Consider the following 55,286-nt stretch of genomic DNA (forward strand, 5'->3'; position numbering starts at 1 on the left):
AGGCGGCGTTCCCCGTCACCATCAAGCACAAGTACGGCGAGACCACGATCGAGTCCGCGCCGAAGCGGGTCGTGACCATCGGCCTCACCGACCAGGACGCGCTGCTCGCGCTGGGCGTCGTACCGGTCGGCGTGACGTACTGGTTCGGTGACGAGGAGCTCCAGGGCATCTACCCGTGGGCGCAGGAGGCGCTGGGCGACGCCGAGCCGCCGACGCTGCTCAAGGACACCAACGGCGTCGAGATCGAGAAGATCGCCGGCCTCGCGCCGGACCTGATCATCGGGCAGTACGCCGGCCTGACCGAGCAGGACTACAAGAAGCTGTCCGCGATGGGCGTCCCGGTCGTCGCGCAGAACGGCGACTACGCCGACTACGGCACGCCGTGGGACGAGGCGGCGCTGACGCTCGGCACCGCGATCGGCAAGCCGAAGGCGGCGCAGGAGCTGATCGACTCGGTGAAGAAGCGGATCACCGACGAGGCCGCCGCGCACCCGGAGTTCAAGGGGCAGACCGCCGCGGTGATCACGCCCTGGGAGGGCCTGTTCATCTACGGCCCCGAGGACCCGCGCTCGCGGATGCTCACCGACCTCGGCTTCGATCTGCACCACGTGATCACCGACGCGGACGACAGCGAGTTCGGCATCTCGCTGAGCTCCGAGCGCACCGCCGACCTCGGCGACATCGGCACCGCGGTGTGGATCGACTTCGACGCCGACAAGCAGGTCAAGGGCATCTTCGAGGGGACGCCGGCGTACGCCGAGGGCCGCTGGTGCAACATCCAGGAGTCGGACGGCGCCTACTACGTGGCGCACAGCTTCGTGACGCCGCTGAGCATCCCGTACCTGCTCGACCGCTACGTGCCGCAGCTGGTCGCCGCGGCCGACGGCGACGTGAAGACGGAGCCGCCCGCGGTCACCAGCTGAGGCTAGTGTCCGGCGGGTGTTGACGACCCTGCTCGCCGTCCTGGTCCTCGGCTTCGCCGCCGCGGTCCAGATGGCGAGCGGGTTCGGCTTCGCGCTCATGGCGGTGCCGATGCTCGCGGTCGTGGTCGGACCGCACGACGCGGTGCTGCTCGCGGTCCTTGCCGGTGCGGCGTTCTGCGCGTACCAGGCGTTCGAGGGCCGCGGGCGCCGCGACGGCTGGGTGGTGGCGCGGCTGCTGATCGGGGCGGTGGCCGGGCTCCCGGTCGGGTACGTCGTGTTCCGCAGGATCGACCCCGACCTGCTGACGCTGCTGATCGGCGTGCTCGTGCTGGCGGCCACGGTCGCGCTGGTCCGCGGGGTCACGCTCGCCTCGCGCTCGCCTGCGGCCGACCTCGTGGCCGGCCTGTGCTCCGGCGTGCTCACCACCTCGACCGCGACGAACGGACCGCCGGTCGTGATGCTGCTGTCGGGACGCCGGCTGCCGCCCGACGAGTTCCGTTCGACGATGACCGCGGTGTTCCTGGTGGTGGACGTGGCGGCGATCGCGGTCTTCGCGGTCGGGGGAGAGTTCGACCGCTCCCTGCTCGAGGTCGCCTACTGGTGCCTCCCCGGCCTGCTGGCCGGCGGGTACGCCGGCTACCGCGCCCGGACCCTGCTCAGTCCGGAGCGGTTCCACTCGCTGGTGCTCGCGCTGCTGGTCCTCGCGGGCAGCACCGCCGTGTTCGCCGCGCTGAGCTGACCGGGTCGGTACCGTGCGCGCATGCGCCTCAAGCTCGGCCGCCCCGACATCTCCCGCTACGCCGGCCGGTTCGACGTACCGGCGGCCGACGGCGGGCTCGGCGTCACGTTCCTCGGCGTCGCCAGCCTGCTGATCGACGACGGTGAGACCGCGCTGATGACCGACGGCTTCTTCTCGCGCCCGTCGCTGCGCAAGGTCGCGCTCGGCAAGGTCGCGCCCGACCACGAACGCATCGACGCGGTGCTCGCCCGCGCCGGCGTCGACCGGCTCGCCGCAGTGCTCCCCGTGCACACCCACTTCGACCACGCGATGGACTCCGCGGTCGTCGCCGACCGGACGGGCGCCGTGCTCGTCGGCGGCGAGTCGACCGCGTACGTCGGCCGCGGTCACGGCCTGCCCGCCGACCGGATCCGCGTCGCGACGCCCGGCGAGCCGATGGCGTACGGCGCCTTCACGCTGACGCTGATCGAGTCGCACCACTGCCCGCCGGACCGGTTCCCGGGCGAGATCACCGCCCCGGTCGTCCCGCCGGTGAAGGCGGCGGCGTACAAGTGTGGAGAGGCGTGGTCGATCCTCGTCTCGCACGCGAGCGGCGCGTCCGCGCTGTTGCAGGGGAGCGCTGGCTTCGTCGCCGGGTCGCTCGTCGGCCAGCGCGCCGACGTCGCGTACCTCGGCATCGGCCAGCTCGGGGTGCAGAGCGAGGAGTACATCCGCACCTACTGGGCCGAGACCGTCGGGACCGTCGGCGCGAGGACGGTCGTGGTGACGCACTGGGACGACTTCTTCCGCCCGCTCGACCGCGAGCTGCGCGCCCTGCCGTACCTCGGCGACGACCTCGACACGACCATGCAGGTGCTCGACGAGCTCGCCGGGGAGTCCGGTGTCAGCGTGCACTTCCCGACGGTGTGGCGGCGCGAGGATCCCTGGCGCTGACCGGCCAGCGGAGGGTGTGCCAGGATCACCAGACATGACCTCCTGGCGCGACACCGCATCGGCTTCGGCGCAGGAGGACCTCGACGGCCTCCTCAACGTCGTGCTCCCTCTGGCCCAGGAGCTCCTCGGCAAGAACGGGCAGTTCTACCCCTTCGGGGCGTCGGTCTCGGCCGACGGTGAGGCCGCGGTCACCGCGAGCGACCCGAGCCTGGGGGCGAACCCCGAGCAGGTGCTCGCCGGGGTGTACGACGGAGCGCGCGCCACCGCTGCCGAGAACCGGGCTGCGGCGTTCGTCACCGACGTCCTCGTCAACGGGTCCGACGCCGTCCAGGTCGAGCTCGAGCACCGGGACGGGATCGCGCTCGTCGTGGTGGTGCCGTACACGCCCGGCACGTACAAGCGGTTCCCGAAGTTCGGGGAGCTGCGCGTGGCGCAGGGTGAGCCGAAGGTCTGGGGCCCGGCGTAGTCGCGGCGTGGCCTTTGTCACGCGCATCGAGGTAACGCCCAGCGGTAACCGGCCCCTGAATGTGACCGCCGTCGCGGAAATCGGCGTCGGCCGATTTCGGATGCCTTGACGCCGTCGCTTACGTTCGTTGAGCGATTGCGTCATCGGCCGGTAGAGCCGTGGCTCGTTCCGCCGCCCGTTTCGCGGCCTGGGATGAGGGACGTGACGCCCGCCGCGATGCCGCGGCCGTCCGAGTCACCTACCTGTTGGGAGAGAGACGCATGTCCGTGCGTGCCATCACCCGCGTCGTACGACGCAGCTCATCCGTGATCCTTGCCGGCGCCCTCGTCGTCGGCGCCGGAAGCCTGGCGGCCAACGCCGTCGGCTCCGACGTCCTGCAGACCTCCGCACCGACGACCGTGAAGCTCAAGGTCGGCTCCCGGGACGCCGACCCCGTCGACACCGACGCCTCGCGCGCCAGGGGCGTGCTCGAGCAGAACGGCGTCGAGCTCAGTCGTCACGACAAGATCGAGCTCCTGCGCAACGGCCACCTCGTGCAGTCCAAGGACCGCCGTGAGCTGCGTGACGGCGACCTCGTGAAGGTCGTCCGCGTCTGGCACAAGGAGCACACCCGCACGGTCCGCTGGGACCACAAGACGCAGACGCGCAGCGTCTCGTCGCTGCCGCCGGGCAAGCGCAAGGTGGTCCGCGAGGGCCGCGACGGCATCCGCAAGATCCACGTCACCGCCGAGGTGCGCAACGGCAAGGTCGTCGACCGCGACGTCCGCAAGCGCTGGGAGCGCAAGCCGCGCCCGCGCGTCGTCCTCGTCGGCTCGCGCCTCAACTGGGGCGCGCTCGCGAACTGCGAGTCGGGCGGCAACCCGCGCGCGGTGAACCCGGCCGGCTACTACGGGCTCTACCAGTTCGACCTGGGCACCTGGCGCAGCGTCGGCGGCTCCGGCATGCCGCACCACGCGTCGGCGGGCGAGCAGACCCACCGGGCGCAGATCCTGTACTCGCAGCGTGGCCGGTCCCCGTGGCCGAACTGCGGCCGCCTCCTCTGAGTTCTCCGTTGGAATCCCCGGTCGACCGGGGATTCTGGCACTTGTCGGCCGTTGCAACCCCCGACAAGTGCCAGAACAGGCAGATCGAGGTGACTGCTGAGGTCAGTGGGACGAACCGTCGCTGTGACGAGCCCCGCTGACCTGGCAGCCGAAACCCGCACGACACGCCGTGCCCTGCCGGCGTGACGTGCGGGTTTCACCGGTCAGCCGGTGAGACCCGCACCGAAAGCAGCAGGCGGCCGGCGCTAGGCGACGTCGGCGTCGTTCGTCAGCCAGTCGGTCAGCTCGGCCATGTAGGCCGTGAGTGACGGGTAGTCCATCGACTTGAACTTCCAGGGGTGCACCTGCCCCGCCTCGACGGCGGCGAGCGAGCCGAAGACCGGCTGCTCCTCGAGCTGCTCGGTCGTGAACGAGCCCCGCTGGGAGTTCAGGATGATGTCGGGGTCGTACTTCGCGGAGTTCTCCCAGCTGAGGATCTCCCAGTAGTAGTCGTCCTTGGCGCCGGTCTCCTCGAACTGGACGCCGAGGTCGGCGAAGTACGCCATCGCCGGGTCGTCCGCGGGGATCACCGCGTAGAGACCGGAGTCCTCGGCGTACATCGGCAGCACCGTGCGGCCGAGGCCCGCGGCCTCGGTCAGCGCCGCGGACGCGTCCTCGAACGCCGCCTTGTGCTCGGCGACGTCGGAGCCCGCGGCGGTGTCGACGCCGAGCGACGCGGCGAGCTCCTCGTTGGTCGCGATCACGTCGAGCGCCGAGCCGGACTGCTCGACCGCGACCACCGGCGCGATCTCCTGCACCTTCGCCAGCTGCGCCTCGTCCTTGAAGCCGTACATCGACTCCGGGGTGTCCCCGTCGTACGTCGTGGTGACGATGAGGTCCGGCTGCAGGGCGGCCAGCTCCTCGAGCTCGAGCTCGCCGTACGCCGTCCCGATCACCTCGGTCTGGCTGAGGTCGAGGTCCTCGAACGTCGGGTCGTCGGCTGGGTCCATGTAGTGGAAGAGCGCGACCGGCGTGATGCCGAAGTTCCACAGCGCCGCGCCGGCGTCGCCGTACGCCGCGATCTTCGTCGGCGTCTCGTCGAGCTCGATGGTCTGGCCGACGTCGTCGGTCCAGGTCCACGGGCCGCCGGCCGCCTGGGGCTCGGGCTCGTCGGACGACTGCTCGTCGCTGCCGCAGGCAGCCAGGGCCAGGACGAGGGTGGTGGCGAGCAGGACGTTACGCATCGGCGAGCTCCATGGAGTCGGGGGAGTCGGGGACGGGTGCGGAGGAGACCGGGACGACGATCGGCAGCCCGGTGCGCGGGCAGGCGAGCACGTCGGCGGACAGGCCGAACGTCGTGGCGAGCAGCTCCGGGGTGAACACGTCGTTGGGCGCGCCCTCGGTGACGATGGCGCCGTCCTTCATCACGACGATCGCGTCGCTGTAGCGGGCGGCCAGGTTGAGGTCGTGCAGGACCATCACGACCGTGCGGCCGCGCTCGCGGTTGAGGCGCGAGACCAGGTCGAGGACCTCGACCTGGTGGGCGAGGTCGAGGTACGTCGTCGGCTCGTCGAGGAGCAGCAGGTCGGTGTCCTGCGCCAGCGTCATCGCGATCCATGCCCGCTGCCGCTGGCCGCCGGAGAGCTGGTCGAGCGCCCGGTCGCGCAGGTCGGCGGTGTCGGTCATCTCGAGCGCGGTCTCGACGATCGCCTCGTCCTCGGGCGACCACTGGCTGAACCAGCGCTGGTGCGGGTGCCGGCCACGGCCGACCAGGTCGCGGACCAGCAGGCCCTCGGGCGCGATCGGGCTCTGCGGCAGCAGTGCCATCCGGCGGGCGACGTCCTTGGTGGACAGGTCGTGGACCGGCTCGCCGTCGAGCAGCACCCGGCCGTCGGTCGGCTTCAGCAGCCGCGCCATGGTGCGCAGCAGCGTCGACTTCCCGCACCCGTTGGGGCCGATGATCGTGGTCACCTTGCCGTCGGCGATCGACAGGCTGAGGTCGCGGACGACCGGCTCGTCGCCGTACCCGACGGTGACGGACTCGGAGCTCAGGCGGGTGTTCATGCCGAAACCTTTCGGTTGGTGCGGAGCAGGAGCCAGATGAGGTACGGCGCGCCGATCGCCGAGGTGACGAGCCCGGCGGGCAGGGGGAACGGGATGACCACCCGCGTCAGCAGGTCGGCGCCGACGACGAGGACCGCGCCGAACACCATCGACGCGACCATCGGCGGGCGCGAGCCGCGGGTCAGCAGCAGCGCGATCTGTGGCACGACGAAGGCGACGAAGCCGAGCGGGCCGACCGCGGAGACGGCGAACGCGGCCAGGCCGCACGCCGCGATCAGCGTGAGCAGCTGCGTGACCTGGAGGCGTACGCCGAGACCGCGCGCGGAGTCGTCGCCGAGCTGCATCACGTTGAGGCTGCGGGCCAGCAGCAGCGCGATCGGCGTGAGCACGATCAACGCGTAGAGCAGCGGCTTGCCCTGCTCCCAGCCACGCGCGTTGAGCGAGCCGTTGAGCCACACCTGCGCGGACGCGGCGTCCTGGATGCGCGCCTTGACCAGCAGCCAGTTCGTGCCGGCGACGAGCGTCGCGGTGAGGCCGATGCCGATCAGCACCAGCCGCTGCCCGTCGATGCCGCGGCGCCACGAGAGCGCGTAGAGCAGCGCGGCGGTGAGGAGCGCGCCCGCGAACGCCGCGAGCGGGACGCCGACCTGCTGCAGCGTGCCGGACACCAGGCCGCCGCCGTACCCGGACGAGCCGGCGAGCACGATCACCGCGACCGCCCCGAACGCCGCGCCGTGGTTGATGCCGAGCGTGTCGGGGCTGGCCAGCGGGTTGCGGGCGAACGTCTGGGTGAGCGCGCCCGAGAGGCCGAGCGCGGCGCCGGCGAGCACCGCCACCATCGTCTGCGGGAGCCGCAGCTCCATCACGATGAACTGCTGGCCCGGGTCGCCGCCGCCCAGCAGGGTGCGGACGACGTCGGCGACCGGTACGTCGAAGTCGCCGAGCGCGAGGTCGAGCGCGACCAGCACGGCGAGCACGACGAGGCCGCCCGCGGCCACCAGGCCGGCGCGCAGCGGCACCAGCCAGGAGGCGATGCCGACGCGGAAGGGAACGGTCAGGGTCGTCATATCCGCACCATCCGGGTCCGTCGTACGAGGTAGATGAACACCGGTCCGCCGAGCATCGCCATCACGATGCCGACCTGGAGCTCGCCCGGCCGGACGACCACCCGACCGACCACGTCGGCGACGACGAGCAGCAGCCCGCCGATCAGCGCGGAGTAGGGGATCACCCAGCGGTAGTCGATGCCGGAGAAGTAGCGCGCGACGTGCGGGACCACCAGGCCGAGGAACGCGATCGGGCCGCACGCGGCGGTCGCGGCGCCGGTCAGCATCATCACGCCGAGGACGCCGATGATCTTCGCGCGCATCGGGTGCAGGCCGAGCGAGGACGCGACGTCGTCGCCGAGCTGGAGCAGGTTGAGCGTCGAGGCGCTGAACGCGGCGAGGAGCAGGCCGACCAGGATGAAGGGCAGCACCTGCCAGAACACGTCCATGCCGCGGCTGGCCACCGAGCCGACCGCCCAGAAGCGGTAGGCGTCGAGGGTGTCGACGTCGCGCAGCACGACGACCTGGGTGAGCGCGTAGAGCAGCGCGCTGATCGCCATGCCGGCGAGCACCAGCGAGACCGGGTCGGGCCCGCCGCGCGTCGAGCCGATCGCGAACACCGCCGCCGCGGCCAGGCCGGCGCCGACGAGCGAGAACCACGCGTAGCCGGTCAGGTCGGTGACGCCGAACGCGTAGATGCCGATGACCACCGCGAACGCCGCGCCTGCCTCGACCCCGAGCAGTCCAGGCTCAGCGAGCGGGTTGCGGGTGTGGCCCTGCATCAGCGCGCCGGCGACGCCGAGCGCGACCCCGACCGCGATCGCGAGCACGGTGCGGGGGATCCGCAGCCCGTGGACGATCGTCGAGGCGTCGGAGCCGTCCGGGTCGAGCAGCACGTCGACTACGGTGGAGAGCGGGATGTTGCGACTGCCGATCGCCAGGCTGAGCAGCCCGGCGAGGACCAGCAGCCCGGTGAGCACCAGCACGCCGCGGAGGGAACCGCGGCGAGCGGGGCGCGGGGTCGCTGGCGCGGCGGTCGGTGCCGGCGCGATCGTGGTCATCGGATTCCTCGAGACATCAGAAGGTAAGGCTTACCTTAGTACGTCGGGGACGCGCCGGGCAGAGGGGTCCCGGGTCACCGGTGGTGGCCTCGGCCACAGGTAGCCTCGGTCCGTGACGACGTCGGAGCAGTCCGGCCGCCAGACGGTCGGCGGCTACACCCTGCTCACCAAGCTCGGTGAAGGCGGGATGGGCGTCGTCCACCTGGCTCGCCGTGGTGACGGGAACCGGGTCGCGCTCAAGGTGCTGCGCCCGCAGATCGTCGGCGACGACGAGGGCCGCCACCGGCTCGCCCGCGAGGTCGGCTCGCTCCAGCGCGTGCACAGCAAGTGGGTCGCGGGCATCGTGGACGCCGACCCGTGGGCGGAGATCCCGTACGTCGCCACCCGCTACGTGCCCGGCCCGTCGCTGCACGACATGGTGCTCGACGAGGGCCGGATCGAGGGGTCGGACCTGTACTGGCTGGCCGCCTGTCTGGCCGAGGGCCTCGCCTCCGTGCACGCGGTCGGCGTGCTGCACCGCGACGTCAAGCCGTCGAACGTGCTGATGGAGGGCCGCACCCCGATCCTCATCGACTTCGGCCTCGCCCGCGTCGCTGACGACCCGCGGCTGACCCACACCGGCTGGCTCCTGGGCACGCCCGGCTACCTCGCCCCCGAGATCCTGTACGGCGAGGACGCGACCGAGGCGTCCGACGTGCACTCGTGGGCGGCGACGGTGGCGTATGCCGGCACCGGCCACTCGCCGTTCGGCGGCGGGCCGTCGATGGCGGTGATGGACCGCGTCCGCCGCGGCCAGTTCGACATCGACGGGCTCCCCGAGGACCTGCGCCAGGTCGTCGCCGCAGCCCTCGATCCCGAGCCGCAGCACCGGCCCACGGTCGACCAGCTGCTGGCGTGGCTGCGCCCCTTGACGATGCGACCCAACGACCGGCGTACCCCACCGCCGGTGAACCCGCCGCACGACCCATACACCGTGCCGCTCGCGCTCGCCGCCCAGGCCGGGGCCGACGACGTCACCGACGTGTGGCCCGGCCACAACCAGCAGGAGCCGTACACGCTCGCGCTGCCGCCCGAGGGCGTGACCGAGTACGTCGCCGACGCGTACGTCGAGCCGGTGTCCCTCGGCGAGCGCTTCCGCCGCGGCGCGCTGCTCGTCGGTCTCGCGGTGGTCTCCGGCGCCGGGTGCGCGGCGTTCCCGTGGGTGACGCTGACGTTGCTGATGCTGCTGGTCTGGCTGCTGCGCAGCTGGTCGCTCGCGGCGGCCGCGCACGACCAGCGCCGGCAGTACCGCGGCCGCAAGTGGTACGACGGCATCCAGCTGCTCATCGCCGCGCCGTGGCACCTCGTGCAGTCGATCCCGGGCACGGTGCTGCTGCAGCTGTGGAGCCTCGGGCTCGCGGTCGCCGCGGCGCTGGTCTGCTACGCGATCGCCACGGGACTGGCGCTGTCACTGTTCGTCTGCGGCACGGTGCTGACCGTGTCGCTGTGGCTCGGACCGGGTGGTTCGCGGGTGCGTGGGCCGGTCTCGCAGATCGTCAACCCGCTCGCCGCGGACCCGCGGCGCTGGGTGGTGGCGCTGCTGGCGCTGGTCGTGGTCGCCTTCGCACTCGGTCTGCGTGCCGACGTCTCCGGCGTGAGCTGGACCCCGGCGAACGACCGCCCGCATGTCGAGAATCCTCGCCGGTGACGCGCTCTCCGTGGCACGATGAGGCCATGCAGCACCAGGAGATCATCATTTCGTAGCGCGTCGAGCCCCGCCCGACGCGCCAACCTCTCGTACTCCGAGAGGTTTTTTTGTGCCCTGAATCCCGTACGACCCGATCGGAACCCCCATGGACCTGCACGGCTCGTTCCACGTCTACGACACCACCCTGCGCGACGGCGCGCAGCAGGAGGGGCTCAACCTCTCCGTCGCCGACAAGCTGTCGATCGCCCGGCAGCTCGACGGGCTCGGCGTGGGCTTCATCGAGGGCGGCTGGCCGGGGGCGAACCCCAAGGACACCGAGTTCTTCCGCATCGCTGCGACCGACCTGGACCTGAAGAACGCGAAGCTCGCGGCGTTCGGCGCCACCCGGCGCGCCGGCGTGAAGGCGGCCGACGACCCGCTGGTCGCCGCGCTGCGTGACAGCGGCGCCTCGGTGGTGACGCTGGTCGCGAAGTCGCACGACCGGCACGTCGAGCTCGCGCTGCGGACCACGCTCGAGGAGAACCTCGCGATGATCCGCGACACCGTCTCGCACCTGCGCGAGGAGGGGCAGTCGGTGTTCCTCGACGCCGAGCACTTCTTCGACGGCTACCGCGCGAACCGCGACTACGCGCTCGAGGTCCTGCGCACGGCGTACGACGCGGGCGCCGAGGTGATCGCCCTCTGCGACACCAACGGCGGCATGCTTCCCGGCTGGGTCGCCGACGTCGTCCACGACGTACGCGAGAACGCCCAGGTGCGCGTGGGCATCCACTGCCACAACGACACCGGCTGCGCGGTCGCGAACACGCTGGCCGCCGTCGACGCCGGCGCGACGCACGTGCAGGGCACGATCAACGGGTACGGCGAGCGCACCGGCAACGCCGACCTGGTCGCGGTCGTCGCGAACCTCGAGCTCAAGCTCGACAAGCAGGTGCTGCCGCAGGGCCTGCTCGGCGAGGCCACGCGCATCGCGCACGCGGTCGCCGAGGTCACGAACTTCCCGCCGGCGTCGCGGCAGCCGTACGTCGGCAGCTCCGCGTTCACCCACAAGGCCGGGCTGCACGCCAGCGCGATCAAGGTGGACCCGGACCTCTACCAGCACATGGACCCGGCGGGCGTCGGCAACGACATGCGGCTGCTGGTCTCCGACATGGCCGGTCGCGCGTCGATCGAGCTCAAGGGCCGCGAGCTCGGCTTCGACCTCTCCGGCGACCGCGAGCTGGTCACCCGGATCACCGACCGCGTGAAGGTGCTGGAGAACCGCGGCTACACGTTCGAGGCCGCCGACGCGTCGTTCGAGCTGCTGCTGGTCGAGGAGGTCGAGGGCGTGCGGCCGTCGTACTTCGACGTCGAGTCGTGGCGCGTGATCACCGAGACCCGGCCCGGCGACGACGCCACCTCCGAGGCGACCGTGAAGCTGCGCGCCGACGGCGTCCGCTACGTGCAGACCGGCGAGGGCAACGGCCCGGTCAACGCGCTCGACCACGCGCTGCGTGAGGCGATCGGGCAGGCGTACCCGGGCGTCTCGAGGTTCGAGCTCATCGACTACAAGGTGCGGATCCTCGACCAGGGCCACGGCACCGACGCGATCACGCGGGTGCTGATCGAGACCACCGACGGCGAGTCGTCGTGGGTCACCGTCGGGGTCGGTGCCAATGTGATCGAAGCGTCGTGGGGCGCACTGGTCGACGGGCTCACGTTCGGGCTGCGCCGCCAGGGGGCGTGACGCGGGAGGAGCTGGATTTCATGAGGGTCGGGGTTCTTCGATCGTCGGTGCTCGCGCTGAGCGCCGCGCTGCTGGCGACGGTCTTCGTCGTACCTGCCTCCTCTGCTGCGCGACCCGAGGCCACCCAGGCCGCGGCCGCGCCCGCAGGCGGATCGCTCCGCGTGGGGGAGAGCGCGTGGGCGTCGGTATCGGTGGCCACGGTGTGGCGCTCGCCCGAGAGCCCGCGCCCGGTCGATGCCCCGGCGCTGAAGAACCCGGCGCAGATCGAGCGCTGGCTCGACGACATGACGACCGACCAGCGCCGGGCGCTGGGTGGCCGCTCTGACACCCAGGTCCTGCTCGGCGACCGCGTCGTGGTGGTGGCGCTCCCGGCGAGCTCGCCGGGCTGGGCACAGGTCGTGGTGCCCTCGCAGTCGACCCCGCAGGACGAGCGCGGCTACCCGGGCTGGGTCCCGCGCCGTCAGCTCACCGGTGAGCCCCCGGCCCGTGCTCGCCAGCACGCGACGGTCGTCTCGCGCCTGACGTGGCTCCGTTCCGACGCCCGCGATCCCGAACGGCTGATGCGCATCAGCTTCGGCACCGAGCTGCCCGTCGTCGGGACGACGCCGAAGTTCGTGCGGGTGGTGGCTCCCGGCGGAGTTCCGGCCCGCCTGTCCCTGAAGGCCGTGTCCGTGCACTCCGCCGGCGCGCCGGCCCTGCCGCCCACCCGTGCGCACCTGGTGCGGGCCGCGAAGATGTTCCAGGGCCTTCCCTACCTGTGGGCCGGGACGTCCGGCTTCGGGTTCGACTGCTCAGGCCTGACGTCGCTCGTCTACCGCGTCCACGGCATCGCGATCCCGCGGGACTCGTCGCCGCAGTCCGAGAACGGCGCCGCGGCCGCGCCCCCGCGCCCCGGAGACCTGCAGTTCTACGCGACCGACGGCAAGGTGCACCACGTCTCCATGTACGTCGGGCACGGACAGATGGTGCACAGCCCCGGCACCGGCCAGACCGTCGAGGTGATCGCCACCTCGACGCCCGGCTACGCCGAGGAGTACTCCGGCGCTCGTCAGTACCTGCCCTAGCGGCCCACGATCCTGCGGGCCAGGTCGACCCAGCCGGCGTAGACCCGGTCGACCGGGATGCCGTCGAGCTCCACCTGGTCGAGGATCGGCGCCTCGAGCGGCGCGAGCAGGGCGATCGCGAGCAGCTGCAGGTCGCCGGTGACGCCGAGCTCCGCGAGCAGGTAGCGCATGTGCATCGCGATGAACGAGTAGGCGGCGTAGGAGCGGGTGCTGGCGCGGCCGGCCGCGCGGATCAGCTCGGCGTGCAGGATCGTGGTCTCCAGCCGGGAGCGGCCGAAGGCGAGCAGCCGGTCCCACGGCTCCGCGCCCGGGCCGAGCGGCGGGGGACCGGAGATCACCGACGCCTGCCACTCGGTCTCGGAGTGGTTGAGCAGCGCCGCCATCAGCCCCTCGCGGGAGTCGAAGCGACGGAACACCGTGCCCTTGCCGACCCCCGCCTCGTGCGCGACCGCGTCCATGGTCACCGCGGCGACGCCGTGCGCCGCGACCAGCCGCTCGGCCGCCTCGAGCAGCGCGATCCGGTTGCGCGCGGCGTCGCGACGCTCCGCCGGGGGCGTGTCGGCAAGGGGCAGCAGGACGGGCTCGGACATCTCGCCGCTCACCCTAGTGACCACGACCACGTGACACCCTGGAATAAGAAACGGACCATGGTCCGTTTAGTCCGTCATGACTGACACCACGATCGCCGTCCTCGTCGGCAGCCTCCGCGCCGAGTCCACGAACCGCAAGCTCGCCGAGATCCTGGTCGCCCAGGCTCCCGCGGGCGTGACCGTCGAGATCGTCGACGGCCTGGACCAGGTGCCGTTCTACAACGAGGACCTCGACAACGCGGCCGACATCCCGGCCGCCGCCGCCGCGCTGCGTGAGCAGATCGGCCGCGCCGACCGCGTGCTCGCGGTCACCCCGGAGTACAACGCGACCATGCCGGCCGTGCTGAACAACGCCATCGACTGGGTGTCGCGTCCGTACGGCCAGGGCGCCGTCTTCGGCAAGCCGTTCGGCGTCGTCGGCGCCACCCCGACGCCGTACGGCGGCAAGTGGGCCCACGAGGACACCCTGAAGTCCGCCAAGATCGCCGGCGCCGTCCCGGTCGAGGACGTGACCGTCTCGCAGTCGGCCCTCGAGGTCGACGTGCTGACCGACCCCGACGTGCTCGCGAAGCTGACCAACGCCGTGCGGGTGCTCGCCGACTACGACGCGAAGGCCGGCGCCGCCGCCTGACCGCCACCGGTACGGTCGGGTCGTGGCCGAACTCCATGACCTGACCGCGGTCGAGCAGGGCGAGCTGGTGCGACGCCGCGAGGTGTCGCCGCTCGAGCTCACCGACCACTACCTCGAACGCGCCGACCGACTCGACTCGGTCGGCGCGTTCGTCACGCTCACCCCCGACCTGGCCCGGGACCGCGCCGCCGAGCTGACCGCGGACCTCGCCGTCTCCGAGCCGTACTCGCCGCTGTGGGGCGTGCCCACCGCGATCAAGGACCTCAACATGACGGCCGGGGTCCGCACGACGTTCGGCTCGGCCGCGTTCGCCGACTTCGTCCCCGAGGTCTCCGACGGCGTGACGCTGTCGCTGGAGGAGGCCGGCCTGGTCAGCCTCGGGAAGACGAACACCCCGGAGTTCGGCTCGCCCTGCTACACCGAGCCGGACGTCGCGCCGCCGGCGGTGACGCCGTGGGACCGCACCCGCACGGCGGGCGGCTCGTCGGGCGGCGCGGCCGCCGCGGTCGCGGCCGGCCTGGTGCCGATCGCCCAGGGCTCGGACGGTGGCGGCTCGATCCGGATCCCCGCCTCCTGCTGCGGGCTGTTCGGCCTCAAGCCCAGCCGCGGGCGGATCAGTGGTCACCCCATGTACGGCGACCCGGTGGGTCTGGCGACGGCCGGGCCGATCGCCCGGACCGTGCGCGACGCGGCGGCGATGCTCGAGGTGCTCGCCGGTCGTCGGGTGGGGGATCCGTCCTGGGCGCCACCTCCCTCCGAGAGCTTCCTGTCGTCCTGCGACCGCGACCCGGGGCGGCTTCGGGTCGCTCGGTTCATCGAACCAGTGATCACCGACAGTCCCGTCGACCTGGAGTGCGTGACCGCCTGGGAGGACGCCTCGCGGCTGCTCGAGTCCCTCGGACACGAGGTCGTCGACATCGAGGTGCCGCTGCCGCGTGAGGCGGTCCCGACCTTCGAGACCTGCTGGGCGGTCCTCACCGCGCTCTCGGTCGTGCCGCCGGAGAAGGAGCACCTGGTCCGGCCGCTGACCCGCTGGCTCACCGAGCGCGGCCGGGCCGTGAGCGCGCCGGAGTTCGGCCTGGCGATCGGCGCGATGCGCCGGTACGCCGCCGCTGCCCTGACCGCGCTCGCGCCGTACGACGCCGTGCTCACCCCGACGCTCGCGACCCCGCCGCTGCCGGTCGGCGCGATGCGCAACGACGCGGACCCGGCCGCGGACTTCGAGGCACAGAAGGCGTTCACCCCGTGGACGTCCGCGTGGAACGTGACCGGGATGCCGGCGGTCTCGCTGCCGCTGCACTGGACGCCCGACGGCCTGCCGGTCGGCGTGATGATCGCCGCCAAGCCCGCCGAGGAGGCGCTGCTGCTCGCGCTGTCGGCACAGGTCGAGCGGGCCGCTCCGTGGCTCGACCGGAGACCGCCGGGATGGTGACGCACACCTGTGCGCTCGCCGCCGGCGAGCTCGCCGAGATCCGGGCGCTGTGCGAGCTCGTCTACACCGACTACGACGAGGACACGTGGCAGCACTGCCTCGGTGGCATGCACGCCCGGGTCTGGGAGAGCGGCCACCTCGTCGCGCACGCGTCGCTGGTCCTGCGCCGACTGCGCGTGGAGGGCCGGTGGCGCCGCTGCGGGTGGGTCGAGTCGGTGGCCGTCCACCCCGCCCACCGACGTCGAGGTCACGGCCACGCGGTGATGGGCGAGCTCGAGGCGCTCGCGCCCGGGTACCAGCTGCTCGGCCTCTGCTCCTCAGACGAGGGGCTGCCGCTCTTCGAGTCCCGCGGTTGGCAGCGCTGGCGCGGGCCGGCCGACGCGCTCACGCCGGACGGATTGCGGGCGACCCCGGAGGAGGACACCATCTACGTCAAGGCGTCGGCCCGGCTCGACCCGGACGGGCCGATCACCTGCGACTGGCGGGAAGGTGATGTCTGGTGAGCGAGCTGACGCCGTACCTCTGCGTCGTCGACGCGCGCGCCGCGATCGCGTGGTACGCCGACGTCCTCGGCGCCGAGGTGACGTTCGAGCCGGTCGTGATGCCGGACGGCAAGGTCGGCCACGTCGAGCTGGCGGTCGACGGCGCCGGCTGGATGATGTCCGAGGAGTTCGAGTCCGCCGGTGTCGCGGCGCCCGACCCGCTGCGCGGGAGCGCCGTGTCGATGCACCTGACGGTCGCGGACGTCGACGCGACGTGTGCCCGGGTGGTCGCCGCGGGCGTCACCCTCGACCGTGGACCGGAGGACAGCCCGCCCGCCGGTCGGGTCGCGGTCTTCCGTGACCCGTTCGGGCACCGCTGGTTCCTCAACCAGCCGTTCTGAGAGGCTGGAGCGCATGACCCGTCCCGTGATCGTCGTCGTCGGAGCCGGACCGGGCGTGAGCGGGTCGGTGGCCCGCCGCTTCGCGCGCGAGGGGTACGACGTCGGGCTGCTCGGTGTCGACGAGGAGCAGCTCGTCACCCTCGCCGGCGAGCTCGAGGAGCTCGGCGCCGCGGTCGGCCGGACGGTCGTGGACGTGACCGACGTCGAGGCGACGACCGCCGCGATCCAGCGGTTCGGCGGGTTCGCCGACCGCATCGACGTGCTCCACTTCAACCCCAGCGCGTTCCGTGAGAAGGACCCGCTCGAGCTCTCCGTGGCCGAGCTCCTCGAGGACGTCGCGCTCGGGGTGGGCGCGCTGCTGACCGCTGTCCAGGCCGCACGCCCGTTCATGTCCGCCGGCGGCCGGGTCACCGTCACCGGCAGCATGGCCGCGGACAAGCCCTGGAACCGCGCCGCGTCGCTGGGCGTGCAGAAGGCCGGCGTCCGCAACCTCGTCCGCAGCCTCGACACGACGCTCGAGCCGGACGGCATCCGCGCGGTGACGGTGACCGTGCGCGGCACGCTGTCGCACGAGGGCGCCTTCACGCCCGACAACGTGGCCGACGCGCTCTGGTCGGCCGCGCACCAGGTCGAGGCCGACTGGCAGGTCGAGGTCCCGTACGCCGGCTGACGCAGCCGCCACGCTTCCCGAGGGCCTGGGCGAGGGTCCGGACCAGACCGCTGGGCCGACCGGCTCGACCTGCTCGTGCCGTGGGCGGTGGTGCGCCGCGAACTCGATCTACCGGAGGAAGTCGAGCACCACGCTCGTGAACTGCTCAGGCTCGGCGGCGTGCACCAGGTGCCCGGCTTCGATCGTCACCATCCGCGCGCTCGGGATCCGGCGCACGATCTCCTCGACCCGCTCGCGCGGCATCGGGCTCAGTGCACCGCCGTACACGACCAGGGTGTCGGCCGTGATCCGGCCGAGGCCGTCGAGCCAGGCAGGGTCGGGGTCGTCGATCTGGCGGCGTACGGCGAGCACCATGTCCCAGTCGAACCCGAGCTCGCCGGCCGGCCGCTCCGGAGGCGCCACGGATCGGGGCAGCGGCGCGGTCACGTCCTCGAGCACCAGGCGCGCCACCCGCTCCGGCGAGTGCTGGGCGACGAGGTGGGCGACGAAGCCGCCCAGGGAGTGGCCGACGAGGTCGATGCTCGCGAGGCCGAGCGCATCGAGCAGTGCCAGCACGTCGTCGCGCATCAGCTCCAGGGAGTACGAGCCCGGGTGGTCGCTCGCGCCGTGGCCGCGCAGGTCCACGGCCACCACCCGCCAGTGCTCGGCGAACGCGGGCGCGATCCGGTCCCAGTCAGTGGCGCCCTCGCCGAGCGCGTGCAACAGGACCAGCGGTGGGCCGTCCTCAGGTCCCGACGCGCGGACCTCCAGCTCGATGTCGTTCGCCGCGATCCGCACGCCGCTACCGTAATCCGCATGCCCCGCGCTCGGATCGAGGACGTGCACGCGCTCGCGCTGGCGATGCCGCACGTCACCGTGCACGACCCGGAGAAGGCGAACCCCGTCTACCAGGTCGGCGGCAAGTCGTTCATCTTCTTCCGCAATCCACGGCCGGACGCGTTCGACCCCGAGACGGGGGAGCGGTACGACGACGTCATCGTCTTCTGGGTCGCCGAGGAGCAGGACAAGGACGCCCTCGTCCTCGACGAGTCGACGCCGTTCTTCACGACCCCGCACTTCAACGGACACAGGTCGGTCCTGCTGCGCGGCAGCCGGATCGGCGAGCTGTCGTACGACGAGCTGGCCGAGGTCGTCCAGGACGCCTGGCTGTCGCGCGCGTCAGCCGCCCGTGGTCGCGCCTGGCTGGCGTCGCGGGGCGACTGATCGACGGGACATGGCCGGTCCCGCTACTCCTCGCCGATCCCACGCGCGTGCAGCGCATCGCCGGTCTCGCGGGCCCGGGCGACCACCCGGATCACGAACGGCGTGAGGTACGAGCGCGGGTGCCGGCCGAGACCGCGGGCGCGAGCGGCGTCGCGGGTCTCGTAGGCGAGGGCGATGGTGCCCGGGAGGGCCTGGATGGCGAGGCCGATCGTGAGGGCGACGCGGTCGGGGTCGACGCCGACGCGGCGCAGCGGGGTGATCCAGCGGATGAACGCGTCGAGCATCTCGTTGACCGGGGTGGTCGCGCTGACGACGACGGCCGCCAGGGAGAGCGCGAGCAGGTCGACGACGGTCTCGATCGCCTTGTCGCGGCCGTACCAGAGCCATTGCAGAGCGGCGACGAAGATCGCCATGAGCAGCACGAGCCGCGCCGCGCGCACCAGGGTCGCCAGCCGGACCCGTGCGGCGAGCGCGAGCAGCAGGGCGATCGCGAGGAAGACCCACGACGCCGGCATGCTGCGCACCAGCACGATCGAGAGGCTGAGCACGGCGAGTCCGCCGAGCTTCACGCCGACCGGCAGCCGGTGCAGGAGCGAGTCGCCGGGCTGGTAGACGCCGACCAGGCCGGTCGTGACGTTGCTCATGACACCGAGGCCAGGTAGTCGTCGACGGCCGCGTCCGCGGGTCCGTCGAACCACACCCGGGCGTCCTCGACCACGATCACGCGGTCGCACCTACGGGCCTGCTCGAGGTCGTGCGTGACCAGCACGAGCTGCTGCTCGAGCCCGAACAGCAGGTCGGCCACCCGGCGGGTGTTGGCGAGGTCGAGCAGCGTGGTCGGCTCGTCCGCGACCACGATCGACGGCCCGGTCGCGAGCACCCCGGCCAGCGCGAGCAGCTGCCGCTGCCCACCGGAGATCGAGTGCACGCTGACGTCCGCGCGGTCGCCGAGGCCGAACCGCTCGAGCACGTCCAGCGCGCGACGCCGCCGTTCGGCAGCGTCCTTGACCGTACGCCGCAGCGACAGCTCGACGTCCTCCACGCAGGTCGGCATCACCAGCTGAGCGGACGGGTCGGTGAAGCAGAACCCGACCTTGCGGCGTACCTCCGCGCCCTTCCTGGCGACGTCGAGCCCGTCGACCAGCACCCGGCCGGTCGTCGCGGTGGCGAGGCCGTTGACCAGCCGCGCCAGCGTGGACTTGCCGGAGCCGTTGGCCCCGATCACGCCGATCCGGTGCTCGGTGAGCTCCAGCGTGGTCGGCTCGAGGACGACCTTGTCGCCGCCGGGGGTCGGAACGCTGACCCCGGCGGCCTCGAACGTGATCAGCGTCGACTCAACAGCCACGGGAAGGCACGGTGCACCTCGGCGGCGACGATCGCAACCAGGGTGGTCTTCAGCAGGTCGCCGATCCAGAACGGCGTGTCGTAGGTGAACGCCTCGTGCCAGGACACGTCGAAGTGCAGCTTCATGCCGATGATGCCGAGCGGGTGGATCACGAGGACGCTGCCGGCCAGCGAGCAGAAGAACACGTAGATCGCGCGGGTGCGGTTCTCCCCGGCGACGTACTTGACCAGGAACCCGGCCAGGGCGGCCGCGAACGGGAACGCGATCAGGTAGCCGACGCTGGGGCCGCTCCACACGCCGAGGCCGGACGAGTGCTCGGCGTAGACCGGCAGGCCGATCGCACCGAGCAGCAGGTAGAGCGACACCGCGAGGAAGCCGCGGACCGGACCGAGGACGCAGCCCGCGAGCATCACGCCGAACGTCTGCAGCGTGATCGGGATGCCGGCGCCGCCGACGGGGATCGCGCCGATGTAGGCGCAGGCCGAGATCAGTGCCGCGAACGCCGCGATCAGTGCCAGGTCGGTCGTCGTCGAGCTGCGCCGCGACGCCGGGGCCTCCTCGGTGGGAGTGGGGGTGGTCTCTGCCATGGCCATGATCATTCCTTCGCTGGACCGTCTCGGGGAAACCTGAACGCTGGTCAGGTGAACGGCGTTCAGGTTAGGGTTCGGGCTCCGGAAGGGTCAACGGTGACCGGGCAGTAAGAAGGGTGTGACATGCGTTACCGCCGCACGGACGTGGTCGACCAGGCGCTCGGCGTCCTCGACAGCTACGGCCTCGCCGACCTCACCATGCGCCGCCTCGGCACCGAGCTCGGCGTCCAGCCGAGCGCGCTCTACCACCACTTCGCGAACAAGCAGACGCTGCTCGCCGCGGTCGCCGACGAGATCCTGGCCCGCGGTTCACGCGGCGACCGGCCCGGCGCGTGGGACGAGCGCGTGGTCGCGATCTGCTCCGGCCTGCGCGACGCGATGCTCGCCTACCGCGACGGCGCCGAGCTGGTCGCGACGGCGTACTCCTTCGGCCTCGGTGCGCGTTCGCCGTACGACGAGCTGGCCGCGGCGCTCGCCGACGGCGGCCTCGACCCGGCGCTGGTGCCGACCGCGGCTCGGACGCTGCTGCACTTCGTGTTCGGTCACGTGACCGACGAGCAGACCCACCTGCAGGCCGGGAGCGCCGGCGCCCTCGAGGACGATCCCCGCACGGAGTCCGACTTCGCGGTCGGGCTGGGGATCGTCCTCGACGGCATCCGCGTCCGGGTGCCGCGAAATGCGGAGGCCGAACGCTAGAGCGGGCTGCGATCATGAGCCATGAGCACCGCGACGGTCGCCGCCCCGTTGGTCGGGCGCGATGGTGAGCTCGAGCTGATCCAGGCGCTGCTGGCCGACGGCCGGCAGGCGCTGGTGCTCGAGGGCGTGCCCGGCGTGGGCAAGACCAGCCTGTGGGAGCACGGCGTCGCCCAGGGACGCGATCGCGGGATGCGCGTCCTGGTCGCCCGGGCGAGCGGCGCCGAGACGGGTCTGCCGGGCGGTGCGCTCATCGACCTCATGGACGGCGTCACGAGCGCCGACCTCGCCGCCCTGCCCGCACCGCAGCGGCGCGCGCTGGAGGTGGCGCTCTACCGACAGGAGCCGGCGGGACGGCCACCGGAGCCCGGGGCGATCGCCCTCGGCCTGCTGAACGCGTTGCGCGCGCTCGGCGCCGACCAGCGCGTGCTCGTGGCGATCGACGACGTCCAGTGGCTCGACCCCGCGTCCGAGGAGGCGCTCGCGTACGCCGCGCGGCGGCTCGACCCGGCGGCGGTGACGTGCCTCCTGGCTCGTCGCCCGGGGGAGCGGTCGGCGCTGGAGGAGGCGTTCGGGGACGGGATGCTGCACCGGAGGGAGGTCGGACCGCTCAGCCTCGGTGCCACCCGGCAGGTGCTGTCCGGCCGGCTCGGGGTACGGCTGCCGCACCACATGCTCCGCCGGATCTACGACGCCACGCTGGGCAACCCGCTCTTCGTGCTCGAGGTCGGTCGTCAGCTCGCGGGGCGCGACGTCGCGACATTCGGCGAGGACATCCCGGTGCCCGACGACGTCGAGGACCTGCTCGGCCTTCGCGTCGCCGACCTGGACGGACCGGCCCGGCGGGTGCTCCTCGCCCTCGCCCTCGACCCCGACCTCAAGCCCCCGCATCTCGACGGCGTCGCGGGACCCGACGCGGTGGCCACCGCCGTGCGCGAGGGCGTCGCGGTGCTCGACGGCGAGCGGGTCCGGCCCTCGCACCCGCTGCTCGCGGCAGCAGCGAAGCGTCAGGCACCCGAGGAGGTCTGCCGGGACCTGCACCGCGAGCTCGCCGCCGTCGTGCCGGACGAGCAGCGGCAGGCGCTGCACCTGGCCCTGGCCACCACCACCGCCGACGAGGGACTGGCCGCCCGGCTCACCGCTGCGGCCGACCGTGCCGCGGCGCGGGGTGCGCCACGGCTGGCGGTCGAGCTCGGGACCCACGCGCTGCGGCTGACCTCGCCGGAGTCCGAGGCGCACGTCGACCGACTGCTCGCCCTGGGCCGAGCGCTCGCGGTCGCCGCCGAGCGGCCGCGGCTCACCGCGCTGCTGCAGGAGGCCGCAGCGACGCTGCCGACACCGGCCGACCGCGTGACGGCGTACCTCCTCCTCACCAGCGGCGTCGTCCGCGACAACGAGCACCTCCGGTCGGTGCTGGAACGCGCGCTGGCCGAGGCCGCCGGGGACCCGGCGCTGCGTGCGCCGGTGCTCGCCGAGCTGGCGGAGAACGAGGGCGTGATCCGGGTGGTGGCGCTGCCGAGCGCCGACCGGTACGCCGTCGAGGCGCTGGAGTCCGCCGCCAACGCCGAGGACCGGCGCTCCGCGCTCTACGCGCTCTCGTGGACCCGGGCGCTCCGGGGACAGCCGATCGACGACGTCGCCGCGGAGCACCGCGCACTCTCCGACGAGCACGCCTACCTCGCGCGGGACCCGGCGCGGGTCGCCGGGCAGCGCTTCGTCTGGCGCGGCGAGGTCACGCAGGGCCGCGACGTGCTGGCCGCACAGCGCCAGCAGGCCGACGACTGGGCCGAGCCGTCGTCGTACGCGCTGGCCCGGCTGCACCTCTGCGAGCTCGAGCTGCGGGTGGGTGGGCACGCCGAGGCGCAGCGGATGCTCGACGAGTGGGGTGCGTCCTCCGACAGCCGGCTGCTGCTGTGGCCGATGTACGAGCGCTGCCGGGCGTTGCTGGCCGCCGGTCGCGGCGACGCCGACGAGGCCCGGCGCTGGGGTGACCACGCGCGTGAGCTCGCGGACGAGACCGGCGTCCGGTGGGACTGGCTCGAGGCGACCCGGGCGCTCGGGCTGGCGGCACTGCTCGACAAGGACCACGACACGGCGGTCGCGCACCTCTCCGCCGTCTGGGAGCACACCGAGCGGGAGGGCATCGCCGACCCCGGAGCGTTCCCGGTGGCCGTCGACCTCGTCGAGGCGCTGGTCGACGCCGGTGACCTCGACACCGCCCGCGCCGTCACCGCGCGGCTCGACGAGCTGGGTCGCGCGGCGTCGCACCCGTGGGCGCTGGTCGGTGCCCAGCGGTGCTCGGCGTACCTCCGGCTCGCCCACGAGTACGACGACGGGTCGGCCGGCGCCCTCGCCGAGTGCGCTGCGGCGTACGCCGAGCTGGGGCTGCCTCCCGACGAGGCGCGCACCCTGCTCACCCTCGGCCGGGTGCAGCGCCGGGCGCGGAAGTGGGGCGCCGCGCGGGAGTCGCTCGAGCGCTCGGCGGAGGTGTTCGAGCAGGTCGGCGCCCCCGGCTGGGTGGGCGAGGCCCGGGCCGAGCTGGAGCGGGTCGGGGCTCGCCGCCCGAGCGAGGGACGACTGACCGCCACGGAGCAGCGCGTCGCCGAGCTCGCGGTCGAGGGGCTGTCCAACAAGGAGATCGCCCGCACCCTCGTGGTCACGGTCAGCACGGTGGAGTTCCACCTGCGCAACGTCTACGCGAAGCTCGGCGTCCGGTCCCGGGTCCAGCTCGCGGGGGGCGCGCTGGACGACCCGGTCCCGGGGTCCTGAGGTCAAACACTGGGGTGACCCGTAGTTTCGGAGACCCCGTCCCGGCCAGCACGGTGGACGTATGGCCGAGTTCCTCGTCGAGGTGTACGTCGCACACGACGACCGCAGCGCCGCCCAGCGGATCAGCCGGGTGGCGCAGGCGGACGACCCCACCGACGGGGTGCGCTGCCTGCGGTCGATCTTCGTCCCCGAGGACGAGACGTGCTTCCTGCTCTACGAGGCGCCTTCGGCCACCACGGTCGCGGACGCCGTCCGCCGGGCCGGGCTCGAGCCCGAGCACATCTCGGCGACGGCGCCCTGACTCACCACCACACAACAGATCCGAAAGGCACCACCATGACCATCACCACCACCCACTCCGAGCTGCGTGACAAGCAGCAGAAGGTCTGGAGCAGCGGCGACTACAACAAGATCGCCGCGCTCACCATCCCGCTGTCGGAGCACCTCGTCGACCACGTCGGCATCGGCTCCGGCGACCGCGTCCTCGACGTCGCGACGGGCACCGGCCACGCCGCACTGGCCGCCGCCCGGCGAGGCGCGGTCGTCACCGGCACCGACTACGTGCCGGCCCTGCTCGACATCGCCCGCCGCCGCGCGGAGGCCGAGGACGTCGCCGCCGACTTCACCGAGGCCGACGCCGAGTCGCAGCCGTTCGCCGACGGCACGTTCGACTTCGTGCTCTCGGCGATCGGCGTGATGTTCAGCGCCGACCACCAGCAGGCCGCCCGCGAGCTCGTGCGGGTCTGTCGCCCGGGCGGTCGGATCGGGCTGGCGAGCTGGACCCCCGAGGGCTTCGTGGGCCAGCTGCTGGGCACCGTGGGACGGCACGCCTCGCCGCCGCCGGGCGCGCAGCCGCCGACCCGCTGGGGCGTCGAGGCGACGGTCGCCGAGCTGCTCGGCGACGACGTCACGGACGTCGCGTCGAGCACGCACACGGTGGTGCAGCGGTTCACCGGTGCCGAGGAGTTCGCGGACCTGTTCCTCACCTACTACGGGCCGACGTTCGCCGCGGCCGGCCGGCTCGACGACGCCGGGAAGGCCGCCCTGCGGGCGGACATGATCGACCTCGCGCGCTCGTTCGGGAGCGGTGAGGGCAACGGCCTGGTCACCGAGTGGGAGTACCGCGTCGTCACCGCCACCCGGCGCTGAGGCGACGTACGAGTCCCTGCGACGTGTGGGCGCGGCTCCGGCCGCGCCCACACGTCCGCCAAGCGATCAGGAATCGAGAAGCACCCGCGTCCCGTCGTTCCTAGCGTTGGGGGCATGACGACGACAACCCAGCAGACCAAGCAGACCAAGCAGACCAAGGGATTCAGCCAGGCCGAGCGGGACGCGATGAAGGAGCGCGCCGCAGAGCTCCGCGCCGAGGGCAAGAAGGGCGCCAAGAAGGCCGACGACCTGCAGAACCAGCTCGACAAGATCGCCGAGATGCCCGACGAGGACCGCGTCCTGGCCGAGCGCATCCACGCGATCGTCACCGCGGTCGCACCCGAGCTGGACCCGAAGACCTGGTACGGCATGCCTGCGTACTGCCGCGACGGCAAGGCGGTCATCTTCTTCAAGCCGGCCTCGAAGTTCGGCAACCGCTACTCGAACCTCGGCTTCAACGACGGCGCCCACCTCGACGACGGCGACATGTGGCCGACCGAGTACGCGATCACGACGCTCACCGATGCCGACGCGAAGAGGATCGAGACGCTGGTGCGGAAGGCCGCCGGTTAGGCGGTGTCGACCACGGCGCCGTGCAGCTCCGCGAGCAGCACGGCGCCGGCCAGGTCGAGCCGTGTGTCCTTCAGCCGTGCGGACGACAGGTCGACGCCGTCGAGCGTCGCGCCACGCAGGTCGGCGTCGGCGAGGACCGCGTCGCGCAGGGTGACGCCGCCGAGCTTCGCGCCGCGCAGCGAGGTGCCGGTGAGGTCGGCCATCGACAGGTCGGCCTCACGCAGGTCGAGGTCGGCGAGGTCGAGGCGCGAGAGGTTCGCGCCGCGCAGGGTCACGCCCCGCCACTGGCCGCCGCGCACGGCGATCGGGCGCAGCGTGCACTCGGCGAACACCGACCCGTTCAGCTTGCAGCCGTCGAACATCGCGTCGAAGAAGCTGCAGCGCCGGAAGTCGCACGCGATGAATGCCGACGCCACGTGCGTCGAGGAGTTGAAGCGGCAGTTGTGGAAGGTGCAGCTCTCGAACGTCGCGCTCCTCGTGATCGTCTCGCTGAGGTCGACGTTGCTGAACGTCACGCCGGAGTACGACGCCGCGCCGAGCTCGTCGCCGTACCAGTCGAGGTCGCGCAACTCGGTGAGCTCAGACATCGACGCTGCCGCCGCTGCGCCAGTAGACGCCGTTCTCGCGGGTGAGGAAGTGGTTCTCCACCAGGTAGCGCCGCAGCGCCGCGTGGTCGGGGTTGACGCGACCGAGGACGAGGTTCACCTCGGCCTCCTCGTAGCGCTGGCCGGGCTCGAACTCCTGCGCCAGGTGGTCGAGGACGACCAGCAGCTTGGCGTGCTTCGACGGGATCGTGTGCAGCCGGCCGTCGGCCCCGAGGAACCGGGCCAGCACCTCCTGGTCGGTCATCGACCCCGCCTCACCGGCGTGAGCCTCAGCAGGTCGCGCGGCCACACGGCTGTGGACAGCCCACCGCCGACCGCGCGCTGCTCGAAGTGCAGGTGGCAGCCGTCGGGCGCGCCGCTGTCGTTGGCGCGGGCGAACATCGTGCCGGGCCTCACGACCTGGCCCTCGCGGACGTAGACCTTCTCGGTGTGCCCGACGACCAGGTCGAAGTGGCGCTTGCGGTTGCGCAGCAGCACCGGGTTCACGCCGTACGCCGACCCGAGCGAGTCGTTGGAGACCACGCGCGCGCGGAACCGCGCGTACAGCGGCGTCCCGCACTCCATCGCGATGTCCAGGCCGTGGTGGAAGCCGCGGTCGTCGCTGCACCGCGGGTCGGGGGAGTAGTACGGCGCCGACGTGCATCCGAACGGGATCATGATCCGGTGGCCGCCGGCGAACCACGGCGACGTGTAGCGGGTCTTGTCCTTCGTATAGAACACCCAGCGCGGATCACCGCCCGCGCCCGCCGCCGGCGCGAGGCCGAGCACCAGCCCGACCGTGAGCAGGGCCGCCACCACTCGTCCGAGACTCATGGTCGTCAACCTAACCGCCAGGACCGACGGACCTCGACCGCGCCGGGCTCGTACCAGACGAGGTCGAGCCGCTCGGCCCGGCAGCGTGCGGGGATCGCGTCGCCGAGCAGCGCCAGCGTCGACTCCTCGAAGACGTCGTCGGACAGCAGGTCGAGGGTGAGGTGCGGGACGACCTCGGGGAACGCGCCGGCGTACGGCGGGAACTCGGGGAACTCGGCGGCCAGCCGGGCCGTCATCGCCCGGAACGCTCCGTCCGGCTCCGGCACGAGGTACAGCGTGCCGTCGGGGAACCGGTCCATCCGCGCGAGCACGAAGTCGAACGGCGCGGTGTCCGCGGCGATCGCGGCCACCCGCCGCTCGACGTCGTCGGTCAGCGCGTCAGCGAACGGCGCCAGCGCGGTGACGTGGGCGTGCACGAACGCCGGGTCCGCCGCGAGGTACGACGGGTCGTGGTGGAGCGTCCGCGCCCGCACGAACGGCTCGAGCTGCGGGACCGGCACCTGCAGGACGGAGTGCCCTGTCACAGATGGAACTCGCCCGGGGCGAGGCTGCGCAGCACGCAGAACTCGTTGCCCTCCGGGTCGAGCATGACCGTCCACGACTGGTTCTCGGCCCGTGGGAGGTCGGCGCGGCGCGCACCGAGGGACTCCATCCGCGCCACCTCCTCGGCGTGCGTGCAGTCGACCGGCGAGATGTCGAGGTGCAGGCGGTTCTTCGCCGTCTTGCCCTCGGGCACCTGGATGAAGATCAGCGACGGGTCGGCCGGGCCGCGGCGGAACGCCTCGACCAGCTCGGCATCTGGGATCTTCGACGGCGCGATCTCGACGACCTGTTCCTCGGCGTCCACCACGACGTACCCGAGGGCCGCGCACCAGAACTCGGCGAGCGCAGCGGGGTCGGCACAGTCGAACGCGATCTCAGTCAGTCGGGAGGTCATGCGACGGGATTATCCAAGGTCCCCGCATAGATCAGCGACTGACTTTGGTCCGCGATGTCGACCATCTCCAGCGTGTTGCGCAGCTGCAGCCGGTTGAGGCACGAGTGCCGGAACTCCGGCCGGAAGAAGTCGTACGCCGCCACCGCGTCGGCCAGCTCCGGGTGCTCCTCGGCGTGCTCGCGCAGGCACCGCGCGACCTCGGCCCAGAACGCGTCCTGGTCGAGCACGCCCTCGGTGTGCAGGATCGCGGCCAGATGCCGCAGCACCCCGTCGAACACGTCGGTGTGCAGCGCGAGCGCCCGGACGTCCGGCTCGACGTCGGCGCGGATCCGCTCGACCTCCTCGGGGACCGGCCGGCGGGAGTCCATCACGCACACCTCCTCGCCGATGTCCTTCATCAGCGCGCGCACCGGCACCTGGTCGCGCAGCACGAGGATCAGGTTCTCCCCGTGCGGCATGAACGCCAGGTCGTGCGCGAGCAGGCAGTGCGCGATCGGCCGGAGGTAGCAGCGCAGGTAGGCGCGCACCCACGCCGCGGCGTCGAGCGGTGACGCGGCGATCATCGCCGCGGCCAGCGACCGACCGTCTCCGTCGCGGTGCAGCAGCGCGGCCATCGTGACCAGCCGCTCGCCGTGCGCGACCTGGGGCGCCGGGCTCTCGCGCCAGAGTGCCGCGATCATCTTCTGGTACGGCGACCGCACGCAGGCGCGGTGGTACGCGTCGCCGGTGTAGCCGATCGCGGCGTGCTCGCGCAGCACCGAGAACCCGCACTCCTGCAGGGTCCGGTCCGACGACACGAGCTCGTGCACCCAGTCGTTGATCGCCGGGGTCGCGGCCATGTAGCGCGGCGACAGCCCGCGCATGAACCCCATGTTCTGGATCGACAGCGCGGTCTTCACGTACGGCTGCTCGGGCCTCGTGACGTTGAAGAACGTGCGGATCGACTGCTGCGCGCGGTACTCGTCCGCACCCTCGCCGAGGTGCACGAGGTCGCCGCGCGCCAGCTCGGGGGCGAACGTGATCGCGATCTTGTTGCGCCACTGCCACGGGTGCACGGGGATGAGGAGGTACTCCTCCGGGTCGAGCCCGGCGGCCACCAGCATCCCGTCGTCCTGCACGCCCGCGTCGCCGGACAGGTGGGTGTGGTCACGCCGGGCGGCCAGCCAGTGCAGGCGGATCGCGCTGCCCGTCTCCGGCGCGTACGCCGCGTAGTCGTCGGCGCCGAAGCCGACCCGGCCGTTGTTCGCGACGAACCCCGGGTGTCCCTCGGTCATCGCCGCCTCGACCGCCTGGTGGTCGGCGGTGAGCAGGTCGTCGACGGTCGCGGTCGAGTGCGCGAGCTTCCAGCACGCGGCCGCCAGGGTCGCCGCGACCTCCTCGAGGTACGTCGGGAGCAGCGCGTCCGGGATGCCGAGCACCTCGGCGAGCTCCACCACCAGCTCCTGCGCGTCCAGCGCCGCCGGCTGGTCCTTGACCGTCCGCTCCAGCGTCGCGGGCTCCACCGCCCAGTGGTCGAGGGCCAGCCGGGTGGCGCGGAACGAGTACGTCGTGTCGCCCGCCGGCGTGGCCAGCAGCCACCGGTCGCCGTCGGGCACCGGCGCCAGCAGCCGCTCGTGCGCGAACTCCGCGATCGCCTTGGCCACGAGGTGCCGCTGCGCACGCTCCAGGTTCTCCGGCGTCAGGTGATCGCGTTCTCGCACCGACAACATCGCCTCCTTGGTCGGGAGCGCGACGGTGCGCAGCTCGCGGAACCCGAACGCCCGGTTGAGCGCGCGGATCTTGTCGTTGCGGGCGTCCGGCTCCACCACGACGCGACGTACCGCCCGGTCGGCGAAGCAGTGGTCGAGCACGGCGCGGAACACCGCCCGCGTGAAGCCGGGCACCGGCCGGTCGGTCGGCGCCACCAGGACGTGCATCCCGAGGTCGCCCGGCCGCAGCTCGGGCAGGCCGGCCAGCTCGGAGCGCGACGGGTCGTAGGTCTCGGCGAGGAAGGCCGGCACCCCGTCGACCCGGCCGAGCCAGGCGTGGTGGTGCGGGCCGTCCTCGACGAGGCGGTACTCGCGCTCCACGTCGGCGGGCGTGGCGTCCTGCATCTGCCAGAACTCCGAGCGCGGGTGGGTGACCCACGCGTGCAGCAGCGCGAGGTGCTGGTCGAGGTCGAGGGGCTCGATCGTCGTCCTCATCGCGGCACCCCGAACGTCTGGACGGCGATCCGCTTCTCGATCGGGTACACCTCGCGGCCGGTCAGGGCGGCGATGATGACGGAGTTCCGGTAGGCGCCCATCCCGAGGTCGGGCGCGGCCAGGCCGTGGGTGTGCTCCTCGGCGTTCTGCACGAAGATCTCCCCGTCGGCGACGTCGATCGCGTAGTGCGGTGACACCGCGAACCTCCCCTGCGCGTCCCACCGGATCCGGTCGCGCACCGGGTCGAGGAACGACGGCACGGCGGCGGCGTACCCGGTCGCGAGGACGACACCCTGGCTGGGGACGTCGAACTCCTCGCCGGTCTCGTCGTGCCGGCAGTGCAGCTCGTCGCCGGTCGCCCCGGTCACCGAGGTGTTGGTGAGCAGGGTGGTGTGCGGTCCGTCGCCCTGCACGCGCAGCCGGTAGTGCAGGTCGAAGATCTCGTCGATGAGGTCGCCGCTGATGCCCTTGTAGAGCGAGCGCTGCTCGCGGAGCAGCCGGTCCCGGGTCGTCTCGGGGAGGCCGTGGAAGTACGACGTGTACTCCGGCGACGTCATCTCCAACGTGAGCTTCGTGTACTCCATCGGGAAGAACCGCGGGCTGCGGGTGAGCCAGGTCAGCCGGTAGCCGTGCTCGGGGCTCTCGACCAGCAGGTCACGGTAGATCTCCGCCGCGCTCTGCCCGCTGCCGACGATCGTGATCGAGTCGAGGCTCTGCAGGTGGGCCTTGGAGGCGAGGTACTCCGACGAGTGGACGGCTGCCCGGTCGTCGGTCGGGCTCGTCGAGACCATCGCGCGAAGCGCCTCCGGGACCTTCGGCGTCGTGCCGACGCCCAGGACGACCCGCCGCGCCCGGTAGGAGTCGCTCGGCGTCCGCACGACGTACGACGCGCCGTCGTGCTCGACCGCAGTGACCTCCTGGCCGAACCGGACGGTGTCGAGCCGGTCCGCGGCCCAGCGGCAGTAGTCGTCGTACTCGCGGCGGAGCGGGTAGAAGGACTCGCGGATGTAGAACGGGTAGAGGTTGCCGGTCTCCTTCAGGTAGGAGAGGAACGACCAGCGCGAGCCGGGGTCGGCCATGGTGACGAGGTCCGCGAGGAACGGGACCTGGAGCGTGGCGTCGTCGAGCATCATCCCGGGGTGCCAGGAGAAGTCGTCGCGGGCCTCGAGGAACAGGCCGTCGAGCTCGTCGACCGGGTCGGCGAGGCAGGCCAGCCCGAGGTTGAACGGCCCGAGGCCGATGCCGATGAAGTCGTACACCCGGCCCGTCATCGGACGACCGCCTCGTGCAGCTGGTCGACGACCGCGAGGACGTCGTCGCGCGTCGCCATCGGGTTGAGCAGCGTGAGCTTGAGCCAGCGCCGGCCGTCGGCGCGGGTGGCGGCGAGCATCGCGCGGCCGCTCGCGTAGAGGCGCTCCCGGATCTCCGGGAGGAGCCGCTCGGCCTCGGCCTCGGTGAGCCCGGCCGGCCGGAAGACGATCGTGCTCAGCTGCGGCGTCGCCGCCAGCTCGAACGCCGGGTCGGCGTCGAGCTCCGCGCCGACCGCGGTCGCGAGGTCGACGACGGTGTCGACGTACTCACCGATCCGGTCCGGGCCCATCACGCGCAGGGTCATCCAGAGCTTCAGCGCGTCGAAGCGCCGCGTCGTCTGCAGGCTCTTGTCGACCTGGTTGGGGTGCGCGGCGTCGTGGGGGTTGAGGTAGTCGGCGTGCCACGTGACGTGCCGCAGGTCGCGGCGGTCGCGCACCAGCAGCGCGCTCGCGGAGACCGGCTGGAACCAGGTCTTGTGGTAGTCGACCGTCACGGAGTCGGCCCGGTCGATGCCGTGCAGCAGGTGCCGGCGGGTGGGGGAGACCAGCAGGCCGCCGCCGTACGCCGCGTCGACGTGCAGCCAGGTGCCGTACCCCTCGCAGAGCGCGGCGAGCTCCGGCAGCGGGTCGATCGCGCCGAAGTCGGTCGTGCCGGCGGTCGCGACCACGGCCATCGGTACGTCGCCCGCGTCGACGACCCGCGCGAGCGCGCGGCCGAGGGCGCCGACGTCCATCCGGCGGTCGCCGTCGGTCGGCACGGTGACCACGGCGGCGTCGCCGAGGCCGAGCAGCCGCGCGGACTTCTGCACGCTGAAGTGGCTGTCCTCGCTGGCGACGATCCGCAGCACGCCCAGGTCGGCCCCGGCCGCGAGCGCCCGGTCGCGGGCGAGGTGGAGCGCCTGGAGGTTGGACTGGGTGCCGCCGCTGGTGAAGATGCCGTCGGCGTCCGGGCCGAAGCCGATCCGCTCGGCGGTCCAGGTGACGAGGTGGCGCTCGACGAACGTCGCGCCGACGCTCTGGTCGAACGTGTCGAGGCTCGAGTTCACCGCGCTCACGAAGACCTCCGCGAGCAGCGCCGGGATCACGACCGGGCAGTTCAGGTGGGCGGCGTACGCCGGCTCGTGGAACCAGATCGCGTCGTCGAGGTAGACGCTGCTGACCTCGGCCAGCACCGCCCCGACGTCCTCCAGCGGCCGGTCGAGGTCGATGTCACCGACGGCCTTCGCGGCCTGCTCCGGCAGGACGCCGGTGGCCGGTCCGGAGACCCGGCGCAGGGTGTCGGCGAGGTGGTCGACGCCGGTCCGCATGGTCGCGACGTACTGCTCGACATGGTCGGGGTGGAGCAGGTGCTCGAGCCCCGTTCGGGCAGGGGAGATGGACACCGTTCATCCTTCCGAGAATGGGATTTAGGTAAGGCTTACCTAACTCATTTCTTCGGCGTGAAGGCAACCCCTGATCCGTGATCCGGGATCTTTGTCACACGGGCCCCGGCCGTCGTCGGTTTCCCCGGTGGGCCGGGGAAACGTGATGTTCTGGGCCGGAACTTCGCCCAAGAACGTCAGGGACAGGCCCAACAGTCCGTCAGTAGGCCCGGTGCTCGCGGCGCAGCTCGGCCAGGCGGGCGCGGAGGTCGGGGTCGCGCATCACCTCGGCGACCAGCGGGCAGTCCTCGGGCCCGGTCGTCCCCGGCACGCACAGCGAGCACGCCTCACCGATGCGGATCGGGCACATCGGGTTGGGCTTGGCCACGTCTCGACGCTACGTGCGAGCGGCTCCCGGCTGCAGAGGCGAAGGTCCTCTTCGCCCGGTGGTCGAGGTGCCAGCGGGCGAGCCTCGACACCACCGTCGCGGAGACACGGCTGCCTCCGCGGCCGCGGCGTGCTCGCGCTCGCTCGGAGAGGTGGTGTCGAGTCGTCCTTCCTCGACCACCGAGAGCCAGGTGGTCGAGGTAGGCGCCCTGGCGCCTGTTCGGAGACCGCCGGTGCGAGCAGACGTTTGCGCCGATCCCGTGGTCACAGGTTCACCATGATCTGTAGGTGAACCAGCACTTCCCACGGTGGGCACGCCATGCGAAGTGCAGGTTCGCCTCCTTACCGTGGTGAACCTGCGACGGCTGAGGCAGCAACCACGCCAACCGCCAACAGCCGCTCGCACTCGGCGACCAGCGCGGCCCGCAGCGGCGCGCCACGCTCGGCGAACTGTCGCTGCGCCTCGGCGTACTCCGCCTTGCCGGCGGCGGTCTCGACCTTGATGGGGGAGAAGCCCAGGTCCGCGAGGTCGTACGGCGCCGCCCGCATGTCGAGGACACGGATGTCGCGCGCGAGCTCGAAGCAGTCGGCCACCAGGTCGGAGCAGATCATCGGGGTGAGCCGGAAGGCGTGCTTGTAGAGGTCCATGCCCGCGTGCAGGCAACCGGGCTGCTCGAAGTCGGGCCGGTCGTCCGACGTGGGGCGCAGGGTGTTGAGGGGGAGCGCGGGGGTGGTGAAGAACCGGTAGGCGTCGAAGTGCGAGCAGGCGATCCGGTGCGACTCGACGACCTCGTCGGTGCCGGCCGTGCCGAGGCGCAGCGGCCAGTCGGCGTGCCGGGTCTCGTCCTCCTCGAGCCGGTAGACCATCGCCCACTCGTGCATCCCGAAACAGCCGAAGTTCGCGACCCGGCCGGCGGTCGCGGACAGCCAGCGGTGCAGCGTCTCGAGCAGCACCCGCTGCGACGAGACGTGCGCCGCGGTCACGGCCCCGGAGTCGTAGCCCTTCAGCCCGTCGTACTCCGGCGCGTCGGCGAGCCGGATGCCGTACCCCGGGTGCCAGCGGCGCAGCTGCGCCGGACGGTGGGAGTAGTAGGTGAACAGGAAGTCGTGCACGGGGTGCTTGACCCGCGACTCCCGGCGAGCCAGGTGCGGTGACACGAACGCGTCGACCCGGGCGGCGTGCGCAGCCGCACGTGCGGCCCACTCCTCGCGCACCAACGTCTTCACTGGAAAAGCGTAGGCAGGATCCGGCGGACCCCCTGCATCCGTCGACGATGTGACGTCGGTTACCTTTCGGTAGTGAAGCTTCTCCAACGCCCTCTCATCGCGATCACCAGTCTCCTGCTGCTCGCCCCGGCGACCGCCGCCGTGGCCGCCTCCGCGCCGGCCGCGAGTCCGCGCGCCGCGGCCACCACCGTCCAGGCTCCGGCGTACGACGTCACCATCAAGATCACCGAGCACGGCATCCCGCACATCACCTCGGACACGTTCGAGGGCATGGCGTACGGCGCCGGCTGGGCCACGATGTCCGCCGCGACGTGCAACCTCATGGACACGCTGCTGACCGCGCGGGGCCTGCGCTCGAAGTACCTCGGCGCGGACGCGACGTTCCAGGACAACGTCGGCGGTTCCGGGACGAACCTCCAGTGGGACACCCTGGTCACCGACCTGCACGACCGCCAGGTGGTCGAGAAGCTGCTGGCGAACAAGGTCACGGGGCCGACCGACCGCGCCAAGGCGATGGTCGTCGCCGAGACCGCCGCGTTCAACCGGTGGCTCACCGAGAACGAGATCACCGACCCCGCCTGCGCGGACCACGAGTGGATCAAGCCCGACATCACCACGACCGACGTCTGGTACGCCTTCTACCTCGCGCAGCTGATCTCCTCGACCACCCGCCTGCTGCCGCAGATCACCAGCGCGACGCCGCCGGCGACCAAGGCAGGTGCGAACCCGGCCGCGAAGCCGACCCTCGACGGCTGGACGGACTTCCAGGAGCAGGACTTCGGCTCCAACGCCACGGCCGTCGGCGGTGACGACACCTCGACCGGCCGCGGCATGATCCTCGGCAACCCGCACTTCCCGTGGCTCGGCCGCTACCGCTTCACCCAGATGCACCTGACGGTCCCCGGCAGGTTCAACGCCTCGGGCGGTGCGCTGACCGGCTTCCCGGCGATCAACATCGGCTTCAACCGCAACGTCGCGTGGAGCCACACCGTCTCGACCGCCTACCGCTTCACGCCGTACCAGTACACGACGGCCGGCACCCCGACCAGCTACAAGACCCCGAACGGCACCGCCGAGCTCGACCGGCGCGACGTGCAGGTCCAGGTCAAGACCGACGACGGCGTCGAGACCGTGACCCGCACGCTGTACCGCACCGGGCAGGGCTACGTGCTCTCCGCGCCGAGCCTGTTCATGCCGTGGACCGCCACCAACTTCTGGGCGGCGCGTGACGCCAACGCCGAGCACCTCCGCGCGTTCGACACGTTCCTGTCGATGGGCATGGCCGGCTCCGTGCGCGACCTGCTGAAGCGCCAGGACCGTGGCGGCGGCATGCCGTGGGTGAACACCATCGCCGCGGACCGCAAGGGCGACATCGTGTACGCCGACCACTCGGTCGTCCCTAACGTCACCGACGAGATGGCCAACCGCTGCATGACCGGCGCCGGCCGGCTGATCTTCTCGCAGTCCGGCCTGCCCGGCCTCGACGGCACCCGCGCCACGACGGACTGCAAGTGGGGCACCGACAAGGACGCGCAGCGGCCCGGCATCCTCGGCCCGAAGCGCCTGCCCGAGACGTTCCGTCGCGACTGGGTGATGAACGCCAACGACTCCTACTGGGCGCCCAACGACAAGGTCCGCCTGACCGGCTTCCCGCGGATCATCGGCTGCGAGGACTGCGAGCGGACCATGCGCACGAAGGTCGTGATGGCCTACGTCCGCGACCACCTGAAGCAGGGCAAGGAGACCCCGGCGACGCTGGCGTCGCACCAGCACGCCAACCGCGTGTACGCCGCCGAGGTCGCCCGCAAGGGCGGTCGCCTCGACCAGATCTGTGCCGCGACCGGCGAGACCGAGGCCTGCCAGATCCTGCACGACTGGGACGGCCGCTCCGACGCGACGTCGTCGTCGGGCGCCGCGATCTTCCAGGAGTTCATGTACCTCGTGCCGAAGGCCGGGCTCTGGGAGGTGCCGTTCGACGTCAAGAAGCCGTTCACCACGCCGAACACCATGTCGACCAGCCAGCCGGTCGTCGACGCGATGGCCGCGGCGATCGCCCGGGTCGAGGCCAAGGGCCTCGACAAGACGTACGGCGAGCTGCACCACTCCGGCGACCGCGGCTCGGCCGGCTGGCCGCTCGGTGGCGGCCTGGGCGACACCACGGGTGACGCCAACGCGGTCTCCAGCACGCTGGGCGACCCGGTCCTCGACCCGGTGACCCGCGGCTCGTCGTACATCCAGGCGATCGCGTTCCTCGACAAGGGCGGCGTCAAGGCCCGCACGATCCTCACGTACAGCCAGTACGAGAACCCGACGTCGCCCTGGTCGGACGACCAGACGCAGCTGTTCTCCGAGGAGAAGTGGGTGCACGTGCCCTGGACCGCCAACCAGATCGAGCACCAGCTGGTCGACACGATCCACCTGACGGGGAACTAGCCGACCCTGGATAGGCTCGCCAGGTGCGTATCGCGAGATTCACCACTGGCGAGGACCCCCTGTACGGCGTGGTCACCGGCGAGCTCGACGAGTTCGGTCAGCCCGAACCCGACAGCGTGGTCGTCGCGCTCGCCGGCGACCCGCTGTACGTCGGCGTGAAGCTGCTCGACGAGGAGCACCGGCTCGAGGACGTTCGTCTCCTCGCGCCGGTGCTCCCGCGCAGCAAGGTCGTCGGCATCGGCCGCAACTACGCGGCGCACGCCGCCGAGATGGGCAACGACGTCCCGACCGAGCCGCTGATGTTCCTCAAGCCGAACACCAGCGTGGTCGGGCCGGGCGACGCCATCTACTACCCGCGGCAGACGCAGAACCTGCACTTCGAGGGCGAGCTCGCCGTCGTGATCGGCCGGATCTGCCGCGACGTACCGCTGGAGCAGGCGACCGACGTGATCTACGGCTACACGATCGCGAACGACGTCACCGCCCGCGACCTGCAGAGGAGCGACGTGCAGTTCACGCGCGCCAAGGGCTTCGACTCGTTCTGCCCGCTGGGCCCGTGGATCGAGACCGACCTCGACCCGCACGACTTCGCCGAGGGCCGGCAGGTGCAGACGCACCTCAACGGCGAGCTCAAGCAGGACGGGTCCACCAAGGACCTGATCTTCGACATCCCGACGCTGATCGCGCACGTCTCCAGCGTGATGACGCTGCTGCCCGGCGACGTGATCCTCACCGGCACCCCCGAGGGTGTCGGACCCATGGAGGTCGGTGACGAGGTGGAGATCTCGATCGCCGGCCTCGGCACACTCACGAACAAGGTGGCAACCCGATGAGCACCCCGGTCCGCGTCCGCTTCTGCCCGTCCCCGACGGGCTCGCCGCACGTCGGGTTCGCCCGCACGGCCCTCTACAACTGGGCGTTCGCGCGCCATCACGGCGGCACGATGGTCTTCCGCATCGAGGACACCGACAAGGAGCGCTCCACCGAGGAGTCGTACGACGCGATGCTCGGCGCGATGCGCTGGCTGGGTCTCGACTGGGACGAGGGCCCGGAGGTCGGCGGTCCGCACGGGCCGTACCGGCAGTCCGAGCGCGGCGACCTCTACCGCGACGTGCTCGCGAAGCTCGCGGCCTCGTCGTACACCTACGACTGCTTCTGCACCAACGAGGAGGTCGACGCCCGGCGCAAGGCCTCCGGCTCCAAGGTGATGGGGTACGACGGCTTCTGCCGCGAGCTCTCCGCCGAGCAGCGCGCCGCCTTCGAGGCCGAGGGCCGCAGCTCGGTCGTGCGCTTCCGGATGCCCGACGGCTCCGTCACCTGGGACGACCTGGTCCGCGGCGAGATCACGTTCGAGACGCAGTACGTCCCCGACTTCGCGCTGTGCCGGGCGAACGGCGACCCGCTCTACACGCTGGTCAACCCGGTCGACGACGCGCTCATGGAGATCACCCACGTGCTGCGCGGTGAGGACCTGCTGTCCAGCACGCCGCGCCAGATCCCGCTGCACCAGGCGCTGATCGACCTCGGCATCGGCAAGGTGATGCCGCAGTTCGGCCACCTGCCGTTCGTGATGGGCGAGGGCAACAAGAAGCTCTCCAAGCGCGACCCCGAGTCCCACCTGTTCCTCTACCGGGACCAGGGCTACCTGCCGGAAGGCATCCTCAACTACCTGGCGCTGCTGGGCTGGGCGATCGCCCCGGACCGCGACATCTTCACGATGGACGAGATGGTCGCCGCGTTCGACATCAAGGACGTGAACCCGAACCCCGCCCGCTTCGACCTCAAGAAGTGCGACGCGATCAACGCCTCGCACATGCGGCTGTTGTCGGTCGAGGAGATCACCGACCGGGTGCTGCCGTTCCTGAAGGCCGACGGGGTCGTGTCCGACCCCGTCAGCGACGCGGACGCGCAGCTTCTCGAGCTCGCGATGCCGCTCGTCGCCGAGCGGATCAACAAGCTGTCCGAGGCCTCGGCCATGCTGGGCTTCCTGTTCGTCGACGAGGCCGCGTTCACGCGGGACGAGGCGGACGTCGAGAAGCTGCTGAACGACGACGGCCGCGCCGCGGTCACCCGGGCGCTGGCGAAGCTCGAGACGCTCGAGGAGTGGTCGACGGGCGCGATCCAGGAGGCGCTGCAGGCCGAGCTGGTCGACGCGATGGGGCTCAAGCCGCGCAACGCGTTCGGCCCGGTCCGCGTGGCCGTCACCGGTCGCCGGGTGTCGCCGCCGCTGTTCGAGTCGATGGAGCTGCTCGGCCGCGAGCGGAGCCTCGGCCGGCTGCAGAGCGCGCTGGCCTGACGTGTCGAGCGGAACCGGGCTGCCGTACCACCTGATCCACCGCGGCGGGCGGCCCGGCTGGTGGCGACCCCTGATCGGCGTCCTCGCGCTGATCGCGTCGTTCGTCGTGTTCGTGCCGCTGCTGGTGCAGGTCCCGTTCGCGGTCGGGCTGTCGCTGGCCGGGCGCGACGTCGTCGACGGGCTCGACGAGCTGCTCGACTTCGACGACCCGACGCCGCTGGGTCTGGCGTACCTGAACATCTCGATCGCCTGCGCGATCCTCGTGACCTGGCTGATCAACCGGGTCCTGCACGGGCTGAGGCCGGGCTGGCTGGCGTCGGTGATGCCACGGATCCGGTGGGGCTGGTTGCTGACGTGCTTCGGGATCTCGGTCGTCGCGCTGTTCGCGACGCTGGTGGTCTCCGCGCTGCTGCCGCAGCAGAGCGAGGGCACGGAGCTCAACGGCACCCTCAACGACTTCACCGAGACGACGCGCAACTTCCTGCTGGTCGTGCTGATCCTGACGCCGCTGCAGGCCGCGGGGGAGGAGTACGCGTTCCGCGGCTACCTCACCCAGGCGTTCGGCGGGCTCTTCGGGCGGGAGTGGGCCGCGGTGCTGTTCCCGGCGATCCTGTTCGCCGTCGCGCACGGCTCGCAGAGCGCGCCGATCTTCTTCGACCGGTTCGCGTTCGGCGTGGTGGCCGGCGTGCTCGTCGTCCGCACCGGCGGGCTCGAGGCGGGCATCGCGATGCACGTGCTCAACAACTGGCTGGCGTTCGGCATCGCGCTCGCGTTCGGCGACATGGCGTCCTCGCTGAACCCCACCGGCGGCACCTGGTGGTCGATCCCGGTGACGCTCACGCAGTCGCTCGGGTTCCTGTTCCTGGTGCTGCTCGCGGCCCGTCGGCGCGGGCTCAGGACGACGACCACAACGCCCGCAGGGCAGGGCGTTTTGGTGGGCCCCAGTCACGCCGTGTAAGGTTTCCGTCGGCTCGTTCCGGACGCCCGGAACGGCGCAGCCATTGGGATATGGTGTAATTGGCAGCACGACTGATTCTGGTTCAGTTAGTCTAGGTTCGAGTCCTGGTATCCCAGCGAAATCGTCGCCCACGGGCGGCGATTTTGAGCAAGACCTGGCCTTCGGCTAGAGTTTCGCTCGCTGTTCGAGGCCGGGAAACCGGTCGAGAACGACCTGCTCCGTTCGTCTAGTGGCCTAGGACGTCGCCCTCTCACGGCGGTAACACGGGTTCAAATCCCGTACGGAGTACACAGCACAGAAGGGCCCGGACGAGAGTCCGGGCCCTTCTGCATTTCTGCCGAGTCGGCGCGCGATCGACTCACGCGGTGGCGGCGTCGCGGCGCTGCTGGAGCCGCTCGGCGAGGAGCGCGGCCGCGGGGCCGACCTGGTGGCCGAGGCGCAGGCAGTGGTCGGGCGCCAGGTCCTGGAAACCACCGCCGACGGCGACCAGCACGTCGGGGGCGTGCTCCTGGAGGGCGGCGACCGTCTCGGTGAGGGAGGCGACGTCGCGCTCCATCGGGATGGCCAGGACCGCGGCATCGGCCGAGCGGGCGGTGACGGCGGTGACCCAGTCCTCGACGGGTACGTCGGCGCCGAGGTAGCTGGTCGCCAGCCCGGCCCGACGCGCGGCCGTCGCGAACGACATCAGCCCGAGGTCGTGGCGTGCCTTGGGCGGCAGGCCGATGACGATCCGCGGACCGACCGGCCCCTCGCCCGCCGCCTCGTAGGCAGCGGCCAGCCGGCGCACGACGCACCCGCTGACCAGGTGCTCGCCGGCCACCGACACCCGGCCGGCCTCCCAGCCGAGGCCGACCTCGCGCAGCGAGGGGAGCAGCCAGCCGTCGACGACCGACTCGAACGACGCGTTGTTGAACCGGTGCTCGAGCACCGCGGTCAGCGTCGCGAGGTCGAACTCCTCGGCGCCCTGGACGAGCGCGCGGTCGAACGACGGCGCGTCCTCGTCCACCTGCACCGCCGTACGACGCAGGACCTCGGCCGCCGCGAGGCGGGCCGACCAGCCCTCGTTGATCAGCGCGTTCATCGCGCTGAGGGCGCGCACCGCCTGCTCGTCGTAGAGCCGGTAGCCGGACTCGGAACGACGCGAGGTGCCGACGCCGTAGCGCCGTTCCCAGGCGCGGAGGGTCGACTCGCTGACACCTACGCGCTCGGCGGCCCGCTTGATCGTGTACATGGGTCAGCGCAGTGCGTCGCGCAGACCCTTCTCGGCCTCGTCGCCCAGGCGCTTGAACGCCGGGGACAACAGCGGCGCCACCAGCTTGGCGAAGCCCTTGAACGTGAACTCCGCGCGGTAGGTCAGCTCGGTGCCGGCCGGCGTGGGCGTCATGGTCATGGTGTCCTCGGAGACGACGGTCTTGTTCTCCCCGCGCAGCCGAAGCCGGCCGGGGGAGTCGGCCTCCTCCACGACGTACTCGAGCTGCGTCTCGCGGCCGAGGAAGCGCGACACGTTGCGGTAGCGGGTGCCGACGCCGCCGTCGCCCTCGAGGCGGGTCGTGCGGACTGTACCGGGATCCCACTCCTCGGTGGTGGTGAAGTCCTGGAGGTAGGCGAAGACCTCTTCCGGGGGTCGCGGGACCTGCAGCGTGCGGCTGATTTCCATGTCTGACCTAACCTTTGACAAACCTTGTACAAAGACCTTAGCGTCACGCCCACCGCCTGGCAATCACCCCGCCCAATCCGGGGAGTGCGCCGGCGTCGAACCACCCACAACCGAACGCCCGAGGAGCACCCCATGAGCCGCTCGACCGTTGCCGTCATCGGGGCAGGAGTGTCGGGGCTGACCGCCGCGCACGTCCTGTCCTCGGCCCGCGACGTCACGCTCTTCGAGGCCGACGACCGGCTGGGCGGTCACGCGCACACCCACGACGTCCCCGTCGGCGGAGACCGCACCGTGCCCGTCGACAGCGGGTTCATCGTGCACAACGAGCGGACCTACCCCCAGCTGCTGCGGCTCTTCGCCGAGCTGGGCGTCGAGACGCGGCCGACCGAGATGAGCATGAGCATCACCTGCACGTCGTGCGGGCTCTCGTACGCCGGTGGTCGCGGGCTCGGCGGCATCCTCGCCCAGCCGTGGCGGGCCGCGGACCCCCGGTTCGTGCGCACCCTCGCCGACGTCCCGCGGTTCCACCGCAACGCCCGCCGGCTGCTGGAGACGGAGGGCCCGGAGGTCACGTGGGGCCAGTTCCTCGCGGACGGCGGCTACTCCGACCACTTCGTCCGGCACTTCGCCGTCCCCCTCGTGTCCTGTGTGTGGTCCTCCGGCGACCAGGACGCGCTGGCCTACCCGGCGCGGCACCTGTTCGCGTTCCTCGAGCACCACGGGATGCTCACCGTGAAGGGCTCGCCCACGTGGCGCACCGTGGTCGGCGGCTCGCGGTCGTACGTCGAGCGCCTGGTCGAGCGGCTCCCCGACGTACGCCGCGGCGCGCCGGTCACCTCGGTGGTCCGGCACGACGACGGCGTCGACGTGATGACCGGTGACGGTCAGGTCGCGACGTTCGACCAGGTCGTCGTCGCCACCCACGCCGACCAGGCGCTGGCCCTGCTGGGTGACGCGAGCCCGGCGGAGAAGGACGACCTGAGCGCGATCACGTACTCGGTCAACCGCACCCTGCTCCACCGCGACGCGTCGCTGCTGCCCGCGCGCCGCGCTGCCCGCGCGTCGTGGAACCACCGGACCTCGTGCGGCCCGGACGCGGCCGAGAACGGCGTCACCGTGAGCTACTGGATGAACCGGCTGCAGGGCCTCGAGGTCGACGACGACCTCGTCGTCACGCTCAACGGCACGGACCTGGTCGCCCCGGATACCGTCGTGGCGGAGATGACCTACGCCCACCCGGTGTTCACGACGGCGGCGGTCGAGGCGGCCCAGCGGCTGCGGACGGCCGGCGGTGACCGGCTCGCGTTCGCAGGCGCCCACCTGGGCTGGGGATTCCACGAGGACGGCTGCCGCTCGGGCGTCGAGGCCGCGGCCAGGCTCGGGGTGACCTGGTGACCGCCGCGCCGGCAGTCCCGAGCCTCGTCATAGGCACGGTCAGCCACGCCCGCCGCGCGCCCGTGCAGCGCTCCTTCGAGCATGCGCACTACCAGTGGCTGGTCGACGTCGACCACCTGCCGAAGGTCCCGTTCCTCGCGCGGTTCGACGCCCGCGACCACCTCGACGGTGGCCGACGCGGCGGCGGCATCCGCGGCGACCTCACGCGGTTCCTCCGGGGGCGCGGGATCACCCTCGAGCCCGACGACCGGGTGCTGATGCTCGCCCACGCGCGGACGTTCGGTCACGTCTTCGACCCGCTCTCCGTGTTCTGGTGCCTGCGGCCCGACGGCGAGGTGCGAGCGGTGGTGTTCGAGGTGCACAACACGTACGGCGAGCGGCACGCCTACCTGCTCGACACCGACGAGCGTGGCCGCGGCTCGGTCGAGAAGGCGTTCTACGTGTCGCCGTTCAACGACACGGCGGGGCGCTACGAGGTCGGCCTGCGGCTCGAGGCCGACCTGGTGCGCGTGAGTGTCGCGCTCGACCGCGACCACCGCCGCGTGTTCACCGCTGTGACCACCGGTACGCCGGTGCCCGCGACGACCCGCGCGGTGCTCCGGACGTTCCGCCGCCACCTGTTCATGACCCACCGCGTCAGCGCGCTGATCCGCTGGCACGGCATCAAGCTCTGGCTCGCCAAGCTGCCCGTGCAGCCCCGACCCCCGCACTCCCAGGAGGCCGTCCGATGACCATCACCGCACCCTTGCCGCGGCAGTCCGCGCTACCGCGTGCCGACCTTCGCACGCTGCTCGCCCGCCGGATCATGAGGGCCGTGGTCGACCGCGTCCCGGTCGACGTGCGGATGCCGGACGGCAGGTCGCTGGGCCGCCGCGAGGGACCGGCGATCGACCTGGTCCGGCCCGACGCGCTGTTCCGGCGGATCGCGGAGCACCCCAAGATCGGCATCGGCGAGGGCTACATGGCCGGCGAGTGGCGCCCGGCCGAGGGCACCGACCTGGCGGCCGTGCTGCTGCCGTTCGCCGAGCGGGTGACGACCGCCGTACCGCCCGCCCTGGCGAAGCTGCGCCGCGTCGTGGACCGGCCGATCCCCTCTGCGGAGCGCAACGACCTGGCGGGCTCGCGGCGCAACATCGAGGCCCACTACGACCTCAGCAACGAGCTGTTCGCGGCGTTCCTGGACGAGACGATGATGTACAGCTCCGCGCTGTTCGACGAGAGCCTCCCGTTCGCCGGGCAGGACTTCTCCGAGGCCCAGCTGCGCAAGGTGCACGCGATCCTCGACATGGCCGAGGTGCGCGACGGCAGCCGGGTGCTCGAGATCGGCACCGGGTGGGGCACGCTCGCGGTCGAGGCCGCCCGCCGCGGTGCCACCGTCACGACCGTGACCCTGTCGAAGGAGCAGGCCGCGCTGGCCCGCGAGCGCGCCGACGCCGCCGGTGTCGGCGAGCGGATCGACATCCGGATCGAGGACTACCGCAACGTCACCGGTGAGTACGACGCCGTCGTCAGCGTCGAGATGATCGAGGCCGTCGGCGAGGAGTACTGGCCGACGTACTTCGCGACCCTCGACAAGCGCCTCGCCCCGGGCGGCATCGCGGCGATCCAGGCGATCCTGATGGGGCACGACCGCTACCTCGCGACCCGGCGGTCGTACGGCTGGATCCAGAAGCACATCTTCCCGGGCGGGATGATCCCGTCGCTGCAGGCGATCGACACCACCACGCAGCAGCACACCACGCTGCGCGCCGACCGGGTGCACGCGTTCGGATCGCACTACGCGGAGACGCTGCGGCGCTGGCGGCACACGTTCGAGGGCGTCGACCTGGCGTCGCTCGGCTTCGACGAGACGTTCCGCCGCAAGTGGGAGTTCTACCTGGCCTACTGCGAGGTGGGCTTCGAGTCCGGCTACCTCGACGTCGCGCAGATCCGGCTGGCGCGCCGATGAAGTACTGGATCATCGGGGCCAGCAGCGGCATCGGTGCCGAGCTCGCGCAGGAGCTCGTACGCCGCGGCGGCGAGGTGGCGATCAGCGCGCGCAAGGCCGAGGACCTGCAGGAGGTCGCCGGTGACGCGATGCAGGTCGTGCCGCTCGACGCGACCGACCGCGCGGCCGTGCTGGCGGCATCCGAGCAGGTGGGCGACGTCGACGTCGTCGTGTGGTGCGCGGGGTACTGGAAGCAGTTCGACGCGGCCGCGTGGGACGCCGACATCTTCGAGCGGCACATCGAGGTCAACCTGCTCGGGCTCAACAACGTGCTGGCCGCGGCGATCCCGCGGATGGTCAGAAACCGACGCGGTCACCTGGTCGGGATCGCGTCGGTCGCCGGCTACCGCGGGCTCCCCGGAGCGGAGGCCTACGGCGCCACCAAGGCCGCGCAGATCAACCTGCTCGAGGGCCTGCGCGCCGCGCTCTCGAAGCACGGGGTGCGGGTCACCACCGTGTGCCCGGGCTTCGTGCGGACGCCGATGACCGACACCAACGAGTTCCCGATGCCGTTCATGATCGAGGCCGACCAGGCCGCGCGGGCGATCGCGGACGGGCTGGAGAAGCACCGCACCGAGATCGTCTTCCCGCTCCCGATGGCCGTGACGATGAAGCTCGCCCGCCTCGTGCCGGTGCGCGCGTGGGCGGCGCTGACGAAGCAACGATGAGGGCCGAGCGATGACCTCGATCCTCTGGCTGCGGCGCGACCTGCGCCTCGACGACCACCCGGCGCTGCTGGCAGCGGCCGAGGACGGTCCGGTGGTCCCCGTGTTCGTCCGCGAACCTCGCCTGGGCAGGTCCGAGCGGTTGGACGCGTCGCTCGAGGCCTTCCGTGGGGCCACGGACGGCGCGCTGGTCATCCGCACCGGCGACCCGATCGACGTGATCCCCGACCTCGTCGACGAGGTCGGGGCGCGCAGCGTGCACGTCACCGAGGAGTTCACGCCGCACGCGCGGCGGCGCGACGCCGTGGTCGCCGAGCTGGTGACCCTGGTGGCCAGCGGGACGCCGTACGCCGTCCGGCCGGGCACGCTCCTCACCGGCGCGGGCACGCCGTACCAGGTGTTCACGCCGTTCGCCCGGGCCTGGCGCGACCAGCCCGTCGAGCCGCCCCTGCCGCGCCCGGACTCCGTGCGCTGGAAGACGGCTGCGGGGGAGGAGCTCGCCCGGCGCCGGCTGCGCGCCTTCCGGGACGAGGGCTACGCGGAGGGTCGGGACCGACCTGACCGCGACGACACCAGCCGGCTGTCCGAGCACCTGCGACACGGCGAGATCCACCCGCGCACGGTCCTGGCGAACGTCACCGACCCGACGTTCGTGACGGAGCTGATCTGGCGCGAGTTCTACGCCGACGTGCTGTGGAACCGGCCGGACACGGCGTGGGCGGACCTGCGCTCGCTGGACATGCCGTACGACGAGGACGGCGAGCTCGTCGACGCGTGGCGGGAGGGCCGGACCGGCTACCCGTTCGTCGACGCGGGGATGCGGCAGCTGCTCGCGAGCGGGTGGATGCACAACCGGCTGCGGATGGTGACCGCGAGCTTCCTCGTCAAGGACCTGCACGTCCGCTGGCAGGTCGGCGCCCGGTTCTTCCTGAAGCACCTCGCCGACGGGGACCTCGCCTCGAACAACCACGGCTGGCAGTGGGTGGCCGGCACCGGGACGGACGCGGCGCCGTACTTCCGGATCTTCAACCCGGTGCGACAGGGCCTGCAGTTCGACCCGGACGGCGCCTACGTGCGGCGGTGGGTCCCGGAGCTCGCACACCTACCGGGCAAGGCCGCGCATGAACCTTGGCGGCACGAGGACGGGTACGCCGGCAGCTACCCCGAGCGGATCGTCGACCACGACGAGGAGCGCCGCGAGGCGCTCGACCGCTATCAGCGGGCCTCGCCGCGGACGGGTCGTCCCGGGTAGGCGTCCACGTCGAGCGCGCCGTCGCGGATCACGAACTCGCCGCCGACGAGCAGGTGCCGGACGCCGCTGGACGGGCGGGTCGGGTCGGTGACGGTCGCGTTGTCGGTGACCGCGGCCGGGTCGAGCACGACCAGGTCGGCGTCGGCGCCGGGCGCGAGCAGTCCCTTGGCACGCATGGCCGGAGCGACCTCGTCGAGGACCCGGGCGGGCAGGTAGGAGCAGCGGCGGAACGCCTCGGGCCACGACCACAGCCCGTGCTCGCGCACCATCAGCCGCAGGCTGCGCGCGAACGTGCCGGACGTGCGCGGGTGGGTCTCGGCGCCGGTGGGCAGCGGCCACTCGCGGGTGTCCTCGCGGCGGTCCGGCCACTCGAGCGGCATCGCGTCGCTCGCGACGATCGCGTCGGGGTAGGCGAGCGCCTGGCGCAGCAGCGCCCGGTCCGACTCGTCGCGCTCGTCGAGGAACTCGACCACGCAGGTGGCGCCCGGGTCGGTCTCGCGCAGCTCCGCGAGGCGTCGTACGTCGGAGACGCGCTCGCCGCTGGCCAGCATCACGATGCTCGACGCGGTGAGGCCCCAGGCGTCCAGCCGCTCCGGGGCGAGGAAGAACGCGCCGATGCTGGTGCTGCCCATGCCGTACGGGTAGACCTCGACGGTGACCCGCGAGCCTGCGGTGCGGGCGTCGTCGAGGGTGCCGAGGACGCGGTCGACGTGCCGGCGCGAGGTGCTGTTGACGTGGCAGTGGTGCATCACGGCGCCGGTCTCCTTGGCCGCGATCGCGATCTCGCTGGAGCCGTCGATCGGCGTCGTCGGGTCGGCCTCGACGAGCTCACGCACGTGGGTGAACGTCGGGGCACCGGCGTTCGCCGCGAGCTGGGCGACGGCGAGGAACTCCTTCGGGTCCGAGCGGGGCGCGTAGCCCATCAGGATCCCGATGCCGAGCGCGCCCGCGGCCAGCTCGCCCTCGAGGAGCTCGAGCCAGGCAGCCAGCTCGGCGGGGGAGGACGTGCGCTGCCAGTCCGGGTCGCCGAGCAGGTTGGTCGACGAGTCGAAGCGGGCGGTCGGCGTGATGCCCGAGAGCACCTGGCCGCGGGCGTCGGCCCAGGACGCGGAGAAGCCGTAGTTCAGGACCCGGCCGGCCGCCGCGGCGTCGGCGTACGCCTTCCCGATCGGCATCAGGCCGGCCTCGAGGTCGAGGTTGGTGGTCACGCCGTCGAACGCCTGGAGCCGCTGCCCGGCGATCGAGTGCACGTGGCTGTGGAGGTCGACGAAGCCCGGGCCGACCACGAGGCCGGTCACGTCCACGACGGTCGCGTCGGCGTCGAGCACCGGCACGGTCGAGACGTCCACGACCTTCCCGTCACGGACGACGACGTCGGCGACGGTCTCCGTCCCGGCGGCGGGGTCGATGACGCGTCCACCGCGCAGGATCGTCGACTTCATCCCTCGATTGTGTCGCGGGCGCGGTCCGCTCGACTTGGTGGGTCCGACAGGTCCGGGCGTCCCGAGTGGTGCGGTCGTACGAGCCGCGGCTCAGGCACCCCAGGCCGGATCGTGGTCCGGGTGGTCGGCGTACGCCGAGGCGACCATGCGGAGCGTGGGACACGGGTCGTCGCCGACGCCGAACCAGGCCGCACGGTCGTTCTCCGGGAGGGGCGCGCGCGGGCACTCGTGCGGTCCGTCGTGGAACGCGACGATCCGCCGCTTGGCCTCGCACCCGGCCACCACGCGGTCCTCGATCACGTAGGTCCCGAGGACGCCGTCACGGACCTCGACGCGGGACCATCTGCTCGCGTTCTTCTCGTCCTCCGCGATGCGGTCCAGCAAGAACCCGATGATCCTCACGACGCACCAGCCTCCTTCGCGGCCTCGACTTAGTCGCGAACGCTCCCACACCGCTCGGCCGGTTGCCCAGGTTCTCTCCCAGCCTTTACGGACGCGGGCGTATTCTTTACGGACTGGTCTGGATGTCCCCGGGTCAGGAGACCGACATCGGGGCGTCGGTGACCTTCACCAGCGACACCACGGGCTGCTCCGGGACCCGGTCGACGAGGAACCACCGGAACGCGAGGTTCCCTCGCGGCAGGTCGAGGGTGGTGATCGCGTTCGGGTGGTCGAGCTGCCGACGCGCGATCACGGTGGTGACCGTGCCGTCCGCGTTGGGTACGGCGGCGCCGCCGTTCACCGAGATCCGACCGTCGGTGACGTTGCGCCCGGCCATGTACTGGTTCCACACGATCAGGCTCCAGAACCGGCACTCCGGCGGCCGGTGGGTGACGACCAGGGCCTCGTCCTCGGCGAGGTCGAAGCTGCCGAACGAGTAGCACGCGTCGGTCGCCGACCAGCCGAAGTTGAAGTCCGGGACCTGGTACGGCGCGGCGAAGTCGTTGGCCACCTGGGAGATCTCGTGCCCGAGGTCGTGGCGCTCGTCGTCGTTGCGTACGCCGACGGCCAGCGGGACGATCGCGAACATGGTGCGCAGCCAGGTCAGCGTGGACCGCAGCGACTGCGCGGTCCCGGCGTCGCCGTGGTCGAGCGGCCCGGGCTCGTCGAGCGCCACGACCTCCCACTCCACGCGGCGTCCGGTGAGCGGGTCGACCTGGTAGTCGCGGGTGAGCACGGCGGCCGCGTCGGGGGCGAGCTCGACGAAGACGCCGTCGTACCCCTCCGGCCGGGACGGCCCGATCTGGAACGAGAACCGCCCGTCGGCGTCGAGCTCGAGGTCCTCGTCCTTGACGACGCCGACCACCTTGTCCGACCAGGCGCCGGGGGAGGGCTCGTTGTAGATCGTCGCCGAGAAGTAGGCGCTGTCGCCGCGCTGCCCGCTGATCAGGTAGTTGCGCTGCGGGTCGATCACGATGAACGAGTAGTAGGCGTCGGTGTTGTCGCCGCCCCAGCGCCGGTCACGGCGGAAGGGCGTGACGAGGTCGGAGAACCGCGGGCGGCCAGGGTCGGAGAACAGGTACGTGTCCAGCCCGACCCCGAGGACGGTCGCGAGCATCCGGTAGCCGTCGGCCACCGCCTGCTCGCCGGACACGGCGCGGTCACCGGTGAGGAAGCTGCCCTCGAGGTCGCGCAGTCCGTCGAGGAGCTCGTGCCAGGCGGCTGTCGATTCGTACGTCACGGTGCGATGCCTTTCAGGAGGAGGGTGGTCGTGCGGTCGATCCAGGCGTCGTCGAGGTCGTCGCCGCCGCGGAACAGGAGGGCCAGCAGGGTCGTCCCGGCCATGGCCTCGATGACGGCATCGGGCTCGATGCCGGCGCGGGCGAGCCGGTCGCGGGCGGTGCCCAGCGGTCCGTCCGCGAGACGCCCCACGAGGGCCGCGTGCAGCGTGGGGTCGGCCGCGAACTCCGCGATCAGGCCGGGGACCGCGGCGCGCGCGACCGGGTGGGCGAACACGTCGACGCAGGCGCGGACCATCGCGCGCAGGTCGGTCGCCAGGTCGCCGGTGTCGGGGACCTGCACCCGCTCCGCGTCGGTCGGGAACGCCGCCTCGTGCGCGAGGTGCGCCTTGCTCCGCCACCGCCGGTAGATCGCCGGCTTCGTCGTACCGGCCCGCTCGGCGACGGCGTCCATCGTCAGGTCGGCGTACCCGACCTCGACCAGCAGCTCGGCGGTCGCGTCGAGGAGGGCGCGGTCGATGCGCCGGTCACGTGGTCTACCCGGGGCTGTCGTCATTACGAAACTGACCGTAACGTAATCGGGCGTGGTGCACCTGGACGATCTGGACCAGCCGCGGTTCGCTCCCGACATCGAGGAGATCCGCGGCTTCATGACGGCGATGGCCGAGCCGCTCCGGCTCGAGTCCGCCGCGCTGCACGAGCAGGCGCGGGCCGAGACCGGGCTGAGCGACTTCGGGCCGCGCGACTACGAGGAGCGGCTCGACGTGCTGCTTGCCGCGATGCGCGAGATCGACGGCCTCGACGGGCCGGGTCTGCTCAACCTGCACTCGCAGCTGCTCCAGATGCTGCGCAACCGGCTGCTGCTCACCGACCTGCTCGCGCAGCATCCGGAGATCCATGACATCGAGCTGGTACCGCCGGTGGTGATCGCCGGCCTGCCGCGCACGGGTACGACGCACCTGCACAACCTGCTCGCCGCGGGTCCGACGTTCCGCACCCTGCCGTACTGGGAGAGCATGGAGCCGCTGCCGATGCCGGGCGAGGTGGGCGACGCCGACCGCCGGGCGCGCGCCGACCTGGCCGTCGGGTTCATGAACGCGGCGATGCCGCACTTCGCGCTGATGCACGAGATGACGACCGACCACGTGCACGAGGAGATCCAGCTCCTCGCCAACGACTTCTCCACGATGTTCTTCGAGACGGTCGCGGAGGTCCCGGCCTGGCGCGACCACTACCTGGCGCACGACCAGCAGCCGCACTACCGCTACCTGCGGACCCAGCTGCAGGCGCTGCAGCACGTGCGCGGCGGGCGGCGCTGGCTGCTGAAGTCGCCGCAGCACCTCGAGCAGCTGCCCGCGCTGGAGGCGGTGTTCCCCGGACTCACCGTCGTGGTGACGCACCGCGACCCGGTGCCGGTCACGATCTCGATGGCCACGATGATCGCCTACACCGCGCGCATGCACCGGAGCCCGGTGCCGGCCGCGAAGATCGGCCACTACTGGGCCGACCGGATCGACGTGATGCTGACGGCGTTGGTGCGCGACCGCGACGCTGTCCCGCCGGATCGCTCGATCGACGTCCGCTTCGACGAGTTCATGGCCGACGACCTCGCGACGGCCGATCGCGTCCTCGCCCTCGCCGGTGAGCAGGTCACGCCCGAGGCGGCTGCGGCGATGGCCGACTACCTCGCCGGTCATCAGCGTGGCCGGCTCGGCACCGTCGACTACCGCGCCGCCGACGTCGGCCTCGACGAGGACGAGCTGCGCGAGCGCTTCGCGCCGTACGCCGCCCGGTTCCTCTAGGCGCAGAGGCCGTTGGCGGCGGCGCTCTCCGCGGAGCCGCTCGGGTTGCGGCCACTGATCGCGCCGCGACCGAACGCGCCGAGCGGCTCGTCGTCGATGACCTTCTCCCAGAGCTCGTCGGCCTCGGGGGTGAGCTGCAGGCGGCCCCAGTTCGGGTCGCCCGTCGGGAACTCCGAGGTCGGCGCGGTGACGAAGCGGATCTTGTCGAGGTCCGCCTTGCGCAGCGAGGACGCCAGCTTCACGAGCTCGCCGACGCTCGCGAGCTCGGGGTTCGTGGTGATCGAGTCCGCGAGGGCGCTGGCGAACTTGTAGAGCTTGTCGGGACGGGTCAGCGTGTTCGCGGACATCACCTGGCTCAGCATCGACGCGACGAACGCCTGCTGGCGCTTCATCCGGCCGAGGTCGGAGTTCGGGGTCGAGCTGCGCTGCCGCACGTACGCGAGCGAGTCCTCGCCGTCCAGGAGGCGGTCGCCGGCGTCGAGGTGGATGTTGTGCTCGTCGTCGTCGATGTCGTACGGGATGCAGATCTGCACGCCACCGATGGCGTCGACCATGTCCTTGAAGCCGCCGAAGTCGACCACGACGTAGTCGTCGATGAAGACGCCGGTGACGGACTCGACCTGGGCGACGGTGCACGCGGCGCCGCCGACGGCGTACGCCTCGTTCCAGGTGACCTCCGTCGCGGCCGGGATCGACTTCTCGCCGTCGTGGCACTCGGGCCGGTCGACCAGGGTGTCGCGCGGGATCGAGATGCCGTACGCCTCGCGCCGGCCGTCCGCGACGTGGAGCAGCATCGTCAGGTCCGAACCGCCGAGGCCGCCCTCGCCGTCGATGCTGCAGCCGTCGCAGTCGCGGGCGTCGGTGCCGATGACCAGCATGTTGAAGGCGCCGGTCGGGAGCTCCGGCTCGGGACGCTCGACACCCGGCGGGTGGATGATCGAGGGGCCGACGTCGATCTTCTTGTCGACCTGGTTGTAGGCGAAGACGACGGTCGCGGCAGTCACCAGCGCCACGACGAGCTCGGCGACCACGATGACGCGCAGGACTGAGCGTCGGCGTCGAGCATCCGGCACGGTGGTCTTCCCTCCCCAAGGATCCCCGAGATCCGGGATCAGCCTAGACGGGGCCTGTTAACCCGGCGTCACTACGCTCATGGCGGTGTCCGATTTCCGCCAGAAGGTGTCGGCGCCGTGAGTCAGGATGGGGTCATGAACAGCGAGCGACTCGACCCGGAGTCCTGCTACCGCGCGGTGAAGTCGCGTGACCGGCGCTTCGACGGTGTCTTCTACACCGCAGTCCGCACCACCGGCATCTACTGCCGGCCGTCCTGCCCGGCGCGGACCCCGGCGTACCAGAACGTCACGTTCCACCCCAGCGCGGCGTCCGCCCAGGCGGCCGGCTACCGCGCCTGCAAGCGCTGCCTGCCCGACGCGACGCCGGGCAGCCCCGACTGGGACGTCGCCGCCACCGCGGCCGGTCGCGCGATGCGGCTGATCGCCGACGGCGTGGTCGACCGCGAGGGCGTGGACGGTCTGGCGACCCGGGTCGGGTACACGCCGCGGCACCTCACCCGGCTGCTGACCGGGGAGCTCGGTGCCGGCCCGCTCGCCCTCGCCCGCGCCCGGCGCGCCCAGACCGCGCGGGTGCTGATCGAGACGACCGAGCTGACGTACGCCGACATCGCGTTCGCGTCCGGCTTCTCCAGCGTCCGGCAGTTCAACGACACGATCCGTGAGGTCTACGCGTCGTCGCCGACCGAGCTGCGCGGCCGGCGCGGGCGCGGCACGACGACCGGCGCGGTGACGATGCGGCTCGCGGTACGCACGCCGTTCGCCGGACGCGCGCTGCTCGACTTCCTCGCGGTGCGCGCGATTCCAGGTGTCGAGGCGGCCGGAGACGACTGGTACGCACGGACGCTCTCGCTCCCGCACGGCTCGGGGATCGTCCGGCTCGAGATCCCCGACGTCGCCGAGCCCGGGCAGACCGCGTTCGTCTCCGCGACGTTCGCGCTCGAGGACCTGCGCGACACCGCCGCCGCGACCGAGCGGGTACGCCGGCTGCTGGACGCGGACTGCGACCCGGTCGCGGTGTCCGACGCGTTCGCCGGCGACCCCGTGATCGGCCCGCTCGTCCGGGCGGTGCCCGGGCTGCGCGTGCCCGGCCACGTGGACGGCCACGAGATCGCCGTCCGCGCGGTGCTCGGTCAGCAGGTCAGCGTCGCCGGCGCCCGGACGGTCGCAGCCCGACTGGTCGCCGAGCACGGCCGCGCGGTCGCGCACCCGGTCGAGGGACTGACCCTCCTGTTCCCGTCCGCATCGACGTTGGCCGGACTGTCGCCCGAGGACCTGCCGATGCCGCGCTCACGCGGCCGGGCGCTGATCGCGCTGTGCGCGGCGCTGGCCTCCGGCGACATCGCCCTCGACCGGGGGCCCGACCGCGACGACGTACGCCGCTCGTTGCTCGCGATCCCGGGCATCGGGCCGTGGACCGCCGACTACATCGCGCTGCGCGCGCTCGGTCATCCCGACGTCTTCCTGCCGACCGACATCGGCATCCGCGACGCGCTCGCCGGCCTCGGCCGCGACCCGTCGACCGCTGCGGACCTCGCCGAGGGATGGGCGCCCTGGCGCTCGTACGCGCAGCTGCACCTCTGGCATACCCTCACGCCCACGAGCAAGGAGCAATGAGATGTGGACCGTCATCGACTCGCCGATCGGTGAGCTGCGGCTCGTCGAGCAGGGCGGCGCCATCACCGCGATCGAGTTCTCGCCGTTCCGCGACAACGACGGCCGGGTGCGCGGCGACCGCGCCGACGACAATCCGGTGCTCGTCGAGGCCGCGCGGCAGCTCGCGGCGTACTTCTCCCGCGACCTCAAGGAGTTCGACCTCCCGCTCGCGCCGCAGGGCAGCGACTTCCAGCAGCGCGTGTGGGACCAGCTCCTCGGCGTCGGCTGGGGCGAGACCGCGTCGTACGGCGAGATCGCGCACCGGCTCGGCCACACCAACGCCGCGTCCCGTGCGGTCGGCCTGGCCAACGGCCGCAACCCGATCCCGATCGTGATCCCGTGCCACCGGATCATCGGCGCCAACGGGACGCTCACCGGCTACGCCGGCGGGCTCGACCGCAAGCAGCTCCTGCTGGAGCTCGAGCAGGATGCGTTGTTCTGAGTGACGGGCGAAGCCCGTCACTCAGATAGCACGACGCAGGTCGAGTAGCCGCGCGAGCGAGGCACGAGCTCGCGACCGGCGTATCGAGACCCGGTGAGTCGAGAAGCAGCCGGTGCTCCGTCTCGATACGCGAGTCGCGACCTCCTTCGTTGCTCGCGCGGCTACTCGACCAGGATGCTGATTCCCAGCCTTCGCGAGCTCAGGCTGGGGCATCACTCAGCAGCAGCGCGCCGCAGCGACTCCGACAACCGCTCCGCGGCGGCGAGGACGGCGGGGGCGTGCATCCGGCCCGGCTGGCGCGAGAGGCGCTCGAGCGGGCCGGAGACCGAGACGGCGGCGATCACCTTGCCGCCGGGGGAGCGGACCGGGGCGGAGACCGAGGCCACGCCCTGCTCGCGCTCGCCGATGGACTGGGCCCACCCGCGGCGGCGGATTCCGGAGAGGGCGGCGGCCGAGAAGGCGGCGTTCTG

At 72.0% G+C, this 55,286-nt stretch carries 58 protein-coding genes and 2 tRNA genes (2 of these 60 only partly in view); 33 read left to right on the top strand and 27 right to left on the bottom strand.

What is annotated here, in order from left to right; genetic code table 11:
- From MJ604_RS04905 to MJ604_RS04925, 5 genes are all read left to right on the top strand, one after another.
- On the top strand, window positions 1–923 hold the 3' portion of the coding sequence (locus MJ604_RS04905) for an ABC transporter substrate-binding protein (protein ID WP_243057176.1). Its footprint begins 133 nt before the window's first position; the window shows 923 of its 1,056 coding nt (coding positions 134–1,056); the start codon falls outside the window, past its left edge; it ends in the stop codon at window positions 921–923.
- Between the two features lie 16 nt (window positions 924–939).
- Entirely contained in the window at window positions 940–1,662 is a 723-nt protein-coding gene (locus MJ604_RS04910; protein ID WP_243057177.1) for a sulfite exporter TauE/SafE family protein, read from the top strand.
- Between the two features lie 21 nt (window positions 1,663–1,683).
- Window positions 1,684–2,595: an MBL fold metallo-hydrolase gene (locus tag MJ604_RS04915; RefSeq protein ID WP_243057178.1), complete on the top strand. Its 912-nt coding sequence runs from the start codon at window positions 1,684–1,686 to the stop codon at window positions 2,593–2,595.
- Between the two features lie 34 nt (window positions 2,596–2,629).
- Window positions 2,630–3,061, top strand: coding sequence for a hypothetical protein (locus MJ604_RS04920; protein WP_243057179.1), 432 nt, complete (start codon window positions 2,630–2,632; stop codon window positions 3,059–3,061).
- A 260-nt stretch (window positions 3,062–3,321) separates the two neighbouring features.
- Entirely contained in the window at window positions 3,322–4,104 is a 783-nt protein-coding gene (locus tag MJ604_RS04925; RefSeq protein WP_243057180.1) for a resuscitation-promoting factor, read from the top strand.
- Window positions 4,105–4,349: 245 nt separating this feature from the next.
- Here the strand turns inward: MJ604_RS04925 and MJ604_RS04930 are convergent, their stop codons facing one another.
- The 4 genes from MJ604_RS04930 to MJ604_RS04945 are packed head-to-tail and all read right to left on the bottom strand — an operon-like array spanning window position 4,350 to window position 8,254.
- Window positions 4,350–5,327, bottom strand: coding sequence for an ABC transporter substrate-binding protein (locus MJ604_RS04930; protein WP_243057181.1), 978 nt, complete (start codon window positions 5,325–5,327; stop codon window positions 4,350–4,352).
- A complete protein-coding gene (locus MJ604_RS04935) occupies window positions 5,320–6,147 on the bottom strand; it encodes an ABC transporter ATP-binding protein (protein ID WP_243057182.1) in 828 nt (275 codons plus the stop codon). Before MJ604_RS04935 ends, MJ604_RS04930 begins: the two co-directional genes overlap by 8 nt.
- Complete coding sequence (locus tag MJ604_RS04940) at window positions 6,144–7,214, bottom strand: iron chelate uptake ABC transporter family permease subunit (RefSeq protein WP_243057183.1); 1,071 nt, start codon at window positions 7,212–7,214, stop codon at window positions 6,144–6,146. The genes MJ604_RS04935 and MJ604_RS04940 overlap by 4 nt, the downstream gene beginning before the upstream one ends.
- The gene (locus tag MJ604_RS04945; RefSeq protein ID WP_243057184.1) at window positions 7,211–8,254 is read right to left on the bottom strand and encodes an iron ABC transporter permease; all 1,044 of its coding nucleotides are present in this window, start codon (window positions 8,252–8,254) and stop codon (window positions 7,211–7,213) included. Before MJ604_RS04945 ends, MJ604_RS04940 begins: the two co-directional genes overlap by 4 nt.
- 112 nt (window positions 8,255–8,366) lie before the next feature.
- Between MJ604_RS04945 and MJ604_RS04950 the strand changes: the two genes are divergently transcribed.
- The 3 genes from MJ604_RS04950 (at window position 8,367) to MJ604_RS04960 (ending at window position 12,731) form a co-directional block, all read left to right on the top strand.
- Entirely contained in the window at window positions 8,367–9,941 is a 1,575-nt protein-coding gene (locus MJ604_RS04950; RefSeq protein ID WP_243057185.1) for a serine/threonine-protein kinase, read from the top strand.
- 145 nt (window positions 9,942–10,086) lie between these two features.
- On the top strand, window positions 10,087–11,667 hold the full coding sequence (gene cimA, locus MJ604_RS04955; RefSeq protein ID WP_243057186.1) for a citramalate synthase: 1,581 nt from the start codon (window positions 10,087–10,089) through the stop codon (window positions 11,665–11,667).
- A gap of 20 nt (window positions 11,668–11,687) precedes the next feature.
- On the top strand, window positions 11,688–12,731 hold the full coding sequence (locus MJ604_RS04960) for an NlpC/P60 family protein (protein WP_243057187.1): 1,044 nt from the start codon (window positions 11,688–11,690) through the stop codon (window positions 12,729–12,731).
- Here the strand turns inward: MJ604_RS04960 and MJ604_RS04965 are convergent.
- A complete protein-coding gene (locus tag MJ604_RS04965) occupies window positions 12,728–13,321 on the bottom strand; it encodes a TetR/AcrR family transcriptional regulator (protein ID WP_243057188.1) in 594 nt (197 codons plus the stop codon). The two genes, MJ604_RS04960 and MJ604_RS04965, sit on opposite strands and share 4 nt — an antisense overlap.
- 76 nt (window positions 13,322–13,397) lie before the next feature.
- Here MJ604_RS04965 and MJ604_RS04970 point away from each other — a divergent pair, with 76 nt between their 5' ends.
- The 5 genes from MJ604_RS04970 to MJ604_RS04990 are packed head-to-tail and all read left to right on the top strand — an operon-like array spanning window position 13,398 to window position 16,937.
- Entirely contained in the window at window positions 13,398–13,952 is a 555-nt protein-coding gene (locus MJ604_RS04970; RefSeq protein WP_243057189.1) for an NAD(P)H-dependent oxidoreductase, read from the top strand.
- A gap of 22 nt (window positions 13,953–13,974) precedes the next feature.
- On the top strand, window positions 13,975–15,384 hold the full coding sequence (locus MJ604_RS04975; protein WP_243057190.1) for an amidase: 1,410 nt from the start codon (window positions 13,975–13,977) through the stop codon (window positions 15,382–15,384).
- Window positions 15,354–15,887, top strand: coding sequence for a GNAT family N-acetyltransferase (locus MJ604_RS04980; RefSeq protein WP_243057191.1), 534 nt, complete (start codon window positions 15,354–15,356; stop codon window positions 15,885–15,887). Before MJ604_RS04975 ends, MJ604_RS04980 begins: the two co-directional genes overlap by 31 nt.
- Entirely contained in the window at window positions 15,884–16,267 is a 384-nt protein-coding gene (locus MJ604_RS04985) for a glyoxalase/bleomycin resistance/extradiol dioxygenase family protein (protein ID WP_243057192.1), read from the top strand. Before MJ604_RS04980 ends, MJ604_RS04985 begins: the two co-directional genes overlap by 4 nt.
- A gap of 13 nt (window positions 16,268–16,280) precedes the next feature.
- Window positions 16,281–16,937, top strand: a complete 657-nt coding sequence (locus tag MJ604_RS04990; protein ID WP_243057193.1) for an SDR family oxidoreductase — start codon at window positions 16,281–16,283, stop codon at window positions 16,935–16,937.
- Between the two features lie 108 nt (window positions 16,938–17,045).
- On the opposite strand, the gene MJ604_RS04995 is transcribed toward MJ604_RS04990, so the two are convergent.
- Complete coding sequence (locus MJ604_RS04995; protein ID WP_243057194.1) at window positions 17,046–17,714, bottom strand: alpha/beta fold hydrolase; 669 nt, start codon at window positions 17,712–17,714, stop codon at window positions 17,046–17,048.
- Between the two features lie 18 nt (window positions 17,715–17,732).
- On the opposite strand from MJ604_RS04995, the gene MJ604_RS05000 reads away from it, so the two are divergent.
- Window positions 17,733–18,140: an MmcQ/YjbR family DNA-binding protein gene (locus MJ604_RS05000; protein ID WP_243057195.1), complete on the top strand. Its 408-nt coding sequence runs from the start codon at window positions 17,733–17,735 to the stop codon at window positions 18,138–18,140.
- A 23-nt stretch (window positions 18,141–18,163) separates the two neighbouring features.
- On the opposite strand, the gene MJ604_RS05005 is transcribed toward MJ604_RS05000, so the two are convergent.
- The 3 genes from MJ604_RS05005 to MJ604_RS05015 are packed head-to-tail and all read right to left on the bottom strand — an operon-like array spanning window position 18,164 to window position 20,072.
- The gene (locus tag MJ604_RS05005) at window positions 18,164–18,784 is read right to left on the bottom strand and encodes an energy-coupling factor transporter transmembrane protein EcfT (RefSeq protein WP_243057196.1); all 621 of its coding nucleotides are present in this window, start codon (window positions 18,782–18,784) and stop codon (window positions 18,164–18,166) included.
- A complete protein-coding gene (locus MJ604_RS05010; RefSeq protein ID WP_243057197.1) occupies window positions 18,781–19,485 on the bottom strand; it encodes an energy-coupling factor ABC transporter ATP-binding protein in 705 nt (234 codons plus the stop codon). The genes MJ604_RS05005 and MJ604_RS05010 overlap by 4 nt, the downstream gene beginning before the upstream one ends.
- Entirely contained in the window at window positions 19,464–20,072 is a 609-nt protein-coding gene (locus MJ604_RS05015; RefSeq protein WP_243057198.1) for a biotin transporter BioY, read from the bottom strand. The genes MJ604_RS05010 and MJ604_RS05015 overlap by 22 nt, the downstream gene beginning before the upstream one ends.
- 126 nt (window positions 20,073–20,198) lie before the next feature.
- On the opposite strand from MJ604_RS05015, the gene MJ604_RS05020 reads away from it, so the two are divergent.
- The 5 genes from MJ604_RS05020 to MJ604_RS05040 all read left to right on the top strand — a co-directional run bounded on the left by MJ604_RS05020 (window position 20,199) and on the right by MJ604_RS05040 (window position 25,259).
- Complete coding sequence (locus tag MJ604_RS05020) at window positions 20,199–20,771, top strand: TetR/AcrR family transcriptional regulator C-terminal domain-containing protein (protein WP_243057199.1); 573 nt, start codon at window positions 20,199–20,201, stop codon at window positions 20,769–20,771.
- 21 nt (window positions 20,772–20,792) lie between these two features.
- On the top strand, window positions 20,793–23,537 hold the full coding sequence (locus MJ604_RS05025; RefSeq protein WP_243057200.1) for an AAA family ATPase: 2,745 nt from the start codon (window positions 20,793–20,795) through the stop codon (window positions 23,535–23,537).
- A 61-nt stretch (window positions 23,538–23,598) separates the two neighbouring features.
- Window positions 23,599–23,838: a nickel-binding protein gene (locus MJ604_RS05030; protein ID WP_243057201.1), complete on the top strand. Its 240-nt coding sequence runs from the start codon at window positions 23,599–23,601 to the stop codon at window positions 23,836–23,838.
- A gap of 35 nt (window positions 23,839–23,873) precedes the next feature.
- Entirely contained in the window at window positions 23,874–24,686 is an 813-nt protein-coding gene (locus MJ604_RS05035) for a class I SAM-dependent methyltransferase (protein WP_243057202.1), read from the top strand.
- A 114-nt stretch (window positions 24,687–24,800) separates the two neighbouring features.
- Window positions 24,801–25,259, top strand: coding sequence for an iron chaperone (locus tag MJ604_RS05040; protein WP_243057203.1), 459 nt, complete (start codon window positions 24,801–24,803; stop codon window positions 25,257–25,259).
- Here MJ604_RS05040 and MJ604_RS05045 read toward each other — a convergent pair.
- The 10 genes from MJ604_RS05045 to MJ604_RS05090 form a co-directional block, all read right to left on the bottom strand.
- A complete protein-coding gene (locus MJ604_RS05045; protein WP_243057204.1) occupies window positions 25,256–25,846 on the bottom strand; it encodes a pentapeptide repeat-containing protein in 591 nt (196 codons plus the stop codon). The two genes, MJ604_RS05040 and MJ604_RS05045, sit on opposite strands and share 4 nt — an antisense overlap.
- Window positions 25,839–26,108, bottom strand: coding sequence for a DUF2087 domain-containing protein (locus tag MJ604_RS05050; protein WP_243057205.1), 270 nt, complete (start codon window positions 26,106–26,108; stop codon window positions 25,839–25,841). The genes MJ604_RS05045 and MJ604_RS05050 overlap by 8 nt, the downstream gene beginning before the upstream one ends.
- The gene (locus MJ604_RS05055) at window positions 26,105–26,677 is read right to left on the bottom strand and encodes a M23 family metallopeptidase (RefSeq protein WP_243057206.1); all 573 of its coding nucleotides are present in this window, start codon (window positions 26,675–26,677) and stop codon (window positions 26,105–26,107) included. The genes MJ604_RS05050 and MJ604_RS05055 overlap by 4 nt, the downstream gene beginning before the upstream one ends.
- 5 nt (window positions 26,678–26,682) lie before the next feature.
- On the bottom strand, window positions 26,683–27,201 hold the full coding sequence (locus MJ604_RS05060) for a 2'-5' RNA ligase family protein (RefSeq protein ID WP_243057207.1): 519 nt from the start codon (window positions 27,199–27,201) through the stop codon (window positions 26,683–26,685).
- Window positions 27,198–27,614 carry a VOC family protein gene (locus MJ604_RS05065; RefSeq protein WP_243057208.1) on the bottom strand — a complete coding sequence of 139 codons (417 nt, stop codon included), beginning with the start codon at window positions 27,612–27,614 and terminating at the stop codon, window positions 27,198–27,200. Before MJ604_RS05065 ends, MJ604_RS05060 begins: the two co-directional genes overlap by 4 nt.
- The gene (locus MJ604_RS05070; protein WP_243057209.1) at window positions 27,611–29,797 is read right to left on the bottom strand and encodes a GNAT family N-acetyltransferase; all 2,187 of its coding nucleotides are present in this window, start codon (window positions 29,795–29,797) and stop codon (window positions 27,611–27,613) included. Before MJ604_RS05070 ends, MJ604_RS05065 begins: the two co-directional genes overlap by 4 nt.
- Window positions 29,794–31,068: a lysine N(6)-hydroxylase/L-ornithine N(5)-oxygenase family protein gene (locus tag MJ604_RS05075; RefSeq protein WP_243057210.1), complete on the bottom strand. Its 1,275-nt coding sequence runs from the start codon at window positions 31,066–31,068 to the stop codon at window positions 29,794–29,796. Before MJ604_RS05075 ends, MJ604_RS05070 begins: the two co-directional genes overlap by 4 nt.
- Window positions 31,065–32,489 (bottom strand): aspartate aminotransferase family protein, encoded by a 1,425-nt coding sequence (locus MJ604_RS05080; protein ID WP_308194108.1) that lies wholly within the window; start codon window positions 32,487–32,489, stop codon window positions 31,065–31,067. Before MJ604_RS05080 ends, MJ604_RS05075 begins: the two co-directional genes overlap by 4 nt.
- A gap of 199 nt (window positions 32,490–32,688) precedes the next feature.
- Entirely contained in the window at window positions 32,689–32,856 is a 168-nt protein-coding gene (locus MJ604_RS05085; protein WP_243057211.1) for a DUF6767 domain-containing protein, read from the bottom strand.
- Window positions 32,857–33,197: 341 nt separating this feature from the next.
- Complete coding sequence (locus MJ604_RS05090; protein WP_243057212.1) at window positions 33,198–34,082, bottom strand: 3-methyladenine DNA glycosylase; 885 nt, start codon at window positions 34,080–34,082, stop codon at window positions 33,198–33,200.
- A 72-nt stretch (window positions 34,083–34,154) separates the two neighbouring features.
- Between MJ604_RS05090 and MJ604_RS05095 the strand changes: the two genes are divergently transcribed.
- From MJ604_RS05095 to MJ604_RS05120, 6 genes are all read left to right on the top strand, one after another.
- A complete protein-coding gene (locus tag MJ604_RS05095; RefSeq protein ID WP_243057213.1) occupies window positions 34,155–36,515 on the top strand; it encodes a penicillin acylase family protein in 2,361 nt (786 codons plus the stop codon).
- Between the two features lie 23 nt (window positions 36,516–36,538).
- Window positions 36,539–37,348: a fumarylacetoacetate hydrolase family protein gene (locus tag MJ604_RS05100; RefSeq protein ID WP_243057214.1), complete on the top strand. Its 810-nt coding sequence runs from the start codon at window positions 36,539–36,541 to the stop codon at window positions 37,346–37,348.
- Window positions 37,345–38,811, top strand: a complete 1,467-nt coding sequence (gltX, locus tag MJ604_RS05105; RefSeq protein ID WP_243057215.1) for a glutamate--tRNA ligase — start codon at window positions 37,345–37,347, stop codon at window positions 38,809–38,811. Before MJ604_RS05100 ends, gltX begins: the two co-directional genes overlap by 4 nt.
- Before the next feature lies 1 nt (window position 38,812).
- Entirely contained in the window at window positions 38,813–39,769 is a 957-nt protein-coding gene (locus tag MJ604_RS05110; RefSeq protein ID WP_243057216.1) for a CPBP family intramembrane glutamic endopeptidase, read from the top strand.
- A 44-nt stretch (window positions 39,770–39,813) separates the two neighbouring features.
- Window positions 39,814–39,885: transfer RNA gene (locus MJ604_RS05115), tRNA-Gln, on the top strand.
- Window positions 39,886–39,984: 99 nt separating this feature from the next.
- Window positions 39,985–40,057, top strand: a tRNA-Glu gene (locus tag MJ604_RS05120).
- Window positions 40,058–40,127: 70 nt separating this feature from the next.
- Here the strand turns inward: MJ604_RS05120 and MJ604_RS05125 are convergent.
- Together MJ604_RS05125 and MJ604_RS05130 are read right to left on the bottom strand one after the other, a co-directional pair.
- The gene (locus MJ604_RS05125; RefSeq protein WP_243057217.1) at window positions 40,128–41,000 is read right to left on the bottom strand and encodes a MerR family transcriptional regulator; all 873 of its coding nucleotides are present in this window, start codon (window positions 40,998–41,000) and stop codon (window positions 40,128–40,130) included.
- A gap of 3 nt (window positions 41,001–41,003) precedes the next feature.
- Window positions 41,004–41,426, bottom strand: a complete 423-nt coding sequence (locus tag MJ604_RS05130) for an SRPBCC family protein (RefSeq protein WP_243057218.1) — start codon at window positions 41,424–41,426, stop codon at window positions 41,004–41,006.
- 132 nt (window positions 41,427–41,558) lie between these two features.
- On the opposite strand from MJ604_RS05130, the gene MJ604_RS05135 reads away from it, so the two are divergent.
- Genes MJ604_RS05135 through MJ604_RS05155 form a run of 5 tightly spaced genes read left to right on the top strand, consistent with a single transcriptional unit; the run spans window position 41,559 to window position 46,725 of the window.
- A complete protein-coding gene (locus MJ604_RS05135) occupies window positions 41,559–42,821 on the top strand; it encodes an NAD(P)/FAD-dependent oxidoreductase (RefSeq protein ID WP_243057219.1) in 1,263 nt (420 codons plus the stop codon).
- Window positions 42,818–43,552, top strand: a complete 735-nt coding sequence (locus MJ604_RS05140; protein ID WP_243057220.1) for a DUF1365 domain-containing protein — start codon at window positions 42,818–42,820, stop codon at window positions 43,550–43,552. Before MJ604_RS05135 ends, MJ604_RS05140 begins: the two co-directional genes overlap by 4 nt.
- Complete coding sequence (locus tag MJ604_RS05145) at window positions 43,549–44,769, top strand: cyclopropane-fatty-acyl-phospholipid synthase family protein (protein ID WP_243057221.1); 1,221 nt, start codon at window positions 43,549–43,551, stop codon at window positions 44,767–44,769. Before MJ604_RS05140 ends, MJ604_RS05145 begins: the two co-directional genes overlap by 4 nt.
- Window positions 44,766–45,476, top strand: a complete 711-nt coding sequence (locus MJ604_RS05150) for an SDR family oxidoreductase (protein ID WP_243057222.1) — start codon at window positions 44,766–44,768, stop codon at window positions 45,474–45,476. Before MJ604_RS05145 ends, MJ604_RS05150 begins: the two co-directional genes overlap by 4 nt.
- 10 nt (window positions 45,477–45,486) lie before the next feature.
- On the top strand, window positions 45,487–46,725 hold the full coding sequence (locus MJ604_RS05155) for a deoxyribodipyrimidine photo-lyase (RefSeq protein ID WP_243057223.1): 1,239 nt from the start codon (window positions 45,487–45,489) through the stop codon (window positions 46,723–46,725).
- Here MJ604_RS05155 and MJ604_RS05160 read toward each other — a convergent pair.
- The 4 genes from MJ604_RS05160 to MJ604_RS05175 all read right to left on the bottom strand — a co-directional run bounded on the left by MJ604_RS05160 (window position 46,689) and on the right by MJ604_RS05175 (window position 50,402).
- Entirely contained in the window at window positions 46,689–48,167 is a 1,479-nt protein-coding gene (locus MJ604_RS05160) for an amidohydrolase family protein (RefSeq protein ID WP_243057224.1), read from the bottom strand. The genes MJ604_RS05155 and MJ604_RS05160 overlap by 37 nt on opposite strands.
- Window positions 48,168–48,257: 90 nt before the next feature.
- Complete coding sequence (locus MJ604_RS05165) at window positions 48,258–48,569, bottom strand: DUF6221 family protein (RefSeq protein ID WP_243057225.1); 312 nt, start codon at window positions 48,567–48,569, stop codon at window positions 48,258–48,260.
- Between the two features lie 133 nt (window positions 48,570–48,702).
- Window positions 48,703–49,848: a DUF1214 domain-containing protein gene (locus tag MJ604_RS05170; RefSeq protein WP_243057226.1), complete on the bottom strand. Its 1,146-nt coding sequence runs from the start codon at window positions 49,846–49,848 to the stop codon at window positions 48,703–48,705.
- A complete protein-coding gene (locus MJ604_RS05175; protein ID WP_243057227.1) occupies window positions 49,845–50,402 on the bottom strand; it encodes a TetR/AcrR family transcriptional regulator in 558 nt (185 codons plus the stop codon). Before MJ604_RS05175 ends, MJ604_RS05170 begins: the two co-directional genes overlap by 4 nt.
- Before the next feature lie 28 nt (window positions 50,403–50,430).
- Between MJ604_RS05175 and MJ604_RS05180 the strand changes: the two genes are divergently transcribed.
- Window positions 50,431–51,648, top strand: coding sequence for a sulfotransferase (locus tag MJ604_RS05180; RefSeq protein WP_243057228.1), 1,218 nt, complete (start codon window positions 50,431–50,433; stop codon window positions 51,646–51,648).
- Here the strand turns inward: MJ604_RS05180 and MJ604_RS05185 are convergent.
- Window positions 51,645–52,721, bottom strand: coding sequence for an LCP family protein (locus tag MJ604_RS05185; RefSeq protein WP_243057229.1), 1,077 nt, complete (start codon window positions 52,719–52,721; stop codon window positions 51,645–51,647). The two genes, MJ604_RS05180 and MJ604_RS05185, sit on opposite strands and share 4 nt — an antisense overlap.
- A 135-nt stretch (window positions 52,722–52,856) precedes the next feature.
- On the opposite strand from MJ604_RS05185, the gene MJ604_RS05190 reads away from it, so the two are divergent.
- On the top strand, window positions 52,857–54,335 hold the full coding sequence (locus tag MJ604_RS05190) for a DNA-3-methyladenine glycosylase 2 (protein WP_243057230.1): 1,479 nt from the start codon (window positions 52,857–52,859) through the stop codon (window positions 54,333–54,335).
- Between the two features lies 1 nt (window position 54,336).
- The gene (locus tag MJ604_RS05195) at window positions 54,337–54,816 is read left to right on the top strand and encodes a methylated-DNA--[protein]-cysteine S-methyltransferase (RefSeq protein WP_243057231.1); all 480 of its coding nucleotides are present in this window, start codon (window positions 54,337–54,339) and stop codon (window positions 54,814–54,816) included.
- A gap of 212 nt (window positions 54,817–55,028) precedes the next feature.
- On the opposite strand, the gene MJ604_RS05200 is transcribed toward MJ604_RS05195, so the two are convergent.
- Window positions 55,029–55,286 carry the 3' end of an IclR family transcriptional regulator gene (locus MJ604_RS05200; RefSeq protein ID WP_243057232.1) on the bottom strand. The gene runs 465 nt beyond the window's last position, so only the last 258 of its 723 coding nucleotides appear in the window; its start codon lies off the right edge, out of view; its stop codon occupies window positions 55,029–55,031.

This window comes from Nocardioides sp. SR21 (assembly GCF_022761125.1).
GTDB lineage: Bacteria > Actinomycetota > Actinomycetes > Propionibacteriales > Nocardioidaceae > Nocardioides.

Coding starts and splice junctions, on each gene's coding strand:
- MJ604_RS04915 (WP_243057178.1), top strand. CDS start 1,684: ATGCGCCTCAAGCTCGGCCGCCCCGACATCTCCCGCTACGCCGGCCGG.
- MJ604_RS04920 (WP_243057179.1), top strand. CDS start 2,630: ATGACCTCCTGGCGCGACACCGCATCGGCTTCGGCGCAGGAGGACCTC.
- MJ604_RS04925 (WP_243057180.1), top strand. CDS start 3,322: ATGTCCGTGCGTGCCATCACCCGCGTCGTACGACGCAGCTCATCCGTG.
- MJ604_RS04930 (WP_243057181.1), bottom strand. CDS start 5,327: ATGCGTAACGTCCTGCTCGCCACCACCCTCGTCCTGGCCCTGGCTGCC.
- MJ604_RS04935 (WP_243057182.1), bottom strand. CDS start 6,147: ATGAACACCCGCCTGAGCTCCGAGTCCGTCACCGTCGGGTACGGCGAC.
- MJ604_RS04940 (WP_243057183.1), bottom strand. CDS start 7,214: ATGACGACCCTGACCGTTCCCTTCCGCGTCGGCATCGCCTCCTGGCTG.
- MJ604_RS04945 (WP_243057184.1), bottom strand. CDS start 8,254: ATGACCACGATCGCGCCGGCACCGACCGCCGCGCCAGCGACCCCGCGC.
- cimA (WP_243057186.1), top strand. CDS start 10,087: ATGGACCTGCACGGCTCGTTCCACGTCTACGACACCACCCTGCGCGAC.
- MJ604_RS04960 (WP_243057187.1), top strand. CDS start 11,688: ATGAGGGTCGGGGTTCTTCGATCGTCGGTGCTCGCGCTGAGCGCCGCG.
- MJ604_RS04965 (WP_243057188.1), bottom strand. CDS start 13,321: ATGTCCGAGCCCGTCCTGCTGCCCCTTGCCGACACGCCCCCGGCGGAG.
- MJ604_RS04970 (WP_243057189.1), top strand. CDS start 13,398: ATGACTGACACCACGATCGCCGTCCTCGTCGGCAGCCTCCGCGCCGAG.
- MJ604_RS04990 (WP_243057193.1), top strand. CDS start 16,281: ATGACCCGTCCCGTGATCGTCGTCGTCGGAGCCGGACCGGGCGTGAGC.
- MJ604_RS05000 (WP_243057195.1), top strand. CDS start 17,733: ATGCCCCGCGCTCGGATCGAGGACGTGCACGCGCTCGCGCTGGCGATG.
- MJ604_RS05005 (WP_243057196.1), bottom strand. CDS start 18,784: ATGAGCAACGTCACGACCGGCCTGGTCGGCGTCTACCAGCCCGGCGAC.
- MJ604_RS05015 (WP_243057198.1), bottom strand. CDS start 20,072: ATGGCAGAGACCACCCCCACTCCCACCGAGGAGGCCCCGGCGTCGCGG.
- MJ604_RS05020 (WP_243057199.1), top strand. CDS start 20,199: ATGCGTTACCGCCGCACGGACGTGGTCGACCAGGCGCTCGGCGTCCTC.
- MJ604_RS05025 (WP_243057200.1), top strand. CDS start 20,793: ATGAGCACCGCGACGGTCGCCGCCCCGTTGGTCGGGCGCGATGGTGAG.
- MJ604_RS05030 (WP_243057201.1), top strand. CDS start 23,599: ATGGCCGAGTTCCTCGTCGAGGTGTACGTCGCACACGACGACCGCAGC.
- MJ604_RS05035 (WP_243057202.1), top strand. CDS start 23,874: ATGACCATCACCACCACCCACTCCGAGCTGCGTGACAAGCAGCAGAAG.
- MJ604_RS05040 (WP_243057203.1), top strand. CDS start 24,801: ATGACGACGACAACCCAGCAGACCAAGCAGACCAAGCAGACCAAGGGA.
- MJ604_RS05045 (WP_243057204.1), bottom strand. CDS start 25,846: ATGTCTGAGCTCACCGAGTTGCGCGACCTCGACTGGTACGGCGACGAG.
- MJ604_RS05050 (WP_243057205.1), bottom strand. CDS start 26,108: ATGACCGACCAGGAGGTGCTGGCCCGGTTCCTCGGGGCCGACGGCCGG.
- MJ604_RS05055 (WP_243057206.1), bottom strand. CDS start 26,677: ATGAGTCTCGGACGAGTGGTGGCGGCCCTGCTCACGGTCGGGCTGGTG.
- MJ604_RS05065 (WP_243057208.1), bottom strand. CDS start 27,614: ATGACCTCCCGACTGACTGAGATCGCGTTCGACTGTGCCGACCCCGCT.
- MJ604_RS05070 (WP_243057209.1), bottom strand. CDS start 29,797: ATGAGGACGACGATCGAGCCCCTCGACCTCGACCAGCACCTCGCGCTG.
- MJ604_RS05075 (WP_243057210.1), bottom strand. CDS start 31,068: ATGACGGGCCGGGTGTACGACTTCATCGGCATCGGCCTCGGGCCGTTC.
- gltX (WP_243057215.1), top strand. CDS start 37,345: ATGAGCACCCCGGTCCGCGTCCGCTTCTGCCCGTCCCCGACGGGCTCG.
- MJ604_RS05125 (WP_243057217.1), bottom strand. CDS start 41,000: ATGTACACGATCAAGCGGGCCGCCGAGCGCGTAGGTGTCAGCGAGTCG.
- MJ604_RS05130 (WP_243057218.1), bottom strand. CDS start 41,426: ATGGAAATCAGCCGCACGCTGCAGGTCCCGCGACCCCCGGAAGAGGTC.
- MJ604_RS05135 (WP_243057219.1), top strand. CDS start 41,559: ATGAGCCGCTCGACCGTTGCCGTCATCGGGGCAGGAGTGTCGGGGCTG.
- MJ604_RS05145 (WP_243057221.1), top strand. CDS start 43,549: ATGACCATCACCGCACCCTTGCCGCGGCAGTCCGCGCTACCGCGTGCC.
- MJ604_RS05150 (WP_243057222.1), top strand. CDS start 44,766: ATGAAGTACTGGATCATCGGGGCCAGCAGCGGCATCGGTGCCGAGCTC.
- MJ604_RS05155 (WP_243057223.1), top strand. CDS start 45,487: ATGACCTCGATCCTCTGGCTGCGGCGCGACCTGCGCCTCGACGACCAC.
- MJ604_RS05160 (WP_243057224.1), bottom strand. CDS start 48,167: ATGAAGTCGACGATCCTGCGCGGTGGACGCGTCATCGACCCCGCCGCC.
- MJ604_RS05175 (WP_243057227.1), bottom strand. CDS start 50,402: ATGACGACAGCCCCGGGTAGACCACGTGACCGGCGCATCGACCGCGCC.
- MJ604_RS05190 (WP_243057230.1), top strand. CDS start 52,857: ATGAACAGCGAGCGACTCGACCCGGAGTCCTGCTACCGCGCGGTGAAG.
- MJ604_RS05195 (WP_243057231.1), top strand. CDS start 54,337: ATGTGGACCGTCATCGACTCGCCGATCGGTGAGCTGCGGCTCGTCGAG.